This is a genomic window from Leptolyngbya sp. AN10, assembly GCF_050565645.1.
Classification (GTDB): Bacteria; Cyanobacteriota; Cyanobacteriia; order Leptolyngbyales; family Leptolyngbyaceae; genus Leptolyngbya.
On sequence record NZ_JBNXVP010000037.1, the window covers coordinates 1 to 57,671 of the forward strand.

A 57,671-nucleotide genomic window follows, 5' to 3' on the forward strand; every position below is an offset into this window, starting at 1 on the left:
AGCAGCAGATTCAAGCCTTCATTCAGTACTTCAATTGCACGATGGCAAAGCCGTTCAACTGGAAGTTTCAGGGCTTTGAGCCGAAGCTCCAATAAGCTGCTGCTTTATTTTCGCCGATCTGCACTAGAGTCTGCCGGCGGAGTCGAACGGATGCTAGCGTCCGCTCTTTGAAAGTTAGACAGCGCACTTCGGTAATCTTTCCGACGTGCAGCACTGCATCCCGTTTCAATGTCACGCACAATGCCACGCTTATCGTTATCAACAACAGTGATCCTTACGATTGAAGCGCAAATTTTGGGAACAACGGGTCGAGTATTTTCCTGATAGCGCACCCCGATTCCCCCTCCAGCGAAAATAAGTCCAACACCGATCTGGGCGACCCCTCTAACCATTTGAGCCATTTCCCATTCCTCTGTCCGCTCGGAGACTTGTCCCTCTCTTCGATTCCTTAACTCTTGGGCTTTCCACGCCTCATCCCGCGCAACGAAGCACCACAGACCGCTACTTACCATGATCAATGCGAACAGGAACTCCATGAGCTTGTCCTCGATGACTTATTAACTCGGTCATCGCACGACTACAAATCAAAAATCTGCTACTTCGGAATTCTTGTATTAAGACATTCTACGATCGCGCTATTCGATCGGCTTGTGATGTTCGTGCCAATGACGGGCGATATCAATCCGACGACAGAGCCAAACCCGATCGTGTCCCTGCACATAATCCAAAAATCGCGCCAGTGAAGCTGCTCTTCCCGGTCTTCCGACTAAGCGACAATGCAATCCGATGCTCATCATTTTCGGAGCCGTTTCACCTTCTTCATACAAGACATCAAACGCATCTTGTAAATAAGCAAAAAATTGATCACCAGAGTTAAATCCTTGGCTGGTGGAGAACCGCATATCGTTGTTATCCAAAGTGTACGGAATCACCAAATGCGGCTTGCCATTCCCGTTTACCCAATACGGAAGATCATCGGCATAGCTGTCTGAATCGTAGAGAAATCCCCCTTCTTCGATCACGAGCTTTTGAGTGTGGGGACTGTTCCGCCCGGTGTACCAGCCCAAGGGGCGACTTCCAGTGATGCGGGTATGAATGTCGATCGCCAATTTCAAATGTTCGCGCTCGGCTTCCTCGGAAAAATCTTTATAGTCGATCCAGCGATATCCATGACTGGCAATTTCCCAATCCGCCGCTTTCATTGCTGCTACGACATCCGGATTTCGCTCTAGCGCCATCGCCACCCCGTAAACCGTCACCGGAATCTCGCGTGAGGTAAACATCCGATGCAAGCGCCAAAATCCTGCTCGACTCCCATATTCGTAGCAAGATTCCATATTCATGTGGCGCAATCCGACAAACGGCGCGGCTCCAGGAATTTCGGATAGAAAAGCCTCCGAAGCGGGATCACCATGCAAAATACAATTTTCGCCACCTTCTTCGTAGTTGATGACAAACTGAACTGCGATTCTGGCTTGATCTTTCCATTGCGGGTGAGGCGGGTTTTGTCCGTAACCCACCATATCTCTGGGATATGCAGACATCAGCGTGACCGATTAGAGTTGCTGATTGAGAAATATAACAAGATCTCGAACCGTATGCAGCATACTCATATCTAATCGATCGCGAATTTCGACTCCAAAGCGATCGTGAAAATCTTCACACAAGTCCCATTCCCAATCAAACCAACAGACTAAAGGAAGCTGTAGATCCTCGGTTAACCGATCCATTGGAGTAACTTTGGCAAACGGCAATCCTGAATAAGATTCCATTTGCTGATACACGAAAGTCGAGAGATCGTGAGACACAGATATCGGTTGCCAGAAAGAGCGATACCAATCATCCGGACTGCGTTCAGGACGCGATCGCCAACCTTGATGAATCTGACGACGCACACTCAGATCAGGACTGAGATCGGCGTATGTTTTAATGTTTAGCACTGCGTTGTTGAGTTCGCGCCACATGCTCCCTTCTGTCCGGTTGCGATCGATAGTTCTCAGTATTCCCACTCAGAAAGACAGTGGCACAGAGAATTGCAAAAGTCCCCCAAATTTTCAAGAATTCAGGGGCACAACCGGATTAGCCTGCTCGTAATCCTGTGATTAAGTTACGAACTGAGGCATAAATCTTAGTTCGCATTTTCATCCCTTGTTGATGGCTGAGATAGCGTTCTCCAAGCGCGATCGCACAAATCACTTCGACAACGCTCAAAACCGCGCCAGTCGCTTCAAAGAAGTGCAAATTCAGCGCAATTCCAACCGTCACGAGAATGTAAGCGGTCGCGACTTGACCATGACTCCATCCAGACTGTTGCAGGCGTTGATAGAGATGCGTCCGATGCGGCTTAAAGATATTCTCTTTGCGAATCAGACGACGAACTAACGTGTAAATCGCATCTGCAATCAGAGGTAAAGTAATGGCTAACGATGACCAAGCTTGAACGGTGTTCTCCTGATGTAGAAGCGCGATCGCAATCATCGCTCCCAAAACGGTGCTACCCACATCGCCCATAAAAATCTTTGCAGGCGACCAATTCCAACAAAGGAATCCGAGCAGTGCAACCACTAGCAATAGAAGAATCGGCTGGTTGATTTCAATGGCTAAGTAAGTCAGTTGTACCGCAGACACGCCAGCGACTAAGCCATCGAGTCCATCCATGAAATTGTAGAAATTGATCAGCGCTGTCATCCCGATCGCAGTGAGCACAATCGCGATCGCAATTCCCGCACTCCCAAACTGAGTAAACCAAGGTTGAGGAAACGCACCATAAATCGCGATCGCAATCCCCGCTGCACTGAGTTGCACTAAATAGCGAATGCGAGCAGGGACATCACCCCGATCGTCAAAAATGCCAACAATCACTAACGGAATCAACGCAGCCCAAACCGAGAGAACATCACGAGAGCCGACAGATTGAAAATCTAAGAGCGCAAACGCAACACTGGTGAGCGCAAACGCAATTACAAAACCGAGACCTCCACCACGCGGAGTCGGCTGTGTATGAGAACTACGATCGTTCGGAATGTCCAACAGGAAGCGACTGAGATACTGCTTGATCGAGGCAACCAGCAGAAAACTCAGAGAACCACTTGCTAGTAGAAAACTGAGGGAGATATTCATAGATGAAAGAAGTCAAGACTTATCTCTAGCCAGTGAGGGCAGAGGTGAAAGAAACTGAAATTTATCTCTAGCCGTTGAGGACAGAACCTCCAAAAGTACGGTTACTTCAACAAGTCAATGAGCGTCTTGGAACCATCTCGCAGTGTGATCCAGACCTTGAGCAAGGGTAAACGGGGGATGCCAACTGAGTGTTTGGCGAATCTTAGAACTATCGATCGCCAATGAACCGAATAGTCGATCGACAGTCGCCGTTTTACCCAAGATCCGGGCGAGCATAGTCAGTAATACGGGAGAAATTGGCAGTAACCGGACAGGTTTATTCAGAGATTTCGCGATATTTTTCACGAGTTCCGCAGTCGAAAGATCGGCGTTATCACTGATGAGAAAAGTCTCTCCAGCAGCATTCGGATGTGTGGCACATCGAGCGATCGCATCTACTAAGTTGCCGACATACACTAAGCTGCGTCGATTGTTAACGGCTCCAAGCGGCAGCGGAATTCCTTTGTTAACGAGCTTCATTAAATTGAAAAAGTTCGCCCGCACTTCTGCACCATAAACCAGCGGCGGGCGTAAAATCACGACTTCTAAACCTTCGATCTCTCGTAAGGCACATTCCGCTTCCCATTTGCTGATGCCGTAAGGATCATTTGGTTTTGGTTCACTGTGTTCGGTGTAGGGTGTGGCTTGTCCGTCGCCATTGACTTTGATGGAACTGAGGTAGACAAAGCGTTTTACCCCTGCGGCTTGAGCCGCGATCGCTAAATTTTGAGTGACTTCTGTGTTGATCGATCGAAATTCACTTAGTGGATCAGCGCTCTTATCCTTCATCTGATGGACTCGTGCAGCTAAGTGAATCACTACATCGATTTCGGACAAAATTGGATGATTGTAGAGATCAGCAAGAGACGAAACTAAGATCGGTTTAGTCGAACCCGGTAACACAGCATCAGAACGACGAACGACTCCATAAACTGTATGTTCTGATTCTTCTAAATGCTGGCAAAGAGCCGAACCGACAAAGCCAGTTGCACCAGTAATGAGATAGTTCATGCAGGACGCGCCACGAGTTGAAAGACTTTGACAAAATACTTCGATAGCACTTTGGTCATGTTCGTTTGAATGCCATTTTCCAAGCATCCTCGAACAATCTCACGATTGAGAATCCAATTGCTCGATAGATTGGCAGTACTCGCGCCACCCGTTCGCATCTTGACGAGTACTTGCGGAATGTAGTGATAACTTAGTTTGTGAATGGCTAAGAAGCGGATTAATAGTTCATAGTCTGCTGCAATTTTGTAATCGGTTTTGAAATAACCATAGTTCTCAAATGCCGATCGCTTCACTACAAAGGTCGGATGAGCAGGCATCCAGCCATACGCGAACTTTCCGGGATGGAAACTCGCTGAACTGTAATAGCGCACAATTTTCTCTGGATCGTCATGCTTCACATACACTAAGTCGGCAAACACCGAATCGACTTGATGCTGCTCAAACTGTTCTACGATCGTTGAAATCACAGACGAATCAATATAAAAATCATCTGCATTCAAAATCGCAATTACGTCACCTGTCGCGAGTTTGATGCCTTTATTCATGCCGTCATACATTCCGCGATCGGGTTCTGAGACAAACTGGGCAATTCGATCTCCATACGATCGAACAATTTCAGCCGTATCATCCTTCGATGCGCCATCAATGATGATATGTTCAATGTCCGGATAGTCTTGAGACAGCACCGACTCGATCGTATCTCGAATGGTTGCGCCTGCATTGTAGGTCACAGTAATGATAGAAACTTTCATGCGTTTAACAGTTCAATAGATTTGATCACACGAGATTTAACCGCAACCGCAGGATTGCCAGCATAGATTGTCCAAGGATCGAGATCCCGAACAGCAACACTTCCCAAGCTCAGAACGGCTCCCTCTCCGATTTCAATACCAGGAGCGATCGTCGATCGAGCCGCTAACCAACTCCCCGATCTCACCGTAATTGGAGCGACTCGCAAATCAAATGTCGGTGCAGTCCAATCATGATTTCCGGTACAGAAATAGACCGATTGCGACACACAGATATGGTCTTCGAGCACGATCGGAGCAAGGTTATCAATCCAGACATTTTCCCCAATCCAGCAGTGATTCCCGATCGACAATCGCCAGGGAAACTTCACGCGGACTCCAGGTTTAATCCGAACCCCTTGCCCGATCGAGGCTCCGAACATCCGAAGTATTGCGACCTTGAGACTGGAAATCGGCAGCAAACGGCTTCTTACTAGGAAATCCCCAATAAAAAACCAGAGCAATTGTTTCCAAATCGGCGCACCGGGAGAGTAGTCTTTAATGGTGTATTGGTCCAGATGAATGAAGGTCACAGTTCTTTCTCAGAGCGTTGCTTTGAATTTGACAGTTTCTTGCCACCAAGCTTGTTGAGCATCTAACACATGGGTTCTAGGATTGTCATGCCCAAACCAATCCCACAGAACCACGCCATTTGCACCGCGATCGCGAACCGTTTGTAGCTGCGTTCGCCAGTAGTCGCCTTCGATGAATTGATTCTTGCGTTGACGATTACTGGTGTGATAGCGACACCACAGGAACGGATAGACAGGCTTACCAAACTGCTGGGCTTCTTCAATATTTGCATTCGCATACTTCACCCATCCGGGAATCTCCTCATAAAAGGTATAGAGCGAGGGAGTAATAAAATCAGCGGCATCTGCGATCGGTTTTAGGAACTGATTCACTTTTCGCCAGCCAGCCATGCCCGCCGGATGATTTCGCACAGGTGTCCAATAGTCTCGCATCGGTGGAATGCTGTAAAGACTGTATTTCAGGGATGGTGCAGCTTCACGCATCCATTCGATCACTTGAACTAGCTTCTTAATGTTTGCGGTAATTTCTGCATCAGGAGCAGACCATCGCCCAACTTTCCAATGCTCAATGTCAATGACAAAATGCGAGAACTTACCAACAGCCGCACGAGCCGTATTTTGACAAGCTTCTCGATCGGGGGTGGAACGATCGCCATTTTTCCAAAAACCACGACCGTCCACCTGAATTGGAGTCAGTCCAATATTCGGTTTTTCAGGATAGATTAACGCATCGAAAATTGTAAAGGCACTTGCGCGTTGATTAGGACGAGACTCTACTCGCTGACAAGCACTCGGTAACAGCGCAGTTCCCCCTAGCAATGTGAGAAACTGTCTGCGATTCCAAAGATTAGACATTGGGAAATTCCTCTATGCTAAAAAATCGCTTTGAATCAGTTAAGTTGCAGAATCGAGAATAAAAATATGCTGAGTGTTTTCAGGCAGGTTCAATGAAACAGCGCTGCTCAAAATGGTCTTCGCTTATAGTAGGATTTGAGCTTTATGCGGCTGTGGCAATGACACACAGAACAGCACCCTGGTTTAACTGTCCGAGATGCGGAGACATTTGCACTAAGGCAGAAACTCCAAGTAGAGACAGCAAAATTCGACGAGCTTTGGCATTCTGAATTCGGTAAACCTGTGCGGATAGAGAGTTAGCGTGAGTTGCATCAGACATGACTTTAAGCTGCATCATGTATGGGACTCGCTTCCACGATCGGGGTTCACTGAGATCTTGCACTATTCTCAATCAGCGGATTTTCAAGTCTTTCGTTCAGTCCACCGCTCCACCCGGAGATCAATCTCCAGGCTAATAGAGGGAAGTCCTCTGAAGAGGACTGAGAGCCAGATTGCGGGGCTAATGGAGCGGTAAACGAAACATTCAGAAATCGTCTTCTTGAGAATGGCGCAAGATCTCAGTGAGCTTACTTGAACCACGATCGATATCGAAAACTAGCCCCTGTTTTTCCAGTCATCAACCAGACCATCGATCGTCCGACATCTCTAAAAATTCTCAGCTTTGATTCTTGGCGATGCTCTCCATTCACTTCAATCGGAGTAAAAGTAATGCCCTGACTTCCGAAGACCACGGTAGCGATCGCTTCAGCGCGGGGCATGTGATAGTCAGAAGTCACCACATAAACGTGCTGAACACCGCGCCGCTGAAACTCTGAAACGACGGTCGTAAAATTTGTTACGGTATCCGTGGCTCGTTGATCGAAATAAAGACGAGAACGAGGAATTTTAGCGTTTTGAAAAATACGCTCGGCATCAGGAGAGCCAGTGGACACCCAAATTTTGAGCGACGGATAGCGTTGGGCGAGTTGGACGGTGTATTCTTCGCGATCTGAACTGCCGCCTAAAATCAGAATTATTTCGGGAGCGGGCGCTTGTTGTCTGGCGATCGCGAGTCGAGCGGGAATATATCCCACCCCAAGCAAAACAGCAGCGGAGGCAATGCACCGAAGCAGACGAGAACGAATAAACACAGTAAACCCTGATCATTGGTAGAACCCTTGAGCTTAGTTTACCTGTTTCCGTTGTTTTGTTAACCTTTCTCCGCTTGAATCAAATGAATTGATAACAAGATTTCAGCTAAAACGCGCTGAAACGTGTAGTACCAACCTGCCCAGCCGTCGAGAATGCCGCCTTTGAGAATCAAGCAGTAGAACAAAATCACAAATGGCGCGAGAATTTTGGTTTTGCGAATACGATCGCCCAAACTCAATTCATTCTCTGGAGTCGCAAGCAGTTTTTTTACCTCTAGTACCATGTAGCGATCCTGTGCCCAGAGCCAGCGAGACAGCGGTTTACGATCGTCGTGGAGAATTGATTGCTTCAAATTGCTAGTTAAGCCATTAATTTCAATCTGTTGGGTATGACCATCATCGAAATAGTTTGCTTTCTCCCGTCGAAATAAGGCAAGACGAGGCGGCAGCAAAGTTCCTCGCAGAGGCTTACCAAAAACACAGTACTTAAATCGAATCGAAAATCCATTGATCGCAACTGTTGCAGGCAGCGATCGAATTTCATCAATCAATTCTGGAGTCAGGACATAATCGGCATCGAGCGATAGTACCCATTCTGAGTCCACTTTATCTAAGCCATAGTTCCATTGATTCGCGTGGGTATCAAACGATCGGGTAAACACCTCGACTTGTGGGTAAGTATGGAGAATTTCTAGAGTTGCATCGGTACTGCCACTATCCACCACGACAATCCGCTTTGCCCAGGTCAATTGCTGGAGCGATCGCCCAATGTTAGCAGCTTCGTTATAAGTCAAAATGAGTGGGGTAACTTCCATAGAACCTGCTCCTGATTAAACAAGTTGAACCAGTAAAACTAAGCCTTCTTGAAACCTGACTGGCTCCAGATCTGATTCAGCATTCCACCTTGGTAGAGAATGGAATCTGGCGTTAATTGCTGTAGTACTTTTGTTTCTTCATTGTTCACATATAAATTCAGCCTGCCTGGATGGGCTTTTATGAAATTAGCGATCGATTGTGGTGCAAGATAGCGATCAAAATACTCGATCACCGCCGTTCGCATTCCTGAGATTTCTGCCTCGCTCATTTGAGCAACGGATTCGATTAATTCGGGTAGTTCCTCAATGCAGCGGTAGGTTAAGCAGTTTTTTCTATGAACTAACGCAGGTGAGAACCAATTTTCGTAGCACAGAATTGGAATACAACCGACTGACATTGCTTCGATCGCGTTGTGACACATCAGCATATACAACCCTGGTAAAGCTAAGAAAAACTTTGCAGTCGCTAATTCTTTTAACCAGTTTTCTGCTAATCCTTTGCACGTACAAAGTACAACTGAATTGTTCTGGTACTGAGCGGGGTTTGTAATAATTTGATCGCGTTGCTTTGGAGTGCTAATTTCAATCGTATTTCGCTGGGTGCGGGCTAAATATTCTACAGTGCGATCGCGTGAGGGAACCTGATAATATTGCTCGATAAAATAGCGGAATTGAGCATGGGGTTTTGTATTGCCTGAAAAGAGGATAGAGATAAAGCGCTGTTGTTGACGCAGTTGTTGGATTTCCTCGATAAATCTGCCCTGTAGCAGGGCAGGATGAACGCTGTAGGGCAGCATAAAAGCTTCATCACTAAGACCATGACTTGACTGCGAGACATTTGTTTCGATTAAAATTTGGGTTGGAATTCCATTAAATTGGTCGATAACGCTTTTTTTCGAGCTTGCGATCGCGCTTGGTTTTGGAAGCGTGGAAGCATCTGAAACAATTTTAAGATTTTTGATTGTAAATATCCGTCGTCCCTCATGTCCGAGTTTGATGTAATTTTGTTGGTTAAATTCCCAAATGAAAATAACCTGTGGGTAAGACAAGCTGAAAATATAGAGAACTTGATAAAGATAACGATGTGCAAGATTTGAGACATCAACTAATATGAAGTCTTCAGGATTCAAGGGTTTAACAGAGTTTTGGTATTGCTGTTTTAGATAGCTAAATCCTTGCACTACAAGATTCTCTGAGAGCGTTGCAGGGAGCCTTTTCTCTCGCGTAATCAAACTAATTGTATCTTGCACAGATTGGATGAATTTCATTACTTCGCCTGTATGAATTCAAGCAGAATAGAATTCTTTGAATTAATGCGATCCTGGCAGAATTGCGCTCATCGAACTTACGTTTCATTTATTCACTAAAGCTTAATTGCTTTTTGATTTCTCGATCGTGTAAAGCCCGAATTCATCTCGAATCGTAGGTGCTAATCTTTGGGAAATCAAAGGCTTAATCAATCTCAAAGCATAGAATTGAACTAACTTCAAAGGATTTTTACCAGCAAATTGATGGCTGATAATTCCAATTTGATTAAGCGTGTTTTCTGAATTGTCAGTAATGTAAACGGCACCCGGAAAAGGAAGCGCGTTCAAAGATTTTTCCAAAACATACGGTAGCTGTGTGTGCAATAGAAATTCTGGAGTAATATCTGCAAATTGAATTTCTTTAATGTGATCTAGCAAGATTTCGGCTTGGATAATATTACAGCTACCACAATACTGCTCAAAGTATTTTTTTCGATATCGGATTAAAGCGCTTCCTTCCTGATATTGATAGCCTTGGCTAAAATACCAACCATTGGTTTCAGAATGTTGAGTAACAAATGCAACTAAATTCTTGCTAATACAATCATCAGAATCCATCGGCATGAGATACGCGCCTTTGAATTTCGCCGCATGGTGAATTCCTATCCAAAGTTTGCGGTTTTTATCAATTCGTCTCTCATTGATAGAACTTGCTTGAGTTGGGGCTTGAAAATCAACTTCTATATATTCAACTTGAGGATAGTGACCTTGTAGAACGGGACGTTCATGACAGACGACAACAACCCGAAAATCAGAAGAAGTTTGGTTACAAATCGATCGAAGTGTGCGTTCTAACAACTTCGATACCGTTTCCCAAGACTTTGCGGATCGAACACTTCTCAATGGAATGATAAAGACCAGCATAGGCTTACAAGGATAGAAGAATAAGCAGTAGCGCACCAAAGCATAGTTGTCTTATTCCGGCACGAAGGACTGACCGGAAATTTTGCAATAGATTTCGATTAATTGCTCTGAGATCGATTGCCAAGTGTAGTGATTGAAAATGAAGTACTGCGCCCGTTTTCCCATTTGCTGTCTAGCTTCTGAGTCAGACAGTAACGTTTTCATCGCTTGTGCGATCGCGTCCGCATCAATCTCGACGACTTCGGCGACTTGTGCGATCGCGGCTTCTGGAAAGTTGCACCCCGTTGTAAACACACAAGGCAAGCCCGATGCCATTCCTTCCAGCACTGATAGACTAAACCCTTCGGAGTAGGAAGGAGCAACATATAGATCAACGGCTGCGAGTGCCGCGTATTTCAGCGTTCCAGTGAGCATTCCTGTAAAGGTAACAGCTTCTAGCACTCCAGCTTGTTCAAAGTAAGATTGTGCAGTCGGAAGGAAATTAATGTTATCAGGTCCAGCGACGACTAAATGCGTGTTTGGGAACTGAGCATGAATTTGAGCAAACGCGGGAGCTAACAGATCTAATCCTTTTTTCGGATCAATTCGTCCCAAAAATAGGATTAATGTTTTATCGCGTAGGTGCGGAAAGCGTTGATAAAACAGGTCGGGATCAGGCAAAGTCGTAAAATCTTGCCGATGAATCCCATTCGGAATGATTTTGACTGGAGTTGGCAAAGAGAGCGATCGAATTCCATCTGCTTCAGTTTGAGAGAGCATTTGAATGATGCTGGCTTTACAAAGAATCGGGCGCTCGATCAGCGTGTAGTAAATTTTTTTCTTCCAGCCTTTGTAACTTAGTGCCCAAGGATCTAGCATTCCGTGGGGGCTTGCAATATAGGGAATTTTGTAGAGTTGACAGAGCCAATGTGCGATCGCGACTGGATAGGTAAAGAGCGAGACGGTATGCACTAAATCATAATCGCGAAGATGCTGAAACAACCAAGCTGTGAGCGGATAGCTAAATTTATATTCACTCAGCCGCCAGCGAGGGAAATATTGAATGCGATAGGAAGTTTCCTGTTGCCAGGTACAGAGTGGAACCTCTAAGTTCGTCAAACCATTTGCATCTGTTGTGACCACATCAATTTGAAGAGTGCGATCGCCTAATGCCTGTGCCAAATCAAATACAACTTTAGAAGTGCCGCCGTAGACTAAGCCAACAGCAGGAATAACAATTAAAATTTTCATGATTGTTTCAGTGCGTACTCGACTGCCTGATACAAACCTTGAGCAAAATAGCGAGGTGAAAAGTTTTGAATATGAGCTAGAGCCGCGTTTCCCATCGTTTTCGCATAGTCTTCACTGGAACTAATTTTGCTCATTAGCAGTGTCATCTGTTCCACATTGTCTGGCTCAAAGCCCCATCCATTCACCCCTTCAATGACTAAATCTTCAAAACAGCCACAGCGATTTGAAACGAGTACAGGTAGACCTGCTGCCATTGCTTCATTCACCACCAGCCCCCATTGCTCTTGAGAACTTGCATGAACAAAACAATTTGCATGAGCAAAATAAGGCAGTAATTCATCTTGCTGAAGAAAGCCAGGTAAGTGAATCCGATCGCTTAATCCCAAGGTTTGAATCTGTTCTTCTATCTGAGGTCGAAGTTCTCCATCGCCACACAGAACTAGATGCCACGGATTAGCGGTTTGCTTCGTATAAGTTGCATAAGCAGTGATGAGATTGAGGATATTTTTTCTTTGAATGAATCGATTGATCGACAAAAAGAAAGGCGCATTGATTGGATTGGGTAGCGATCGTAGTCGATCAGGATGAAATGCATCATTGCCCACCACGTTGTATCCGGTGAACACCTGATTTTCACGCATTCCCAACTTTAATAAATACCGCTTTTGAGGTTGTCCTCCTACTAATGCTGATTGATATTGGTTGATCAATTGCTGTTTCAATCGTTCTTTGATCCCGCTTCTAGCCGCATCATCTTCTTTGGAAGCAGACAATAAAATTGCAGGCTTACGATTTAGCCGACTCCAACTTAGTGCGGCTAACATTCCAGGTTGAAAATAACCCGCGATCGCAATTACATCTGGATTGATTCGAGCCAAACTCTCATACACCGCTGGAAACAATCGACGGAGCTTAACCGATTGTAAGGGCTGATCCTGAATAATCGTGACAAACGGACAATCTGATTGTTCAATAGCAGCTTTCCAAGCATAGTCCGTATCAGAGCGAGAAAGCTCGATCGCTTGAAGTTGCCAACCGATTTGCTCGAACAATCGATGCGCCGCGTTCGATCGCGCAAAATGATACGGACCATAGTTAGTAAACAATAGCGCTACAGTTGTCATTAGAAGTCTATGCTTATTTAAATTTTTGCAGCGATCGATGATTCAGTCTTAAAAATGCAATCAAGATGCCAATCGATGCGATCGGTAAGTAACTCCGGTAGGGATCACCATGAAATGAAAACATAGAGATTCCCTGAACAAGCATGACGACCGCGAAGCTTGAAACCATCCAGTAGTCGCTCCTTAAGAACTTTGAGGCAGTGTGATACGACCAAGATGACGTACTCGCGATCGCGCTTGTTAAGGTGTTGAACACTTGATAAATCAGCAGCAGAAAAGGCAAGATAAACGTAATGACTCCCAACAGCCCAAACTCAGCCGTCACCTGTAGAAACACATTGTGTGCGCCTCCCGCAGCATAGAGACCTTTACCAAACACCGGATTATCATTAATCGCCTCGATCGCAGTCGCATACAGGGCTTCTCGCCCCTGAATCGACATATCTCCTCCGCCCCCGCCAGTAAACATCTGAACCAGGATTTGAATTCTTTGATTGCCATTCTCAACCACGACTTCGAGCGGAGAGCGATCGGCTTTGCTATTGGCTGATGCTGGATTGGAAGCTAAGGGTGCAAGGATCAGGAGCATTCCTAAAATTCCTGCAACTAGAAAAGTATTCGATAGAAATCGAGTAAATGTCTTTCCAGACTTGGTGACAATATTCAGAACATAAAGCCCAATCAGTCCGCCTGCAAGAACTAGAGACAGGGTTGCACTGCGTGTTCCAGAGGACACACAGACAAAGAAACCAGGAGCGCTACAAGCCAGCCAGAACAATTTCTGGTCAGGTGGAGATTTAATCCACAGAATTAGACTTGCAAGACAGCAGTAAGCTCCGGTATAACCTGCAATAATCGGATTTCCAGAAGTCCCGACTGAGAGTCTGCCACCGTTATCTACTAACGATGCAGAGCCAGTTATTACCTGCACAAATAGGATTGAAGACGTGAGTGTTGCCAGACAGGTTGTTACATAGCAAAAAATCCGAAGCTGATCAAAGGATAGGCTTCTCAACAAGATTAAAGCGAACCAGTAAACGCTTGTATAGATAACAAAATTGTCGGGTAAGTTCGATTGATCTTTCATCGTCACCAGATCAAACCCGATCAGAATCATAAACGCGAAGTATAGAATTTCAAAGAAACCAATGCGAAAAAGCTTCCGCCGCGCCTCCGGATTGTAGAGCGTATAGTACAATCCAATCAAAAGAGTGCCAATCTGAAAAATTGCAGTCAGGATTGTAGTATGTATTCCTAAAATGCCTGCAACTGCAAAATACAGCGTTAAGCCGTGAACGAAGGTGGCGAGAGCGATCGCCGCGATTTTAGCTTTTTTGGGCATAGCTACGATCCTCCTGAGATTGGGCGCGAAATGTACGATCGACGAGTTGAACAATCAGCGTTTCTGCAAATTTTTCTGCTAGATTTAACTGAGCAAATTCATCCATCTTTTCCACATTGCATAAGCTCTCAGTCGAAATTTGCAGTCGTTGTTCAATGCTCTGAGCAATTTCGTTTGGATCTTCAGCACGAATCGCTAACCCTAGCTGATATTGTTCGACTAATTTTCCGAGCAGTCCATAGTTCGAGGCAAGGATTGGTTTATGAGTTGCGGCTGCGTGAACCAAAATCGAACTCATGCCGACGTGTTTTTGATAAGGAGCTAGAACGGTATCTGCAAGCTCAAAGAACTGTTGAAGCTCTGCGCCTTTGATATAGCGATCGCATAAAACAATCTGAACCTGTGTCGTTTGTCTTAGCTGCTCAATTTCTGCTCGAATCGATTCTGCACTTCGATTGACTGGACCTGCTAACACGAGACAGACTTGGCTTTGAGAGTCGCGGGATAACAAGCTCATTGCTTGGAGCACTTGATGAATGCCCTTACGACCGCTCAGTTCTCCAAACAGTAGGAACACATGGCGATCGAGCGAAATTTCAAGCTGTTGGCGCAAGGATTGAACTTCAATCGGTTCACACGCTGAAAGCTCCACTGGATCAGCGATCGGTAAAATTGGTTTTTGAGCAAAGCGCTGGATTTCAGGAACGGCGAACTGATCGAGACAGAACAGCGTATTGAACTGCGATCGACGTAAGATTTGATTTACGATCGCGGTTTGTCGCCATTGCTTGAGTCGATCGGGCTGGGACTCTGGCGAGAAGCGATGATAGTGAAAGCTCGGACGAAAATAAATGCCCGATACTGGACAGGGAGGACGTTCTCCAAATGCAAGCGGCAACTGTAAACTATCGAGATACATTAACAGCGCTTGAGTCGGCTTGAGTTGCTTCGCGTAATCACAAAAGATACGCCACTCTTGCCATGATCGAGCAATGGTCGATTTTGCATTCCGATAGCGATCGTATTCTGCTTCAGTTACGATCGTAAATCGAACGCTGCTGACCCCGGTGGGTTTCGCTAACGCCATCAAATCCGGGTGTTTTCTCGCAAACTCTGGAGAGACTATGAGATCTAAACAGCCCGAAATTTGATGTTGATGCCAGTACTGCACGATGTGTCTCAGATACGCTGGATGATGCCCCGTGTGTCCGAGATCAAACAGTAACAAACTGCGATCGTGCATTGATGGAACCGCCTGATTAGCGTTTGACCGCATATTTTGAATCCTCAGCCGCAATGATTTCCTGCAAAATGTCAGTGATACTGTGGGTGATTTGCCATTCTGGGAAATGGCTCTTGAGCTTACGTAAATCAGAAATGTAGCAAATGTGATCTCCGATCCGGTTTTGTTCTTCATACAGCCAATTCACGCGCCGTCCGGTCAATTGCTCAACCAAATCGAAGGTTTCCAGAATTGAAATGCTGTTATCGCGCCCGCCTCCAAGGTTGTATACCTCACCCGGTCTAGGATTGCAGCGAAATGCTTCAAAGGCTTGAATCACATCGTAGCTGTGAATGTTGTCGCGGACTTGCTTGCCTTTGTAGCCAAATACTTTGTAAGTTCCGCCTGTGACTGCCACTTTTACCAGGTACGAAAGAAAACCATGCAGTTCGACTCCTGAATGCGAAGGACCTGTGAGACAGCCGCCGCGAAAGATGCCTACATTCATGCCAAAATAGCGCCCATATTCTTGAGCAACCACATCGGCTGCCGTTTTAGAAGCTCCGAACAAGGAATGTAAACAGCGATCGATCCGACAAGTTTCAGCAATACCGTGATAGTCTGCCTCGTTTTCATAGTCATAGCGCTTTTCCAATTCCACACGCGGCACTTCATTCGGAGCATCACCATACACTTTGTTTGTGCTCATGTGAATGAAGACGGCTTCGGGACAGTGTAACCGGGTTGCTTCCAGCAAATTCACAGTTCCGAGCGCATTCACTTCAAAATCTAGGATCGGAATCTGACAGGCTTTATCGTGCGAGGGTTGAGCAGCACAGTGAATGATCAAATCAAAAGCATGGGTTTGGAACAGTTCAAAGAGTTGATTGCGATCGCGAATATCAATACTGTAAGGCTTGAAGTTCTGCGTCTTTTCGAGCAATCGGCTCAGGTTCCAAGTCGTATCCCCTTGAGCGCCAAAAAACTCAGCCCTCATATTGTTATCGACTCCGATCACCTGATGACCTTGGAGATCGTAATATTCGACCGCTTCAGACCCGATCAATCCATTTGAACCTGTGACTAAGACTTTCATCATGCTGCTAGATAAGATAAAGAGGGCTAGGAAATCATAAAAGTTTGCAAGCAGTCAATCAACCGTTTCTCTTGTGTGAGGGGACGATCGGGAATTTCAGGATTCTCTAAAGATCGACTCATGAAATCTGCTAACTCGATCCAGTCATCGTATTGATACACTCCGGTGTAATCAGAGGTACTTCTTGCCGCATTCCGATTTGCAATCACCGGAATTCCAGCAATCAGCAGTTCAGGAATGCGAGTTAATGCTCCTGACGTGGGCACTTGATGGATCAATGCGGCTTTGGCAGAAATCAAAAATTCATGCAGGTGTTCAGAACTGACGCTGCCATGTACAACAAAATCAGCACGATCGCAGTATTCCTTTAGCTTTTCTGTGCCATAGCCAACAATATCGACCTCAAACACCAAGGTTTCTCTTGCTTTTTTTAACCATTCAATCTGCTCGATCATGCCTTTGCAAGTGGGTGGATTGTTCGCATTGCCATGAATCAGGAAGCGACTGTTCTCCCGCCGATTGTGCCTTGCTGCTCGAACTTCTAGAAATCGCTGAAATACCGCTTCAGGAGGGTAATAAGGCAGGTAATAAGCATTGGCTCCCTGAGTCCGAAGTAACCATTCTTCCTCACGAGAAATACAGAAGACCCAATCTGCTTTGACCAAAGCTTGCGACTCAGTTTCAAATCTCGCAAAAATAGCATCTTGATCCGGAACAAATGCTTCTAAGTTATGGGGAAATGCAATCACTTTAAAGTATTGTTCAGCCGCGACAAAAGGCGCAACATAGTTTTTCGTCGCTTCCCAGAGTAATACCTTGTGACCTGTATGTTGCTGAAGAACCCGCTGATAGAGTTGTCGCTGAAATCCACAAAACGCGATCGCCCGAAAAGAGCGATCGACTTTCAAATGATGCTTCCAAATAAATCTGAACGTTGCGGGATTCAGAACGGCTTGAATGGCAGCAATAAAGCGACTTTGTGCAGATTTCAGGATGGTTCGCTGCAACGGTGTTGTTTCGATTTGTGCTTGGGCGATTAGTTCAGCAATCTGGGCAGTGCGATGATCGCCCCCATGACCATTCATATTGGTTGTGAAAAAGGTATCAACTAGAATACTCATGTGCTCTTTCAACTCAATTAAGCCCAGCAACTTACTGTTCTGAGAAATCCATCCCGCCGGACAAAGCAAACATCGCATTGTCCTAGCGCACCATCGTAAGGACGACGAATAAAGCCCGGAAAATCGTAAACGACATATCCTCGATCGTGCATAAACTGAACGACCTCAGCAAAAAGAGGCTGACCAGGCAAAAATTCAAATAAAGCAACTTCTAAAATAAAGACTTCAGTTTTATCAAAAAGCTGACTTGCTCCTTTAAGTACCTCAAGCTCAAACCCTTGTACGTCTAGCTTTACAATCTCTGGAACTGGAAGTGTATTTTCAGAGATGAGAGTATCGATCGTGATGACGGGGACAATTCGCTGCTGGTTTGCTTCTGCGGTCGTCGCTTGATCTGGTAGAAACAAAGAGCCTGCTAAATCATCCCAAACAGTTAAGCAAAGTTCGCCCGCTGTACTTCCCGCTCCTGCAAGTTTCCATTGGCTACCAGGAAATTGCTGGCAAAATTGATCAAGTTTAGATTGAAGTTCAAGTTGAGGTTCAATCAGAAAGCAATTGGCTTGACTAAAGACAGATTTAGCCATGCGGCTCCATTCCCCTTTGTTTGCTCCAACATCCAGAATCCATTGAACTTTCAATCCTCTTTCTTTTAGCGTTTCGAGCATGAACACCATATCGCCCGCTGGACGCAGATGTGAGCGACGGCTGGTGATGTCGTAGCCTAATTGCTGTGTCAAAGTCTTTGACAGGTGCTTGAGTTGAAATAGAAGTTTCTGGTGCATAGATTCGCAAGAGGTTAGAGAGAGATAGAGTGCTGGATGGGTTGGTTTTTTGAGGAACTGGTTTGATAGTGCAATAAATGTCGATCGAAGATTTTTGAGATGTGTAGCTGTTGAGATAGTTTTAGAGCCTCAGCATTTGAATCAGGCTGCAAAAGGGTAAGGTGCTGTTGGATGGCTGCTCGAATTGCCCCACTGGTATACGGTTCAAAGGTTGAAATGGCTCCGGGTTGTAATTGGTTGTATTCCTGAACTTGAGGAATGTTCGAGGCAAGAATCGGACGAGCCACAGAAATCCAGGTAGACAATGAGCCAGAAGCAGAAGTTTGTCGAAACGGACAAATCGCTAAATCGGTTGCTAATAAATAGCGTTCTAGTTCCTCCTCAGAAAGATAGCCTGTGACCCGAATGCGATCGCTCACTCCTTCTTTCTCCGCTAACCGCATCAAATCCTGAAAATATTCCTCATGTCCCGAACTGACCCCACCTGCAAACACGAGTTTGACCTGTGCTGGAAGGTGCGGCAGTGCTTGGATCAGAAGTTGATGCCCTTTGCCGCTGTAGATAAAGCCCAGTAGCGTAATCACTGTAAATTCTTCTAGCTCTAAGGCTTTTCGAGCTTCAGTGCGACTCATCTGAGGAGTACGAGCTTCAACAAAATGCGGAATGATCTGAACTTTTGAACCTTGAACTCGATCGCTTAATCGTCGGGCTTCTTCTTGGGTACAAACGAGTGCAATCTGCGATCGCTCAATCACTTTTTGGAGCGCCAGAATGTTCGGTGAGAGTTGATCTCGTAACATTGCTCTCGTGAGGTCTGTAATTTTTACACTGCTTGGGTTCGATCGATATTGCTGAAACAGAGTTGTACTAGAGGGTGGATAGAAAATATCGTGCAGCGTAACAATCAGCGGACGAGAACAATGATTGAGAAAGACGGTGAGATGACGAAGCTGTTTCCAACTCTCTCCCCAAATCGCGCGATTGTATTGAAAGTGGATCACATCAGCCTGAGAGAGCGTTTTTGCAGCTTGGATTAAAGCCGATCGATCCTGCGATCGCGATCCCGTTAATGTCACTGCTGCTTCGATCACTTCTAGAGAAGATCTCGATCGAGCTTCTGCCGCGAGTAAACGACCATATCGATAGATGCCATGTTGCGGCGCTCCAATGTGTAGATAGCCAATTCGCATCAACTTAACCACAATACGCTTGAATCAGATCACGAACTTGCTGACCTGCGGACTGCCAATTTAACCGCTCCGTATATTCTTGAAACGTCGATCGAGCCACTTGTCGATAGTGCGATCGAGATTCAATCAGCCGCTCTATACAGTCGCAGTACGCTTCAGGTGCAGCATCTAGAGGAAACGTCCAGCCGTTTTTTCCTTGATGAATTGCAGTCGGAATTCCACCCACCTGAGTCGCCAATGAAGGCAACCCGAATGAACTTGCCTCAGCAAATACGACTCCATAACATTCCGCTTGAGACGGCAAAATTAAGCAGTGAGACTCAGACATCAATTGCGCTAATGTGTTTACGCCTTCTGCTGTTTTTTTAGAGATGTATCCGTGTAGCTTGACAAAGCTAGGAGGTTCAAACGGTGGATTGCACCCAACCACGTGGAGAATGGTCTCAATGCCTCGTCGATTGAGTTGTTCTGCAACTGCGATCGCAATATCTCCCCCTTTTCGCTGCCACTCGACTCCCAGAAATAGCAACTGACATTGATCAAATGATTTGCGATCGACCATTTGATCAATGTCCTCGATTGTGCGATCGCAAGGAAGATTCGCGCCAAACGGCACGACTTTTACTTTAGCGGGATCGACTTGATAGTTCTGGAGTGCGGTTTTCGCTGCCCAGTCTGAGGTATAGATTGCAAGCTGACAGTGAGAGAGCGCAGACTGCTCCATCTCGTTGCCCTGACGAATCGTTTCAGCAGACAGATTGCGAAATCCTGGATAGAAATTGACCATGCCGCCAAAGGTTGCATCTGCCCAAAACACGATCGGCTTGGGAATGTCTAGATACGCGATCGGGAGTGTTCCAGGACTGAATACTAGGTCATAGTCGATCGTGCTTAATCGCTGCTTGATTTCAGCCGCATACTGGCGCAACTGGGACGGTTCTCGATCGCGTAAATACGTTTTCGAGAATAGCCTGCCATAGTACACCTGTTTGAGCTTGGAGAGATTGCGCGAGAACGGATGAGTCTTGAGGTTTCCAATACAGTCTGTCTCAAACCCAGCCGATTGCAAGCTCTTGAGAATATAGCTCCCTGATCCCGACCAAGCATCAGTGTCCGCAGGATCGTAAGTCGTAGCATAGACAATTTTCTTCATCGATTTTTCAGATGCAGTAAGAGTTGTCCAACTTGCCGCTTGGATGCGTTTCGCCATTGCAACGGAGTATTGAGTAAGGTGTAAGTCATCCAGGACTGCCAGCGAGTTGTGAGCGGCAGTTGATCTCGATAGCGTTTTAACAAAGCAGCAGCGCGGCGTTGTCCTTCACCCGATCGCCAATCTAAAATTGTTTTTGTCCCTTCAATTTCGCGATAGTTTCCCCAAGTTTCATCAATGTGCTGAACATGAGCAACTTGTACCGCTCGAAAGATAAAATCTAAATCCAAGGCGTAATGTTCATCGGTGTCATACAGTCCGATTTGGTCGTGTAAACAGCGATGATAGAAGTAGGCGGACGGATTGACCGGATGAGGATTGATATCTGCACCCAGCAATAAATCAGTGAATTTGAGTTTAGTAGGGCGATTGAATTTTTTAAGCTCACCTGCATCATTCAAAACGTTACAGTTTCCAGCGACAAAGCTAGGAACAGGCAGCGATCGAAACACTTCTAAAACACGATTCAGGACATTCGACTCATAGTAGTCATCGACATTGAGAAATCCGATAATTTCACCTTTCGCCAGCGCAATCCCTTTGTTCATCGCATCAGATTGTCCTCGATCTTTTTCAGAAATCCAGCGAATGTGAGGATACTCTTGAGCGTATCGTTTCACAATGTCGATCGTGCAATCTTGAGAGCCACCATCAACAATCAGATGTTCAACCCGATCACAGTGTTGTTGGATGACTGTATTAAGACAGAACTCGATGAATCGCTCTCCGTTGTAAACCGGAGTAATAATACTCAGCATAATGAACTCGATCGCGCAAAGAATTGGACGTTAGAGGGTGTTTGAGAAGTATAAAAAGCGGCTTTACTTCGTTGCCAGTCCGCCTGGAAATGAATCTCCGGGCTAATGGAGGAAACCCCGCTGAAGCGGGCTAAGAGAGTAATACGAAGTTTTTAGCCCAGTTTAGTGGGCTTCCCCCGATTAGCCCGGAGATTCATTTCCGGGCGGGTAAATGCAATAAAAGATTACTTCTCAAACACCCTCTTAGAAAACGCTTTAGGAACATAGATAAAGCAAGTTTGTTCTTGCCAGTACTGCATCTGAAATCTTCAGCTTGCGAAGATCAGCATTTTTTAGCAGTCATCAGCGAGACAAGATTTGGTCATAGAGTTTAGCGTAACGTTCAGCTTGAAGGATTAATGAATACTCTTGTAGAGCGATCGAGCGACATTGAACCTGCATTTGTTCGCGCAGTCCATCATCATCGAGCAATTTAACAATGCCATTGGCAAAATCGACCGTATCTTCTGGTTCAGCCAAGTATCCAGTTACGCCCGGTCGAACTAAATCAGGAACACCCCCAATACGAAACGACACCATTGGAGTGCCACACGCCATACTTTCCTGCAACATCAGCGGCAAGTTATCAGCACGAGTCGGAAACACAAACAAATCAGCAGCAGAATACGCGATCGCTTTTAATCGATCGTGATGCAAGTGTCCTAAGCTGACGATCGGCATTCCCACTTCTGAATCGATCGCTTCGCTATTTCCTCCGATCGTGAGTAACACAGTTTCTTGCTTTAAGGACTCCGGTAGATTGATCAACGCTTGCAGTAGTAAATCGGCTCCTTTCCGTCGATCTTTCAAGCTTTCTGCACCGAACAGTAATACTTTCTTGTGCGGTGGAATCCCTAATAGAGTGCGACACTCGATCGGATCAAGCGGCTCAAATACATCAGTATCTAATCCATACGGAATGTGATGAACCTCAAATCGGCTCAGTAGACTTTGTTGAGCTTGTTCGACTAACCATCGGCTTGGAGCAACGATCGTTAAATCCGATCGTTTATAAACATTATCTTTGAGCTTCCATTCCCAAGCTGTGTTATCTCGCTGAATTGCCGGATAGACCGAGGGATAAGGACAATTGCCGCATCCGGTTTTCCAGCGATCGCAGTCGTAACTATAGGCACAATGTCCGGTAAAACTCCACATATCATGTAGCGTAAAAACCGCAGGCTTTGTTTCGGTTAAATCCGCGATCGCTAAATAACTAAAAAAACCACTGTGAAGAATGTGAAAATTGAGCAAATCAGCCGATTGATAGAAATCATGCTTTTTAATGTTGAACGAACTCAAGCAGTGAATGTTATTTAGCCCGATCTTCGAGGTCACACGGCTGAGTCTAAATTCAATTCGATGATTTCTTGCGATCGTATCAGATTCATCCGTCGGCAAGGTTTTAAGACCGCTGAGAATCTTCGACTCGACCTTGACCGAGGGCAAACTCCGGTGCAATCGATACATCGCGATCGCGCCGCCGCCCCCGTTTGCATAGTCACTGTGATTAATCTGGAGAACTTTCATCGCTTTTAGAAAATAGGCTGATAGGCTTCGATTGTCCACTGTCCTTGAGCCGAATTTGCATTCGTTCTAACCACTCGCTTGCAGGAATAGCTCAGTTGAGACTTCATCCACCCTCTCACCACCGGAATCCGGGAAAGATTGCGAAAGGGATTTTTGGGTGCAGCAAGCTTCGATCGCATTTCTGATAAAGATTGCTCTGCTTCAGAGAGATACAGATCGAGATGACCGCTTTTTTGAGCGTTCTGCGATCGAAATCCTGCCAGCGGTGAAGCAATTCCGTATAGTTCAGCCTGACGATAAAACTGCGCCCACAAATCAAAATCACTAGCAAGCTTGTACTCGGTGCTAATCTGTCCGCCGATTTTTTCCCACAAGCTGCGCCGCCAAAAAGTTGATTCTTGCTGAATACTGCCAATTCCACGCGGCGTTTTTGGACTAGCGGGAAGATAGCGACCTTCGAGAAACGCGGCTCGATCGTATCCCGGTACTGAGCGAAATCCTAGACAAAATCCATGCCAATCCCACAATCCTGGATTCAAAGTCGTCAACCAATCAACTTCAGGCAACTCAGTCATGATGCTAGAGACAGTCTTGAGTGCCCAAGGACACTGCATATCATCGCTATTGAGCCAGGTCATGATCTCGCCACTCGATCGAGCAAACCCTTTATTAATCGCGTCATACTGACCCGCATCCGGTTCACTGCACCAATAATAAAGCTGCGACTCGTAGCGCTTGATAATCTCTACACTGCCATCAGTCGAACCTCCATCGATAATGATGTACTCCAGATTCGGATAGTTCTGAGCTAGAACACTCTGAATCGTTGCTTCTAGGAACGGAGCTTGATTGTATGAAGGAGTTACGATCGTGATTTTTGGCAAAGAATTCACTGTAGTTTCACTCACGAATACATCGCTAATACTTTGAATAGGTCTTGGGGATGCTGAAGTTTAGTCCTTAATTCAGGCAGCAGGAGAGACGCAAACCATTCGCGATTTGGAATGCCTAATTTACCCAGTCGTCGCATCAATGGTTTGATCTCGTTGTACGACGCATCCACTTGCTGATATAGCTCAATCCAGTACTCAGACGAGTGTTTACTTACAATCTCTAGCACTTCTTGTTTGCGCTTTGAGCCACCGTTACCCGTCTTGTGACTGTCATGAATTCGATAGACCGCATAGAACTGTTGAACATATTCAAATTCTGCAATTTTAGCTGCACGAATTAGCCAGTCCCAATCCAAAACATAATAATAGTCAAGCTCTAGATTGCCGACCTCCTGCCACAATTTGCGCGTCCAAAATGCGCTTGGCTGTGCAATGTAATCATAGTAAGTCAGCATCATCGGATCAAACGGAGCAGCACATTGAACATCACTTGCGCCTTTCGGTTTTCCAGATTGATAGAGAAACCGCGTATCACCATAAATGAGATAATTACGATCGACCATTCCTCGAAACCGTTGACCCACATCCAGCAGCGTTCCAGGAAGATACAAATCATCTGAATTGAGCCAGCAAAGAATCTCTCCAGAACTCAGTGCCATTCCTTGATTGATCGCATCTGCTTGTCCTTTATCCGGTTTGGAATGCCAGTAAGCGAGTTGCGACTCGTATTTTTGAATGACTTCAACAGTTCGATCGGTGCTCCCTGCATCTAGGACTAGAATTTCCAGGTTGGGATAGTTTTGATTGAGAATCGATAGTAATGTCTCTTCGATGAATTCTCCTTGATTAAAGGACGGAACAATCACTGAAATAGAAGGGTAAGAAGTCATGTCTGATAACGTACAGTGAACCGAGAATAAACGACCTAGAGGATGTTTGAGAAGTATAAAAGGCGGCTTTGCTTCGTTGCCAGTCCGCCCGGAAATAAATCTCCGGGCTAATGGAGGAAACCCCGCTGAAGCGGGCTAAGAGAGCAATACGAAGTTCTTAGCCCAGTTTAGTGGGCTTCCCCCGATCAGCCCGGAGATTGATCTCCGGGCGGGTGAATGCGATGAACGATCGCTCCTCAAACACTCTCTTAACCAGGTGAATGCGATGAACGATCGCTTCTCAAACACCCTCTTAACCAATTGATTTGAAATTACAACTGTTCAACAGCCGATCGAAGTTGCTGCTCATGCTGAAGTCTTCCAGCAACATAGTGAGGATAAAACACCTGAGTTGTAATCTCTTCCCCAAACCCGATCGCGCTTGGAACCTGAAACAAGAGCTTGAGCGACAAACAAGCCGAACTCACCGCAAACACTTGAACCTGATGTTTACAAGACAAATCTGGTTCCAGAAATGCTGCAAGAAAAAATACTTCAAACGGCAAAAAGAACAAACTTGGATCAGAAAGAACAATCACCTGGTGAAACAGTTCCGAACAACGTTGCTTTAGTGCTTGTAGTTTTTTAACACTATCTCGTGGATGCGGCTTGATCACCAATATACTATTCGGCTCAATGCCTGAACTGTTCAAGAACTGGCAATAAGCCTCTAATTCATCCGGTTGCGACATTCGCTCCGCTTCTGACAAATTAGAAGTCAACAGCACCGATACAGGCGCACCTGCAATTTGCTGCTGAAATTCACTCAGATACTCCGAATTCACCAAAGCGGTTAACTGTTGAAACAACGTCAACAATCGAGCCGAATCTGGAACCACGATCGACATCGGTGGCGATTCACCCATCAGCGTCGGCAGCAGCAAATATCCCACATCAAACGGCACCTCTGCCAGCACAGTTTTAAGCTGTAACCCTAATAAAACCTGATGCCGTAACACGCCCCCAAGGAATCGTCCTCGCTCCAAGAGTTTGGCGAAACCAGTTGTCGATCGCGCTTTTGATTCCGAAGGAGCCGCCGCAAACAGCGCTGGAGAACTTTGAGAAAAATAAATCCCAATACTATCGCCATAGCAAATCTTTTCTGCCGATCGATACGCATTGATCAGCAATTGATTGCTAAACTGCCAATTTCGACAGAGATAAATTTCATCCGCCGTCTCTGTTCCAATCAATTCATAGAGTGTTCCAAATATCTTAGATGGACTGGTTGAACTCAAACTATCTGAGATAGCTTTCAGCGTTTGTGGCGTGAGATAAACGATCGAGACCCAATCGCCTAACCGTCTTGCCATGCCTTCCACAAACTGAGCAAACGCCTCCTGTTGTCCTTCCGGTGCATACAGATCGTAAATCACGAGATAGTTTTCGCTTGCGGTCTCCTCGTCTTTTCGATGATGTTCCAACACAGATAGAGCCGTGACCAGTTGGATACTTCCTTGACAGGTCACGACTCGCTTAATCGATCGAGAACTCAAACTGACTTACCTCCTAGAAAGATTCGACTGCACTAGCAAATCACAAACTTCTCTCACAGCCCCTTGTCCACCCGCTTTTTGCGTGATATAAAGCGCGATCGCTTGATTTGCAGGCATCGCATCTGCAACCGTGATTGGACAGCCCACCGCTTGTAAAACAGGCAAATCGATTAAATCATCACCCATATAAGCAACCTGCGACAAAGATAGATCTAATTGCTCACAAAGCTTCTGAATGGTTGCCAGCTTGTCTTCAACTCCAATAAACGTATGCTCAATGCCCAATCGTTTAGCGCGGTACAGGGTTGCACTCGAAAATCCTGCGGATACGATCGCGATATGAATCCCCGCTTTCATTACAAGCTGAATTCCCAAACCATCTTTGACGTTAAATTTCTTTAGTTCTTCGCCTGTTTCGGTGTAGTACAGCCCACCATCGGTCATCACACCATCGACATCTAACGCCAAAAGTCGAATCGTGGAAAGCAGAGCAGAGAATTCAGTGGAGTCAATCATCGCAATTAGTGATAGTTCTCATACGCCAGTTCGGGTCGATCGTCATGCACAAACACTAGATCCATTTGCTGAAGGAATTGATCATACGCTTGGTGCATCGGTTCAATTCACACTCATTGGGTCTGTAACAGTCACGATTCGAGCGAGACAACGGGAGCCGCTTCTAGCGCACTCCGAATGCTCAAAATCTGCTTCAAAACTGCCTCAAGCTGTGCCAGTGGAACCATATTCGGTCCATCGCTCAGGGCAACCTCTGGATCTTCGTGAACTTCCATAAACAACGCATCGATCCCGATCGCAGTTGCCGCCCGCGCCAGAACAGGCACAAACTGTCTCTGTCCCCCCGATTTGTCTCCTTGTCCCCCCGGCATCTGAACGCTGTGTGTCGCATCAAACACGACCGGATAGCCGAGTTCACGCATCTGGGGCAGCGATCGGAAATCTACCACCAGCGTGTTATAGCCAAAACTGGTTCCCCGTTCGGTGAGCAGAATATCTCTCGCGCCTCCGGTTTCTAGCTTTCGCACCACATTTTTCATGTCCCAAGGAGCAAGAAACTGTCCTTTTTTCACATTCACAGTGCGTCCGGTTGCCGCTGCTGCAAGGAGTAAATCCGTTTGGCGACATAGAAAGGCTGGAATCTGGAGTACGTCAACGACTTCTGCTGCGATCGCAGCTTGAGTACTTTCATGAATGTCCGTCAGCACAGGAACGCCAACTTTCTCTTTCACCTTTTGCAGCACAGACAAGCCTTCCTCGATCGCTTGTCCGCGAAAAGAACTAGCAGATGTCCGATTCGCTTTATCGAACGAGGACTTGAAAATCAGCGGAATCTCTAAGCGATCGCAAATCGTGCGAAGCTGATCCGCCATCTTGAGGGTGAAATCCTCAGATTCGATCACACAAGGACCTGCAATCAGAGCAAGCGGCAACCCTGAACCAATAGAAAGCGAATCGGTCACTCGAATCGATGTCATGAAGTCAACCTCAAAAGTAAATGTTCTCGGTTTCAGCTATTTGGGTGTCATTCCCCAAGCGAGTAAGGTTCGAGTTCTGAGGGGAAGATCGATCACATGGTAGACCACAATACTCACCATCAGCGCAAACAACACCAATCCAATTTGATACTGAATCCCCAAGAAATAATAGGCAGCAATGAACGCAGGAACATGGAATAGATAGAGAGGATAGGAAATCGCGCCCAGATAATCAAACACATCCAACAATCGAGTCGGCAGTTTGATCTGAGTCGCGTAGATGACAACGAGACAGCTTGAGATGTACGTGAGATTTGTAAATTGACCATCAAAACTGTTGAATGACAGTAAGATGACTCCCACGAAAATCAGCAGCGCTTTGATATGGTCGTTGCGTCCCGCTTCTCGTCGATACCAAAATCCTAAGAGCCATGCCCACAACAGCAAGATCGCTCCTAAACCAAACTCTAGATGCGAATAGTACGGCAGATTTAATTTGGGATACACCGCATACGTTACGGCGGAAATGCAAATCAATGCAAAAATCGATCGATTACTGAGTTTGAGAAACCAAGGTGCGAACAAGTAGTAGAGAAACTCTACGCTCAGTGTCCAGAGAATCGGATTCGAGGAAATCGGCTTAAAAATAAATCCCTGTAGTAGCAGCAAATTGCCAATGAAATCCCCTTTGCTCGGTAAGACCAGCGGAAAAGAATTGCCACCGGGTGTTTTAAGCTGAGAACCCAGTATGAGAAACGGCAAAATTGACGCAATCACCGCAAGAAAATAGAGCGGATAGAGCCGCAAAACCCGCCGTCGATAGAATCCTTGCGGCGTTTTGATCACCGAATGCGCGATCGAGTAACCTGAAATAATCAAAAATCCTAGAACTGCGGAAAAGCCATCAAAGTGATTGAACCGAAGCAAATAACTATTTGAAGGAACAAACCAGGATAAATGTGTACATAGAACGATCCAAGCGAGAAAAAATCGGAACCCAGCTAAGATTTTCCACTGCATAACAGGAACTCAGCTCCAGCATAGAATAAGGTCAGAAGCGGGTCAGGGATTGAGAATCGTCTAACTTCGTATCCGTTACTCTTCAAGAGGCTGTTTGAGAAGTATAAAAAGGCTCTGCGCTTCGATTGCATTTCGCCCATGATTAGAAATCACGGTCTATCGAAACAAAGTCCGCTAAAGGGGACTGAAAGCAGTTTTAGTAAGCTCCTCAGTCTGTTTCAACAGACTTTGTTTCGATAGCCCCGAATTCCATTCGAGGGGCGATAGAGGCAACAAACGATTACTTCTCAAACATCCTCTAGTTCAGCTTGAAATTAGTCCAAAACATTCACACTGTCATTGTCATCGGCGCGATCGAGTGCAACCTGTCCTCGATCGCTAAAGAGGGAACTAAACCACGACCAGCAATCTAAGCTGCCATCAAGATCCTGCGAACACTGATAGACATCAACATCAGCCGAATCACCGCGATTGCTGTCACCAATCCTTGAAATGCCCAAGGTCCAATCGGAACTGTCCAATCTAACAAAGGCAGCGTTTCAAATCTCACACCATAAGCAACGGGAAAATATAAAAAGGTTGCCCAGGAGGAGATCAGGCATAATCGCAGAATCGATCGAGAATTAGAAAAACAAGCGATCGGCAAAATCCACAACAGAAACTGGGGTGAATAAAAAACCGAAAAGGACATAAAACCGAGCAGTGAAATCAAAAACGCATCAATCAGGGCTTGGAATGTTTTTGGACGAAGTGCCATTGCAATCAGCGGGAAAGCAACTTGCAACATCTGAGCAATCCAAGGATAGTCAGAGATACGCTTCAATCGATAGAACCGAGTGAAATACACGATCGCGTCATACGTAGACTCGCCGTTTAGCTCTCGATTGCTATGAAACAGATAGGGAGCAACCAACCCTTCCCATCCGCCATACAGCAGCACAATCAAATTGCCAAAAACCCAAGGTGCAAGACATACCCCTACAATTTTGACTGCATCCCTCATTCCTCGTCTCTGCAACACATACACAAAGTAGCTCGGTACGAGAAATAGCGCATAACCTTTCAGCGCGATCGCCATTCCAATACACAATGCTCCCCGCATATACTTAGAATCGCGAATGTACAACAGTGCCATAAAAGTCGCGATCGCTGGAAAAATGTCGTAGCGAAAAATCGTGAAATACAGCGGTGCAGGAGCCAACCAAATCCAAACCGCTTGTTTTGAACACCGTTTATAGATGCGATACGCCAACCACGAATACAGCACCCAAGCCGTCGAAATCCACACCCCATCGAATGCTTTGCGCGTCTCGATCCATCCCCCTGATATCGATCGAATCCCTTCTGCTACAAATCGACAACTGCCAAAAATGACGTTTGCCAATAAGGGATACTCCGAAAACACTTCTCGATACAGTCTTCCAGCCCCGCTCACCCAAGCGGTCGGAGCATAATACGCATTGAGATCCCCTGGATCATAAAACCATCGAACTTTTTCAGAAGCAGAGGTCAGAACCTCGATTTGATGAATAACAATCCCTAACGAAAAGCCTAGTAATAGGAGCACCCAGTAACCCGACAAAGACCAACCGAAACCCCTCGTGCTTAAGTGACTTCTCATGGTACTGGTTGTGATGAATGGTAAGGTTTATTGAGTCATCGACCAAAGTCCGCCTGGGTGTAATGGTTTGAGTGGATACTGTTTGCTGAGGGTCTGTGTTAGGGACGGAGACGGTTTGTACAGAAACACCGTCTTGAATTGCTGAGGAATTTTAGGAGCGGCGGGATCAATCACAAGCTGCATCTTCACCTCTCGATTCAGCAGGTGAGCCAGTGAGAGAATATCGCCCAATGTGCCTCCACCTTGAGCCATTTCGCTACTGATCACGAGCGGAGATTCGACCTGATTAATCAGATCTGCCACCGCTTGATAGCTACTGCTGTTTCCTTGTCTGAATTGCACGGGCATCGACAGTGCGCCAACTGCAAAAATCATCACCGCTACCAGTTGCCATCCTTTCTGCTGCCACGGTTTTGCCTGGTCAGAGGTCATCTTTGAGGCAAGCCAATAAGCAACAGCGATGTGTATTCCTAAATAGCACGGAAAGAAGTATCGGCTATTGGTTGAGCGAATTCCTCCTAACAGTAAATCTTGCAGCATCAGCACCACGGGCAGCGGCACGATCGCACTAATCACAAAGAGCCAGACGCGGCTTGAAGTGCGCCGACACAGCACATAAAACGAGAGAATTACGACTGCGATCGTAAGGAGTGCGATCGCGTTTTGAAGTCTTCCTGGAAACAGAGCAGGCTTCAAAAACGCTTCCTGAAAATTAACCAGCCAAACTTTGGTCAGTGCCTTGAGCGGCAGTGTTTGAGTCATCCAGGCGGTTGCATCTTTCATCTTTCTAAGATTGATGAAGAGTGCATAGAGCCAGGGTGAGAACGCGATTAATCCAGCGATCGATGCTGCGACATAAGCAAGGGTCGTGCGATTGATCCGAAAGCGCTCAAGGACGAAAATGTAGATGCCATGTCCGAGCATTACGAAACATGTGACTAGATTACTATACAATCCCAATGCTGTCACTAGAGCGTATAGCGCCCAATGTTTCCAGGTTTGTTGTCGAATGGCTCTAAGTAAGGTGAGGTGCATGAGTAAAATCAGCACTGTCCACACGGTATAGTGTCGAGCTTCTGCGGCGTAATAGACTTGAAACGGAGACACCGCTAGTAAACCTAATGCAATCCAGCCTACGATCGAGCTTCCGAATAGTTCTAGACACAGCCAGTACAAGCAAGGAAATGCCAGCAAGCTCCACAGCACTGAGAAGATGCGGATAGCAACCAGATCATTGCCAAATCCCGCCATCCAAAATCGGGTGAGCAAAAAATAGAGCGGAGTCAGCGGCTGATCATCATTGGCTGAGTTAACCAGCATATCGATCGTGGTTTTCTCTGGGGTGAGTTGCTGAAACTTCAACACGTCATCAATGCTGAGAACGCGACCGTGAAAGAGTCCGTTGAGGATATCTGCGACGGTATATCCAGCGGCTCTATATAAAGTCAGGGTTTCATCGTGCCAGTAAACGCGATCGCTAAGATGGGAGAAGCGAAACACCACGCCAAGTGCAATCACGCCGAGCATGATGAATTTGACCCAGTTGAGAGCGCGTTTGCGATGTTGGGGAAGAACAGTTTGCATCGTCAAAGTTTGCGGTGAGAAGATGAATCGATCGAAGGCTTTGTCACTCCGTTAATCAAGAAGTGAACAGACATTGAAGACAGCATGAGCAGTTTTTGCGGTCGAGAAAGCTTCAGTCCACGTAACAGCGATCGAGCCGTTTCAAATTCTTCGGGGAGCGGATGAGCGATCGATTTGAATTCGTGGGCTACACTACCAGGAATATCGAATTTTTGAGCTAGAAAGTCAAATAAGCGATCGACTGATTGGTTATAGCGATCGAAATAATCGGGTGGTTTAGTTTTGAGGGTTCCATAGTGACCATTGCTGCCGTGAACGCGATATTTGACCAAAGGCGCTTCGAGGTAGAACTTTCTTGCTCCAACGATCGAGGCTCCGTATACTAAGCAGTCATCCGCCCGAATTCGCCAATCTTCGAGGAAGGGCAGTGGAAAGAGTTTCTCTAAAACGCTGCGGCGCATGGAAACGGTTGAAGTGCGATGACCGATCCAAGTCTTGCGATGCAACGTGGTTAGCTTGGAATATCCTAAGTCGCGATAGTTCCGTTTTGAGAAACACTGGGGCGGATAGCAACTCGATATTCGTTCCTCAGCCCCAAAAAAGTCTGCACTGAGAAATAGAAACTCACAAACCGGATGTGCTTGATAGAACTTTAGAATCGTTTCGATGTAAGTTTCCTTGTACAAATCGTCTGCATCAAGAAAGCAAACCAAATCTCCAGTCGATGCCTCGAATCCAGCTTGAAAAGCAGCAAGTTGACCTTCGTTTTGCTCTTTGAGAATGAGCTTGACTGCTTCGGACTGTCCGAATTTATCTTGTAGAATCCGAGCAGAATCATCGGTTGAACGATCATCAACGACAATAATTTCGTCAACCTTTACCGACTGCTGCAACACACTTTCGATCGCTTCAACCACATAGTTCTGATAGTTGTAGTTATTGATTAAGACTGAAACTTTCATCAGGTTTACAGATTAAGCTTTTTGCAGCAAAGAGCGATCGACAATTCGCTTCATTCGACGAACCAGTTGGATCGAGTCTAGTTGTTGACGCAGTTGAGTCGAAAAGGTGAGACTTTCAAAGGTTAGAACGGGAGCATCTGTCTGTACACGTTGATACACGAGACACACCCCTTTACCCATTTCTTCGTAGATACGATCGGGAGTCATCACGCCTAATCGAACAGGAGAAAGTTGCTGAGTGCGTAATCGTCGATCGAGCCATTTTTTCAGTTGCGGATTCGTTCCAACCCATAGCAATAAGCCACCGTTTGAGATCAATGGCTCAACTTCCTGTAACAGTTTCTCGGCTGCTGTCATTGTTGTAGGTAAATCGACCATCACAATTTGCATCGATCGCGATGGCAACTCAACAGGCAGCGATCGGACATTGACTTGATCGCTCACTCCTACTTGAGAACACCATTGTTCGATCGTATTCGTCTCGGCTTCGGTCTGAACACAGGTGAGATCTAATCGCTGTAAATCTGCTAAGTCTGAAATCAATCGATGGTTCGTTCCTCGCCAGTACAGCAACTTTATTCGCGGATTCAAACGATGCAGTTCTTGAATCAATTCATAGACTTCGATGCGGGTTTTGAGCGCTTCAGGAGTGGAATCGATCGAGACACTAGCTCGTCGATCGTGAGCTAAGTTAAACGGCGGTTCAATCTCATTTGCCAGAATGCAGCGATACAACTGCTGTTTCATCGTCGGTTGTAAATAACAGTCCCAGAGCTTTTGATGTCCTGCTGCTGCAATTTGAGCCGCTTGATCGGGATGCTGAAGATAGTACTCGATCTTCTCTAAGAGTTCTGCTTCATTGTTATAGCATTCGAGATGAACGCCTTCCTCAAACAGCGAGAACAATCCAGACTGTACACTGAGCCGATCGGTAAGCAAAAATCCGCCCGCCATCAGCACTTCATAGACGCGCCGATTCGTATCGCCATTCAAACTAAAATTCAGCACAATGTGTGCTTTCGTATAGTCCTCTAAACAATCGATGTAAGGCTTCTGAGCAATATCAACCTCGACTCCAGACTGTTGTAAAAATTGCAGCAACCGAGTTCGTTGTACATGATGCGACGACTGCGATCCCCGAAAAACCACATCATAGATCTTTTCAGAATGCGATCGTGTTCGATGCGGCTGAATCACATAAGTTCCAGGAACCCAGAACACATTTTTTAGTCCCGCTTCAACAAAAAAGTGTAAGTGCTGAACGCCTTGATACACCCAGTGATAATCGCATTGCAACTCCTGGCAGTACTCGATAATTCCGCTGAGAGACCCATCACCCCAGTGGAAGGTATCGCCCAGTTTCATCACCGCTGGACAAGGTAATTTTTCTAGTCCTCGTGGTTTGAAATGTAGTGTCCGAGCCGAAAACCCGGCAAAATCAGGCTGAAAATCGGCTGGAAGCTTCTCTAGAATCAGATCAATATCAAATTCGCCCCAAGGAACCGCGATCGCTCGACCTGCCTCGATCGCTTCTTGAGGCGGTTGCGGGCAAGCGACAATAATTTGCGCTTCTGGTTCTTCAAGCTTGTATTCGGGCAACGCCGCAGGGAACGGACGGATCGACAATTCTTTTGGTTTGAACATTGAATCAACCTTGAGCCGCGATCGACAATTGAGCTAGTTCGAGATCTTCAGGGGTATTAATTTCGAGAATTGCTTGGTGCGTATGACACACCCGAATCTCAAATCCATGTTCTAAAACTCGCAGTTGTTCTAGCCCTTCGCACTGTTCGAGCGGCGTGGGAGTCAGTTGGGCATAGTTCGCCAAAAAGTCTCTACGAAAAGCGTACAGTCCCAAATGGTGAAACACAGGAGCAACTCCCGCAGTGCGAAAATAGGGAATAGGAGCGCGAGAAAAGTACAAGGCTCGACCTTTAAGATCGCATAGAACTTTGACGCTATTGGGATCAGAATGTCCGGTCTTCACATTCAGCGGACAAGCTAAAGTCGTCATCTCTGGCTGTTCCCCCTCTAAGTACGGCACAACCAATTCGGTTAACATCTCTGGAGTAGCAAACGGTTGATCGCCTTGAACATTGACCACCACATCCACATCCGGATAGCGTTCTGCTACTTCTGCAACTCGATCGGTTCCGGTTAAATGCTCGCTGCTGGTCATTTCAACTACGCCACCAAAGGCGCGAACACAATCAGCAATTTTTTCACTATCCGTTGCGACCACAACTTGATCAAACACCGTACAACGTTTAGCCGCTTCGTAAACCCGTTGAATCATGGGTCGATCGCCAATTTGCACGAGTGGTTTTCCTGGAAATCGCACCGAATCATAGCGTGCAGGAATCACGGCAAGAATTTGCATTACAGCCCACTCCGAATAATGTCATGTAACCGAATCAGTCCCAGACAGTGACGTTCTGGATCAACCACAGGCAGCACAGAAATTTGAGAAGGTCGCTCTTCCATCAGTTTGAGCGCATCATACGCTAGAGCATCCGGAGTCGTCACAACAGGCGCTAGAGTCATCATTTGATGAGCCGTGAGAGTGTTCAACTCGATCGCATCTACTTTCGCAATCCATCGCCGCAAGTCGCCATCAGTAATCAATCCCAAAAGATAGCCCTGAACATCGACGATCGTGACCGCTCCCAATCCACCTTGCCCGATCGCGCTGACAATTTCCAGCCAAGGCGCTTCAGGACTTAGTTTCGGATAGCTATCAGCCGAGTGCATCACATCCGCCACCCGCAACGTTAACCGTTTCCCTAACCGCCCTGCGGGATGATTCAGCGCAAATTCTTCCTGAGTTAATCCTCGCATTTGCATCAATGTCATCGCGATCGCATCTCCGATCGCTAACGCCACCGTTGTACTGGTCGTGGGCGCTAAATTCAACGGACAAGCTTCACGATCGACGGTTGCATCTAATACGACATCTGCTTGCGCTGCCAAAGTCGAATTCAAATTGCCTAAAATTGCAATTAAATTCACCTGCCGATGTTTCAAATGCGGCAACATTGCTAACAGTTCCTCAGTTTCACCGCTGTTACTCAGCAGCACAACCACATCCGCGCTAGTCACAATTCCTAAGTCTCCATGCAGTGCTTCACAAGGATGCAGGAACAATGCCACTGTGCCGATACTACAAAGCGTCGCAGCGATTTTTTTTGCCACAATGCCCGATTTGCCGACTCCAGTTAGTACAACCTTTCCAGAACAATGAGCAAGTAAGTTTAGGGCGGCTGCTAAAGAGTCTCGATCTAATCGATTTGCTGCTTGATCGATCGCATTCGCTTCGAGTTTGAGCAATGCGATCGCGTATCTAACATCCGTAGTCTGAGTCAGTGAGTGCATGATCAATCAAACCAGTTGGGGTTTCCAAAGCTTTCGGACGGATTTGAGCGCAGAAGTCGCTTGTTTTAGCACATTCGCTTGAGGGGGAGAATTTCCAGCCATCAAATCCTGGCGAACATACGATCGAATCAAGCTCAAATCGATATCAGTTTGCAGAACCGTTCCGTCCGCGATCGCATCACGGAAGTACTGAAACCACAACTCACCATAAGAATGATTCGGATGCTTCCAGGGCTGAGTTGAAAGATTCGTGTAGTGAATCAAACGAGTGTCTTGATCGTAGGAGTCGAACACATTCCAGCGCGGATCGAGTTCCTCGATCGAAAAGGGATGATGCTTGAGAAAACGGGGACTCATACAAGAGAAATCTTCGTAGGTATATAATCCTTGAGCAATCTCTTCAAAGTACAGTTCCAGATCAAATTGACACTTCTCACAGTCGATCAGCATCACGCTCAATCCCCACAACGCTTCACCCGCATGAGAATAAGCTTCTGGTTTCGCGAGAAAATCGCAGCCCTGAAGATCCGTGTCAATCAGTTCTCCAATGTCTCTCAGGCAAATCGTATCTGAGTCGATGTAGATTGCTTTCCCTTGATAGCCACACACTTGAGGAATCAGATAGCGATACAGACTAAACTCAGTGACGTTTTTGTATTTCACCTTGAGCGACATCGGAGCAATGACTGGCTCTTGATCATTTAGCTCGATCGCGTTGTGCGTTCCGTTAAACACATAGATATCGATCGGTCTCTGAGTATGTTTCCGCAACGAGTGAATGCAAACCTTTCGTTCGAGTAGACTTGCTTCACCGGAGCCAATGAAGACGCGAATCGGTTCGGATTGAATCATAGAAGGTGCTTTAGCGGATAATCGACTTCAAGCGTTTGGCGACTGAAACGGGAGCAGGAACGAGAGGTCTTCTCGCCCTGGGTGTTTCAAAAATCACATTGAACAATCGACGATAGGAACCTTCAGGGCAAGTGAGCGGTTTTACTCCATGCCAGGCACCAGGCGTATTCTTAAATAGAAAACTATGATTGTCAATGATTTGAGCCGGGATTTCAGTGGTGAACTCAGTAAAATCTGGATTCATTGCATCAGTCTGCTTTCCATCCAGCACCAAGACCGAGCCACCCCAGTCTGGGTTCCAGTCTTGGTGTGTATTGAAGTAGAAAATATGAGTTCCAATCTTTTCCACAGCATCTGCATGAGGAGAGACTTCAGAGTGAGTCACTCCAACGTGCCACGCATAGCGAATTTCAAACTTATTGACTCGAAACAGTTGCTTGATCAATCGCTGATACGGCTCACTGGTTTCAATCTCGCGAATAAAGGCTCGCCAAGCTTCCGGTAATTGTTTATATTTCACCAATCCTTGACCTTCTTTCTGAGCGCCATAGATCGAGGTTTCATAAGCAAGATAGTACCGATTATGTGGGCGCTGTCCATACATTCGTTCGATGCCATTGTGTTGCTCAAACAGTTCCAACGACGGGAACGCCTGATAAAGGACTTCAAAGCCTTCGGGTGTGAGAAATTGCTCAAAGTCAAACCAAGGAAACGGCTTTCTTTCAGTAAACAGGTGATGTTCAAACGATTCGATTTGGTCGTAGTTCAGAAATTGCTGCGTCATCGTCTTTCGCTAAAAAAGCTCTCGTCTAGTTAGTTAATTCAAAAATTGCTGAATTGCGAGAGAGAAATTCTCCCAACTCAAATGCTCGACTGTTTTGCGGATATCGGTTGTCGATCGATATGCCTGCTCGATCAAGTCCCGAATCACTTCGGGTGGACTCCCGACTTCAAACAAAAATCCATTCTGTCCGTGCTGAATGATGTCTGGTGCAAATCCTGTATGACTGACTACCGGAAAAACATTACACATCATCGATTCAATCAACGGGATTGGTCCTCCTTCTAGCTGCGAGGTAGAAACAAACACATCCATTTGCGCGTAGTAACCGGGATAGTCCGAATAAGGCGCTTCCACATAGGTAAAATTCGGTTGCGCCAACATTTCCGAAAAGCGATCGTATTCTTCCCATTTGCGACCAAGCAGCAGAAATTTCCGATTCGGCATCAATTGAATCAATTGCCGAATGGTGTCCGGTGCTTTCAAGTCTTTATAGGAAGAACAAAATCCAATCATTCCTTGCGATCGCTCATGCGGTTGAAAGAAAGTCGGATCGGCTCCACCTAAAATCGTGGTGACAGTCTTCTCCTGAACGCCTTGATCGCGCAATAGTTTCACGAAAGCAGAATTCGTGGCAACCACTTTTGTCGATCGATTGAGCGCATGGACTAATTCCGCCTCTCCTGTCCCAATCGGTTTGGGATGCGTGTACCAAATCACGGACTTCGCACCCCAGACATGGGGCGTGTTTTTGAGTGCGATCGGGTACAGCGAATAGTGCGAAAAGAAATACGCTTTAGCAGGTGGAATGTTTGACAATCCATAATGGAAGCAATACTTCCCAGGAAAATAAGTGGCAATCTCGCGAGGAATCGCTTCTAAAATCCACCCCCGTGTACTGTCTAGAATAATGAAAACGAGATCGTAACTCTCCTGCGTCTGAGCTTGACCGAAAATCTTAGCCCGCTGGAATTTTAGATAAGATTTCCAATAGTCAATCTGATAGCTATTGTCTCGTAAAGCCAATCTGAGTAGTTTATCCAGCGTGTAATTCAATGTAGTAACCATACGCAGTGTGTGACGTTCAAGGAACTAGGTTGAAATCGCAGGCTTATCTTTCTGAAGAAGCGTTTGCAATAGAAAAATACTGATCTTGAGAAACTGCTTGAGTACAACAGGAGAAGTCGAACACAGTAGCGCTTCACGGAGGTACACCACCGCAACCTCAAATTCTCTTCGATCGACCATTTTCTTCGCCTGACTCACAGAGTATTTACCGTAGTATTTCAACGCTGCATTAGTCAGTCGTTTCGCCTGCTCGACAGGCAACTCTGACCGCATCATTGCGATCGCGTGTCGTAACTCCCGCATATTCTCGCCTGTGCGGTAACGTCGTCCGGTGATCGAATTCGAGTGAGTCCGATAGCGAGCCAGCGTTTCCACCTCATAAGCGATCGGGTAACGAGCCGCAATCCGCACCCACATTTCCCAATCCTCGCCGTAGATAATTCGTCGATCGAATCCACCCAGGGTTTCGTAGACTTCGCGACGAACAACGATCGAGGGGGTTTGAATCCTCGATCGTGTGGTCACTTTTTCTAACCAGTTCTCCAAAATGCCACTCTCAGGCTGTTCTAGCACCTCGTGATAGTGCAGATCACTCTGTTCGTTCATGTACTGATGCCGACAGTAAGCAGCCCCAATCTCAGGGTGTTGCTCAAATAACTGCTGCATCTTGGCATAGAACCCTGGTAGAACGCAGTCGTCTCCATGCAGTAGATGAATCAGCCTGCCGCGAGAACGCATCAGACAAGTTTCAAAATTGCGAATTGAGCCGACATTTTGAGGCTGGCGATAAAACTGCACTCGATCCTGACCCAGTTCTGCAACCACGGCAGCCGGATCATCTTGAGTTGATCCATCATCGACCACCTCAATCTGCATCCAGCTTGAATCAGGAGCTTGAGACAGAACGTGAGTCAAGGTTTCGCGCAGATAGTCAGCACAGTGATAAGTAGGAATCATCACCGACCACAAAGGACGATGTTCTCCTACGGGTACAGGTGCGATCGCTGCCCGATGCGGGTGAGTAAAGCTTGTATTCATGCAGTTAAACGCAGTGGAAATTCGTGGGAAGATTCAGCCTTAGAGAATGTGTGAAAAGTATAAAAAGCGGCTTTGCTGCGTTGCGAGTCCGCCCGGAAATAAATCTCCGGGCTAATGGAGGAAACCCCGCTGAAGCGGGCTAAGAGAGTAATTTGGAGTTCTTAGCCCAGTTTAGTGGGCTTCCCACGGTTAGCCCGGAGATTCATTTCCGGGCGGGTGAATGCGATAAACGATGACTTCTCAAACACCCTCTTAGAGAATGTGTGAAAAGTATTAAGAAGGTTCTTCGCTTCGATTGCATTCCACCCGTGATTAGAAATCACGGTCTATCGGAACAAAGTCCACTAAAGGGGACTGAAAGGCGCTTATATTAAGTCTTTAGTCTGTTTCAACAGACTTTGTTCCGATAGCCCCGAATTCTATTCGAGAGGCGATTCATGCGATGAACAATTACTTTTCAAATATGCAGCCCTACAGCACCACCCAAGTCGAGGGAATCAGATCGGATGTGTTTTGAAAGAACGGTTTCACCTGAGTAGAAAACCAGTTTTTAGGTGCATACACTAACGGATTAGGAGCATTCGAGAGCCAAGCACCCCACCAGCTAAAACTACTGTTCGCAATGATGAAGGATTTGCACAGTGACATCAGCATCAAATCCTCGTAGTTCGTATTCCCTCTGATTACAGTTTTGGAAGGTGCAAAATCTAAATTTGCTTCTGCCCAGTCTGGATCATCGGAAAAGACAAAGACTTGAGGATCAGGAACCGCATAAGACAGCTTTTGAAAGGCATTCTGGTAGTAACTCACCGAACACAATTCAAAAGCAGAATCGGTTAGATAGTCGCCCCGACGCACATGAATACAAAGGGCATCAGACGATCGAATGCGATCGGCATAAAATTGAGCATTTTGGCTCATGGGCTGCTTTAACGTCAGTTCTTGCTGAAGAATCTGTCGAATGTCTTTGAAGTATTGTTCCGATTGCCAGTAGCCATCTAAGTAGGAATTGTTCGGAGCTTTCAGCAGCTTTGGATAGAAGTTGAAGTGCGGCTCTTTGATCAATCTCGATCGATTGACCCATCGCTCTCCAGTGAGTCGCTTATAGACCCTTTCTAAGCCTAGAATCCGTCGGTATTGCAGCGATTCAATCTCCTGCCGAGTCGCGATCGTCGCTGAAATATTGAAGTGCTGCAATCCATACTGCCGCAGCTTGTTGTACTCAAAGGCACCAATATCAAGCTTGAATTCAGTCTTGTGATAATGCGCTAAACGCCGACCACAAGCATACTGAAAAAGCTGATTACCAAGCCCGCAATGAATATTAGAAATAATCATGCAGTGTCTCTCGTGCTAAGTTCTGATTGCTTCACATCTAGCGAATAGAGGCTAAGGTCAGCGGCTCACCTTGTCCATCCAACAGGGAAGTCTCCATCGGATTGAGCATAAAGCCCACTTTAGACACTCTGACAAAGTTGCCTGCACCATCACTGTATTCTGCAATTTCTAACATTGCTGCTCGTTCTGTATAGTGGAACGTTTGATGAGCAGTCGAAAGCCCAACTACGATCCAATATCGACCTGCTCCAAGAATAATTTTCTCCTCTCGAAATAGCATCTGATATTCACCAGGCTGAATGTCACAGGGATCGCTCCAACACGTTCTCAGCGGCAAATCTTCCGTTGAACAGAGTCCCATCCCAATGATGAAATGCGGCATCGCCTTCGTAACCACAAAGTGAACTCGAACTTGCCACGGGCGACCGACTGGAATTGATGATGCAGGTTCTCCAAACTCATCTTCTAGGGAGACGCGAACAGCATAGCCCGGAGCATCTTTCATTTTCGGCGGCGGGAGTTCATTCGTCGCTTTAATCGTGGCTCCGCTCTGAATGTAATATTGCAGCACTTCAGAAACTTCACCCTGGCGTTCTACCTGTCCATGTTTCATCAGAACCGCAGTCTTGCACAGATTTCGCACCGCAGAGATATTGTGGCTGACAAACAAAATGGTTCGTCCTTCGTTGGCAACGCTTTCCATCTTGCCCAGGCACTTCTTCTGAAACTGCACATCGCCCACGGCTAGGACTTCATCCACAATCAAAATCTCAGGCTCTAAGTGAGCCGCAACCGCAAAGGCAAGCCGCACATACATCCCAGAGGAATAGCGTTTGACAGGAGTATCTAAGAATTTCTCTACTTCTGCAAAAGCAACAATTTCATCGAACTTGCGACTAATTTCTGCTTTACTCATGCCTAAAATGGCACCGTTTAAGTAGATATTTTCCCGTCCGGTGAGTTCTGGGTGAAAGCCTGTTCCCACTTCAAGCAAACTCGCTACTCGTCCCCAGATATCGACTTGACCGCGTGTTGGCTCTGTAATTCGGCTGAGGACTTTGAGTAACGTCGATTTGCCTGCACCATTACGCCCAATGATCCCCACACGATCGCCTTGTTTAACCTCAAAGGAGACATCTTTCAGCGCCCAAAATTCTTCACGACTCATCCTTTGATTGTGCGAGGATGGCTTTAACAGTCGTTGAGCAAACTGTTTGGCTCCTTGGGCAAGCACATCCCGAAAAGTATTGTTCCAGCGATTTCCACTTTGCTGGTGATTGATGATATATCGCTTCCCTAGATTCTCAACTTGAATAACTGTATCAGTCACGTTTCTCGCTCCTGTTCACCTACAAACTTTCTCCTGACCGATTCCACACAGGCGAACCTTAAACAATGTCCACAAAGGTTCGTTCAACCTGCCGAAAATGCCGAACGCCTGTTATCAACAGCACAATGATTAGAACGATCGACAGCGCAAACCCAGGCAGATAAATCTGGGATTCTCCACCCAAAATTGCCCATCGAAATCCTTCGATCACGCCAACCATCGGATTAAGGGAATAAAGCAATCGCCACTTTTCTGGAACCAACGTACTGCTATAGCCAACCGGAGAAGCATAAAGTCCAACCTGAATCACAAAAGGAACAATCTGTCCGATGTCGCGGTACTTCACGGTGAGCGAGGAAAACCAAAGCCCAATTCCTAAAGCAGCCGCAGCCGCAACCAGAACGAAGAAGGGCAGCGTGATGATTTGCCAACTAGGAACGAACTGATACCACGCCATCAGACCGAGTAGAATCATGCCAGCCACCATAAAATCGACAAAGCTCGTCACGATCGTAGTAGCGGGCGCAATCAGACGTGGAAAATAGACCTTAGAGAGCAATCCCGCGTTCGCAAGTAAGCTATTGCTACATTGTCCAAGAGCACTTGAAAAGAATTGCCAGGGCAGCAGTGCAGAATAAACTAGAATCTGATAGGGAGCATTGCTCTGGGTAGGTAGTCTTGCCAAATTTCCAAAGATGATTGAAAAAATCACCATTGTGATGAAGGGGCGAATTAGTGCCCATGCCATCCCGATCGCGGTTTGCTTGTAGCGGACGGTAATATCGCGCCAGGTGAGAAAATAAAAGAGTTCTCGATACCGCCAAAGATCTCTCCAATACTGCTTTTCGAGTTGACCGACTCTCAGCGTTAATCTTGGGGGGGTTGGGGGAGCAGAATGACTCATGAATGACTCTTAATCACAACGACAACTAAAGCAGAAATGCTGGCTCAAGCCCGATTTAAGCTTTTTCAAATACAACGTACTTCTTCAATAAAAACGTGACGATCGACACGATCAGAGCGGCGATCGTAAAAGCGAGTAGCTTCGAGATCTCGATCGGCATCCAGGCATCTAGTAAATAGGCTCTGAGATGAATTGAAATAAACAAACTCAGGATCATACCGAGCAGATGAGCGCCTACGAATTTCAGCGTTTGAGCGAGTGAGAACTGTGCTTGATCTCGAAACGTGATTGTTCGATGAGCAAAGTAACTCAACAAGATACCAACGATGTAAGACAGTACGATCGAGGCAATATATTTTGCTGTGGTATCGTCCTGAATCAGGAAACCGATCAAGCTTCTAACCAAAACTGTAAGCAGCGTTACACCTGCACCTACAAAGAGATAGACAGGGTATTGAGCAAAGATTTTGAATAATTTGACGCGCATTCGCTATCGAGTCTTAAGGGGTGTTTGAGAAGGATAAAAAGCGGCTTTGCTGCGTTGTCAGTCCGCCCGGAAATAAATCTCCGGGCTAATGGAGGAAACCCCGCTGAAGCGGGCTAAGAGAGCAATACGGAGTTCTTAGCCCAGTTTAGTGGGCTTCCCACGATTAGCCCGGAGATTTATTTCCGGGCGGGTGAATGCGATACACGATTACTTCTCAAACACTCTCTTAGATGACAGTGATCCCGTAAGCTGAAAAAACTCGTCTACAAATTGCCGATAATCCCGTGCTGGAATGAAGTTCGACTGATTGCGACTAGAGAGAATGATCATACTAAACGTCACCCCGATCAGAATTAGTTGAGACAGAAAGATCATCAGCAGTCCAATCACATAAGTTGCCCACCCCGGAATTGCCCAGTCGGTGAACAATCGAACAAATACAACCACCCCTAAGAGCGGGAAAAAGGCAGCGAGTAGAATCACGATCGTGAGTAAAATTCGCGTTCCAACAATGTCCCCGTAAACCGCGATCGAACTCAGTCCATGTGTAACCAGGGACACGAGATTCATCTTCGGTTGTCCTGCCAATCGACGCGCACGGGGCACTCCAACTTCGAGGTAAGGAATCCGCGATCGATAAATACCCGACGAGTAATGATTCCAGATTTCCGAAATCACCACAATGTTTTTGAGCAAGGTCGCAGGAAGCAAGCTAAAGTTTCCGACACTAATTTCTTTCCCAATCAACAGGCGAAAAATCCGCTTGTAGATGAAGTAGAAGAACTGAAAGGTTCGACCTTCAGAGCGTTTAATCCGCTTCGCAAAAATCGCTTTCGTGTGACCAACTTGCTCAGACACACTGAGTAAATGCTCGATTGCAAACGGACTATCTTCACCATCGCCATCCATGACTACGACTAAATCACACGTGAGATGATGATAGACATACGACAGTCCAACCGCGATCGCCCGTTGATGTCCTAGATTACGACGCAAACGCAGAACATTGACTTCCTGAATTTGACGATAGGTTTGCTGCTCTAAATCCGGTGGAACGAGATTGATCGAATAGTCATCCACCACGACAACACTCAGGTCGATTGTCTGTGGCAGACGAATTTGATCGATCAGAAGAAGTAGCTGCGAGAGTGCTTCCCAATCGTCAAAGACAGGAATGACGATGACAAGGTGCTGTTTTCCTGACTCTTTTCTGGAGAGTTCGTGCGGAATCGGTGAATTTGTCCGCAGTTCCATATCTTCAATCAGCACTTTGACGCTGATCGGGGTTCTTTCCCAATCTTCGGATGTGATTTGAAGAGAATCGGAAAGGTTAGCCATAGAGTGTACTTAGGGTGTACTGATTCTGCTGATTTGAATGAGCACGATCGCGCTAGTTGACAAACTGAAAATCTTTTACGCCGTTGAATCCGACGACGCGAGATTGCCGTCGGGTGAATTCGCCCACGGAGGGATTTCCAGAAGGATGAATCACCCCGGTTGCTTGTTGCCAGAGTTCAGGAGGCGCGATCGACAAGTCATAAGTACGATCGTGTTTGCGGACGTGATACCACTCGCGAGTTTGACATTCATCGCACCAGAACGCCTCTAACCATTCACCATCGAGCGATACAGTGGTTCGAGTGGCGACAACGAGCAGGGCGGAACGACGACCCATTCCCCGTTCTTGTAATTGCTCGACGCGATCGGCGTAGAGAGTGAATTTTTGGCTGACACTATCGAGGTAACAGCCGTGTTTTGGGCAGTAAATACTACGCCGTTTAGAACGTTTCCGATTTCGGTCACACCTTCTCTGCAATTCGACCTCCCTGAACTTCTGTCTGGTTGAAGGTTACGGCGGAGGAACTGAGATCAATTGACCGTCGAAGCCCACTCCATCAGGCAATCATTAAGTTTTTAACTGAGATATATAGAACTACGTCCGTGAATACTGAGATCAGGAAGAAACCAGTTTTGACGGTATAACTTAATCTTTTCAATTTTTCTGTGAAATTACGACGACAAAACGCTACATAACGCTAATTTGTATTAGTTGCAAACGGCTTGCGTCTGTAATTCTTCTATTTAAGTTGTTAATCTCCGTAAGTTCTTCTCTTACTTGCTTTTCACGGGCGGGGTTTTTACGATCGGTACGGAGACTACAAAGTGAAAAAAGCCATGTTTTTACGTATGAAAAACAGAGCATTTCCAAAAGAGCAAAATGTGTTTTTTGAGCAAATCCTTCCATATCAAGCAAATCAATGATTGCTGATTGAAGTAATATGAATCCGTACTCTCGTAGAAATACGGAGAGAGTTTTGAGGCAACTCCGTACATCTCTTGATACGGAGAAAATTCAGGACAGACGTTTGTGCTGATGACAACTCCGCATAATTCCGCGCAGTATGAAGAATAGACAGGGAAATCCGAGAATTTGCGGAAGAACTGACCAAACTACGGACAGCGGCGATTATGGCTTTGCATGTAGAGACGAAAGGCGAAATTCTATTAGTAGACGACGATGTGAATTTTGTGGCACTGATGCGGGGCTACTTGGCTCATCAGGGATATCGAGTGACGATCGCGGAAACGGGATCACAAGCGATCGATCTATTGGGCGATGTGAGACCGGATTTGATTATCTCAGATATTGTCATGCCTGAGATGAATGGCTACAAGTTTGCAGAAGCGGTTCGGAAATCGCCGGAGATTAATTGGATTCCGATTATTTTTCTGTCAGCGCGAGACCAGAGTCAGGATCGAGTGCGCGGTTTGAGTTCGGGTGCGACTGTCTACATGATCAAGCCGTTTGAATTGGCGGAGTTGAATGCTCAGATTGAATCGGCTTTGCGATCGTCTCACTTGATGCAGCAAAATCGCGCAAAACGGGCGGAATCGAGAATTTCTGTTCCGGAGGGCGTGAAGTTGACGAATACAGAGTTAACAGTGGCGAGATTAGTGGCGCAGGGATTGTCGAATTTAGACATTGCTCAGCGGTTGAATGCGAGTAAACGAACGATCGAGAGTCATATTAGCCACATGTTGAAAAAGACTTTGCTGAATAATCGAACGGAACTATCGCGCTGGATCATTGAGAATAATATGGAATAGCTTGCGAATGGCTCTGAGCCAGAGTGATTTCGATCGCGTCCAAAGTTTCCAGTACAGCCATTCGATTCGTTCGATCGGGGTTAAATGTTGGCGATATTTTCTCAGAAGTTGCCGGACTCGTCGATCGGAGCTTCCATCTGCCATCGCAATAAAAGTTTTTGTGCCTGCAATTCTGCGATAGTTGCCCCAGATTTGATCCACATATTGAATGTGTGCAACTTGCACTGCACGTAAGATGAAATCGAGATCCATTGCGTGATGATCGTCGATCGCATAATCGCCAATTTGATCATGCAGCGATCGATGATAAAAGTAAGCACAAGGATTACAAGGATAGGGATTCACATTGATCCCAACAACTAAATCGAGCAATCTGAGCTTTGTTGGTTTATTAATATCAATGATTTGGTTGTAATCATTCCAAATTTGGCAGTTTCCAACGACGAAGCTTGGTTCTGGTAGAGTTTTGAAGAGTTCATTCACTTGATTAAGTACATTTGGCTCATAGTAATCATCAACATTCAGAAACGTGATAATCTCTCCAGTTGCAAGCCGAATCCCTTTGTTCATCGCATCGGATTGTCCGCGATCTGGCTCAGAGATCCAGCGAATATGTGGATAGCGATCGGCATAATTTTTGACGATTGTGATCGTGTTATCCGTCGAACTGCCATCCATGATCCAGTGTTCAACATCGCTACAGTGTTGATCAATAACGGCTTGAAGACAGGATTCGATGAATTTTTCTCCATTAAAAACGGGTGTAACAATGGTAATCATGATCGATGCACGGAACCTGATGATTGATCAATACCATGTTGGGCTGCAAAATCAAAGTTGCTCGATCGCATGATGTAAGGTTTCCTCATGCTCTAATCGCGCTGTGATGAAGTCTGGATCAAAGTAGCGAGTTGTAAGTTCTTGCCCGAAACCGATAAAGCTCGGAACATTGAAAAGTAGCTTTAACGACAAACAAGCAGAACTCACCGCGAATACTCGAACATCACAGTTCTGGAAAGCTTTTAGAAAGAAGACCTCAAAGGGTAGAAAGAATAAATTTGGATCAGTAAGTAGAACAATCGTTTGATAGAGATCAGAGAGATTGTCTTTTAGTCGATCGATCTTATTGAGATCATCTCTGGGATGCGGTTTGATGACTAAAACGCTGTTGGGTAAGAGTTCGTGCGATGTCAGGAATTCTCGATAAGCTTGAATTTCATTGTCCTGAGATAAGCGATCGCCTTCTGAAAAGTTCGAGGTTAGTAAGATAGAAACTGGAGATTGTGAGATCGCTGTTTGAATTTCTCTAACTTGAGCTTCATTGACAAAGCTGGTGAACTGTTGGAACACGGTGAGTAAATGAGCGGGATCAAGTTTTACGATCGACATCGGTGGTGTTTCTCCAAAGATATCTGGCAGCACAAAATACCCAACTTTAAACGGCATTGAATAGAGCTTAGTTTTTAGTTTTAATCGCTCTCGAATTCGATGCCAGAGCGATCGAGCTTTCCACCAAGTCCAATCGACCCATTGATCGGGTGTAGGTGGCGGCGTAAACGGGCGACGAACAACTGCCGAATTTTCAGAGAAATACAATCCGATCCCGTCGCCGTAGCAGATTCGATTTGCTATTGGATAAGCATTGATCAAGAGTTGATTCGTGAATTGCCAGTTGCGGCACAGATAGATTTCATCCGTTTGATCTAGTCCAAGCCATTGGTGAACTGTGCTGTAGATTCGATGCGGTGGAGTGGAATCTAACTGATGTCCGATCGAATGAAGTTGCTCTGGTGTGAGATATACGATCGATGTCCAATTGCAGACCGATTCCGCCATTTGCTGAATGAATTTTGCAAACTCATGATGCTGTTGATCAGGTGCGTATAGTTCGTAAATTACAAGATAGTTCTCATCAGACTGCGATCGCTCTCTGTAGAACAGTGCTGAGAGTGCTGCTATCAGTTGTATACTGCCTTGGCAAGTAATAATACGCTTCATTTCGGGAGAATTCGGAAGAGTTGGTTTTTATAGATTGGTTGCAGTTGATAAGTTTCTTCGAGTTTGTTTTGAAGATAGCTCAGCGGTTTATAGAGATAAAGATTTGGCTGATTTGGAATCGATGGAACTTGGGGCTGAATCACAAGTTGAAACTGAGTTTCGGGTCGAACAAGATGGCTTAATGCTAAGATATCTCCGATCGTACCTTCTCCTTGAGTCGAAACCTCATTGCTAATCACAATCGGAGTTTGAGACTGATTGATTAATTCAGCGATCGCTTTATTTTCCTCAATCTGATTCTGAAAGACTTGTGCAGAACAAGAAAGCACCCCTGCGGTTAGAACGACGAATAAAGTAAGCTTCCAAAACGTTCGATATCTTCCACTTTGAATTCGAGTCGCTAACAGATAAGCAACTGCAATTTGAATTCCTAGATAGGTTGGTACAAAGTAGCGGCTGTTTGTCGATCGTATTCCGCCTGAAACAAGATCAGGAACAGCAATACAAAGCACTAATGGCAAAATGAGCAACAATACAAAGCTCCAGACCGCTTTCGGAGTTTGCTGAATGAGGGATTTAATCGATAGGAAAACGAGTAATGCGATCGCGCTTGCGAACAATAAATTGAATCTTCCAGTTAAGTTCTCTGTGAGGAACACAACCTGAAAATTAGTCATCCAATGTTCTAATAATTCTAGTACTGGAATCGATCGCGTCATCCAAGCACTCGTTCTTCTTACTTCACTAAAGTTCAACGCCACCATCACAAACCACGGCAAAGCTACACTCGCACTGATCAAGACTCCCTTGCGAATCTTATCGCGATAAAGCTGATAAACAACTTGGCTCATCACCAGAGGAACCGACAATATCATCGTGTAGAGCGTAGCAACGATCGATAAACTATAAATGCTCCAAGTCGCTTTTGTCTGTACTCGAATTGCTCGAAGTAACGCCGCTGACATGACTAAAATAGCTACTGTCCAAAGCGCATACTCTCGAACTTCCTGAGCATAGTAAACATGAAACGGAGAAACCGCCATCAGCATCACTGCAATCCAAGCTGTTAATGGTTGTGCAAATAGTTCAATGCAAAGCCAGAAAAGCGCAGGAAATACTAATAAACTCAAGAGAACAGACAGCGATCGCATTGAAACAACATCACTTCCAATCCACTGCATCCAATCTCGTGCGATCAAAGGGTACAATGCCCCTCGATGCGGCTCTTCTGCAAGCAAAGCACGGATTGTATCAACCCAGGTTCTCTCTGGCGTAACCTGTTGAAACTGAAGCAATTCTGAACGATCGATGAGTTGCCCATTAAACACGCTTTGTGTAATCTCAACGGTTGTATATCCTGCGGATCGAATCAGCGTAAAAGCTTCATCATGCCAGTAAGGTCTTTCTGCAAGTGCTGTGCATCGAAAAAAGATGCCAAGGATCAACAGAACTACTACTAACGCTTTTAATGCGCGATCGAGACTGTTCCAATAGTGAAGTAACTTTGTATTCATGAACGGATTGAGCGTAGAAAATCGATCGCGAAACGCACAATAGAGAGGTGCTTAAACTGTTGTTTTATCACTTTCTCTGAAGAAATTTGCTTCACTGCTAAATTTGACACACGATCTTTTTTCTCGCTATCCCCTTCAGGCATGATTTTTCGATAGACTATCCCCTGACCTTCAAGTGATAGACAATACGATCGACCAAAAAGTTCTACGGATAGTTTGATCGGGAAGCAGTAATATTGTTCTAATTGTCGATTCAATTGCTGTAGGGTGATTAAACGCGGATTTAGAACAATCAAAAATCCCAAATCACTTAAATGAGCAATAGAATCCTGAAGTGATTCAGCGTAATCAATCAAAATTAGCTGAAACGTTGACTCTGCTTCTAGAGACTGCTGTAAGCTAATCTGATTCTGAATTCCGGCTTGAATATGTGCAGCTTGAACCTCTGTAATTTGGTCAGGTTCAAGCCGATAAGTTAAATGCGATCGAGATAAATCTGCCAAGTCCGAAACGATTTCAGGACTGATACGATCGCACAAAATATTCAACGCTGGATAGACCCGGTGAATCTCTTGAACTAGCTCATATAACTGAATGCGCGTTTGGAGATTGAAAGTAGTTTGTGATCGACGATCGTGATCTCCTTGAAATAGTGATTCAATTTCATAATTGAAAATATAGTCATAGAGCTTTTGTTGAATGGCTTTGGGAGAATAGCGATCGAGAAATCGTTGATGTCCAGTTGCCGCAATTTGAGCCGCTTGCTCCGGGTGTGCAAGGTAAAACTGAATCTTCTCGTGTAGTTCCGTCTCATTCCCATAGCATTCAAAGTGAACGCCTTCCTCAAAAAGTTCAAATAAACCAGTTTGCGGACGAATCCGATCGGTCAGCAAGAATCCGCCTGCCATCAGCACTTCAAACACTCGGCGATTCAAATCACCGTTCAAACTTGTGTTCACAACAATGTGCGCTTTTGCATAATCCTGCAAACAGCTAATGTAGTCTTTTGTTTGAGCATCACAGGGATCAAGTCGATCTAAAAGATAGTTCCGATACCAATGAAGCTCTGATTTTGAACCTCGAAATACCACATCGTAGAGCTTTTCAGAAGCAGGCGGAACATAGAAATCAAGTACGATCGAGACTGGCAACCAGAACACGTTTTTCAGACCCGATTCAGCAAAAAAGTGTAGATGTTGCGGGCTTTGATAAGTCCAGTGATAGTCACAATCTAACTGTTGACAGTAGCGAATCATCTGGCTCAATCCACCATCCCCAAAGTGGAATGTATCACCAAGCTTCATCACTGTTGGACAATTAAGCTGAGACAGTCCACGCGGTTGAAAAGACATCAGACGCGCCGAGAGACTCACTAAATCAGGCTCAAATGGGAGTTGTTTAACAATTTGGCGAACATTAAAGCGACTGCTCTCAATTGCGATCGCATGTCCAGCTTGAACCGCTTCAATCGGTGGATTCGGACAAGCAATGATTCGAGATGGATTTGCTTGCGATAGTTCAAACGAAGACAGCGGAACGGGTTTATGATGCAACAACAGTTCTTTAATCATTGCTCGCGGTGGCGTAGAAAGTAAAAATAAATGGAGAGTAACACAATCACTTTTCGCAGTTTAGGCAAGTGAGCACAACGAACGATCGAGAAAAAAGTCTCAAATTCCTGCCGAGTCGGATGCGGAATTGATCGAAATTCTTGATCAGCAAATCGATCGAGATCTTCAGGTTCATTGAGTTTGACTAACCAGAATTTGAATAAGCGATCGACGGCTTGATCATACTGCTGAAAATATTTTGTCGATCGTGTTGTTGTTTTTCCATAAAATCCATTATTTCCATGTACGCGATATTTTACTAAAGGTTGATTGAGATAATACTTATGAGCATTCGCGATCGAGGCTCCATAACATAAACAATCATCTGCCCGAATTCGCCAATCTTCAAGATAAGGAATCGGAAAAATTCGCTCTAGAATGTGTCTCTTCATAGAAACAGTCGAAGTTCGATGTCCGATCCAAGTTCTGCGAAAGAGTGTACTAATTTTCGAGTAGCCGAGATCGCGAGTTCGATCATAGCAAGCAGCGATTCGTTTCTCCTTCCCAAATAGTTCTGCGCTGGTAAATAGAAACTCGCAATCAGGATGATTTTGATAGAACTCTAAAGCAGTTTCGATGTAATTATTTTTATACAAATCGTCAGCATCTAGAAAAAAGATAACATCGCCATTTGAGGCGCTAAATCCAGCTTGGAATGCTGAAAGTTGTCCTTCGTTTTTATCCTTTAAAATGAGACGAACTTGTTCTGATTTGCTTTGTAAAATCTCAGCCGATCGATCTGAAGAACAATCATCTACAACGATAATTTCATCGACTGGAATTGTTTGATTTAATGCACTCTCGATCGCATCAATGACATAATCCTGATAATTATAGTTATTGATAATTATTGAAGTTTTCAAGATGCTACCCTTCAACTGTTGACCATTCTGCACGTTTTAGAATCTTGCAGTGATTGGGCAGTCCGCCGCTTCCAGTTCCAAAAAAATCTCCGCCTTCTACGATCGACGGTGCAACATCGGTAATGTAATCTAAAACCTCCGCATTACCATGAGAAATAAAGATCGAAAATCGGTAAGATCCATTCGCTAATGGTAAATCTCGTACACAACATCGAATTGCACCACCCGACGGAACCAGCGATACGTTCTCATTGGTGAAATTGCTGCGGAACAAGAGTAAGCGATTTGCTCGATCGTCAAAAACATCTAAGCTCACAGCAACATTGTGCAATGGATAGTCGATCGTACTTTGATAGCCAATTTCAAATAGGTAATCTCCGCCCGATTGCATCACACTAACTTCTGATGCATTCAAATCAAGAATGCGAAAATGCGAAGCTCGAACCTTTCCACTTCCACTACGATCGCTTCTCAATTGCAACTCAGTCGAATTCGCCAAATCATAAGCTGCATCCAGATAGTACTGCACTGCTCCATGTGCTGTTCCATCGAACTTTAAACTTCCCTGCTGAAGCACCATTCCACGAGTACAAAGCGATTCCACCGTACTCAAATTGTGGCTGACAAACAAGACTGTTCGACCTTCTTTGCCCACATCTTCCATCTTGTTCAAGCATTTCTTTTGAAACTGCACATCCCCCACTGCTAACACTTCATCTACAATCAAAACTTCCGGTTCTAAATGTGCTGCAACTGCAAAAGCTAACCGAACATACATTCCCGACGAATAACGCTTGACAGGCGTATCCAGAAACCGTTCCACCTCAGCAAACGCTACAATCTCATCAAACTTCCGCGCAATCTCCGATCGACTCATTCCCAAAATTGCGCCATTGAGATAGATATTTTCGCGCCCAGTTAGTTCTGGGTGAAAGCCCGTTCCGACTTCCAGCAAACTCGCCACTCGTCCCCAGATTTCAACTCTGCCGCGTGTCGGCTCTGTAATGCGACTGAGAATTTTTAACAGCGTCGATTTTCCCGCTCCATTACGCCCGATAATGCCAACTCGTTCACCTTGCTCGATCGAAAAAGAAACACTATTCAACGCCCAAAATTCTTCCGATCGCACTCTCGGTTTTCGCTTGATAATCGATTTTGCCGTATCGACGATCGTATCTCTCAGCGTCATTGTGTTCTGATGAGCTAGACGCGAGACTTGGTAACATTTTCCCAGATTTTCAACCCGCAGCATTGGCATCGATCGCACCTAAATAATATCGGCAAACGTTCTTTCAACGCCACGGAAATAATAAATCCCCGTCCATACAAAGAGCAATATGATTATCAATGCTAAAAACAATCCAGGCAGATACAGAGATTGATCACCATTGAGAATCGCCCAGCGAAACCCGTCGATCACGCCCACCATCGGATTCAGCGAATATAAGAATCGCCATTGCTCAGGAATCACATCACTGCTGTAACCAACTGGAGAAATATATTGTCCAAGCTGAATCACAAATGGAATCAATTGCGCTACATCACGGAATTTGACATAAATCGAAGCAAACCACAATCCAAATCCAAACGCAGTCATGCCTGCCATTAAAACGAAAAACGGTAACGTCATGATCCGCCAAGATGGAATATACTGATACCAAATCATCAATCCGAGCAACAACAATCCAGAAACTAGGAAATCTACGAAATTTACCACGATCGCACTTGCCGGAACAATCAATCGCGGGAAGTAAATCTTAGAAATCAAATTCGCATTGCTCACCAAACTATTGCTCGTCTGAGCCAGCGAACTCGCAAAAAACTGCCAGGGTAACAAAGCCGCCAACACCAAAATCGGATACGGAGTCGTTCCCTGAGTCGGCAACTTAGCTAAATTGCTAAAAATCACCGTGAATACAATCATCGTCAGAAACGGTCTGATGATTGCCCAAGCGATCCCGATCGCAGTTTGCTTGTAGCGCACCAAAATATCGCGCCAGGATAAAAAGTAAAACAATTCGCGATATTGCCACAAGTCCCGCCAGTATTGCTGTTCTATCCGTCCCGCTTCGATCACAAATTTGGGTTTTGGCGATCGCTGCATTCCTGCTCCTCCTCAATTTCCTAATCAAACGCTATCGTAAAAGAATGCAGATTCGACGATTTCAACGCTTATTTGGCAGCGTTACTCAATTTTTATCGATTTTTCGCTACTGTGGACGTGCGATCGAGCTAGTTTGGACAACCAATCGCAGACTGACGATCACGATCGCGCTCTTCACATTGATTGGCGGGCTTGTCCCTGCGGTGATTGCTTACGTCGGCAAATTGATTGTCGATGCAGTTGTGCTCGCTTCTCGGACTGGATTAGAAAGCGATCGATGGATGGCTCTTACTTATCTGGGTTTTGAGGCGATCATGGTCGCGGTTCAATCGGGCAGCAAGCAAGGACTCGCATTAGTTCAATCGCTGCTTCGAGTATTGCTAGGTCAGAAAGTGAATGAACTCATTCTTGAAAAGGCTCTGACGCTGAATTTGACGCATTTCGAGGATTCAGAGTTTTACGACAAAATGACTCGCGCCAGACGAGAAGCTTCGAGCCGTCCGCTGAGTTTGGTCGGTCGCACCTTCGGAATTGTGCAAGATTCGCTCACTCTCATCACTTATGGCGGATTGTTAGTTCGATTCTCGGTTTGGGCGGTTGTGATGTTAATGATCGCTGCAATTCCAGCCTTTGTCGCAGAGACGAGATTTGCTGGAGAAGCGTTTCGATTATTCCGGTGGCGCACTCCTGAAACTCGCGAACAGAACTATCTCGAATGGCTAATTGCAAACGAATCACCTGCAATGGAAATTCGGCTCTATCAATTGGGCGGATTGTTGCTCGATCGATACCGATCAATCTTTCAGCGCTTGTATTCCGAAGATCGTGATCTGACTGTTCGACGTGGCATTTGGAGCTATGTTCTCGGACTAGTTAGCTCTGCTGCATTTTATGGTGCTTATGTTTGGATTGTATGGGAAACGATCGCAGGTCGAATCTCGCTCGGTGAACTCACCATGTATTTAGTTGTATTTCGCCAAGGACAAAGCGCCTTTGCTTCGATTCTCAGTTCAATTGGGGGAATGTACGAAGATTCGCTTTATCTCTCGAATCTCTATGAGTTTCTAGGTCAAGAGATTCCGCGATCGCAAGGAAACTCTACTCGCGGAACTTTACCCGGAGACGGTTTGCGCTTTGAAGAGGTCACGTTTTACTATCCTGAAGCAGACAAACCCGCATTAAACCAAGTGACCTTTCATCTGAAGCCTGGAGAAAAATTAGCGATCGTCGGTGAAAATGGATCTGGTAAAACTACGCTAATCAAGCTACTCACACGACTCTACACGCCGACTTCTGGACGCATTCTCTTAGATGGCTTAGACCTGCAAGCTTGGGATATTCCGGTCTTACAACGTCGAATTGGAGTAATCTTCCAGAACTTTATGCGTTACCAATTCAGCGTTGGGGAAAATGTTGGTGTTGGCGATGTGCAGAACTTAGACGATCGAGATCAATGGATCATTGCATCCGACAAAGGCAACGCGCTTTCGTTTATCAAAGAGCTTCCAGAAACCTTTGATACCCGCCTAGGACGATGGTTCAAAACCGGACGAGAACTATCCGGGGGACAATGGCAGCGAATTGCTTTATCTCGCGCTTTTATGCGAACTAGCGCAGACATTTTGGTGCTAGATGAACCTACTTCCGCGATGGATGCAGAATCGGAGGTGCAAATCTTCGATCGATTCCGCGAAATGACTCCCGACCAAATGGCAATTCTGATTTCTCACCGTTTCTCGACTGTGCGAATGGCAGATCGAATTCTCGTCATGTCAGCAGGCGAAGTTGTGGAACAAGGAAGCCACGAGGGATTAGTCGCATTGGGCGGACGGTACGCGCACTTATTCGCAATTCAAGCAGCAGGCTACCAATAAGTTAAGCAAGTTGCGATCTCAGTTGTTCAATTTGCTCAAGCGTGAGTCCAGTGATTTCAGCGATCGTCTCTGGAGTCATTTGTTTGAGTAGCATATTCGTTGCAACTCGTTCGATCGCGCTTTGTTCACCTTCCTGCCGTCCTTCCTGCCGTCCTTCCTGCAAAATCTCCTGATAAATTACAGACTCTCGCATCATTCCCTCCCGAAAAATCCGTCGTACTTGATTTTTATCGTACTTCAGTCCTGCCATCAGTTGCACATAGGTTGAAACTTCTTGCCGCTGTTGATTCGGCGTAATTTCGCTAACTTGCTGCGCTACTTGACGG

The 57,671-nt window shown here is 45.8% G+C and carries 56 protein-coding genes (1 of these 56 running past the window's edge); 2 read left to right on the forward strand and 54 right to left on the reverse strand.

Annotated features, from left to right (window positions below; genetic code table 11):
* Positions 1 to 104 precede the first annotated feature (104 nt).
* The 46 genes from ACQ4M5_RS32715 to ACQ4M5_RS32940 all read right to left on the reverse strand — a co-directional run bounded on the left by ACQ4M5_RS32715 (position 105) and on the right by ACQ4M5_RS32940 (position 46,090).
* Complete coding sequence (locus ACQ4M5_RS32715) at positions 105 to 536, reverse strand: hypothetical protein (RefSeq protein WP_430679998.1); 432 nt, start codon at positions 534 to 536, stop codon at positions 105 to 107.
* Between the two features lie 99 nt (positions 537 to 635).
* Complete coding sequence (gene puuE / locus ACQ4M5_RS32720; protein ID WP_430679999.1) at positions 636 to 1,544, reverse strand: allantoinase PuuE; 909 nt, start codon at positions 1,542 to 1,544, stop codon at positions 636 to 638.
* A 12-nt stretch (positions 1,545 to 1,556) separates the two neighbouring features.
* A complete protein-coding gene (locus tag ACQ4M5_RS32725) occupies positions 1,557 to 1,964 on the reverse strand; it encodes a hypothetical protein (RefSeq protein WP_430680000.1) in 408 nt (135 codons plus the stop codon).
* 115 nt (positions 1,965 to 2,079) lie between these two features.
* Positions 2,080 to 3,120 (reverse strand): MraY family glycosyltransferase, encoded by a 1,041-nt coding sequence (locus ACQ4M5_RS32730; protein ID WP_430680001.1) that lies wholly within the window; start codon positions 3,118 to 3,120, stop codon positions 2,080 to 2,082.
* A gap of 114 nt (positions 3,121 to 3,234) precedes the next feature.
* Positions 3,235 to 4,170, reverse strand: a complete 936-nt coding sequence (locus ACQ4M5_RS32735) for a UDP-glucose 4-epimerase family protein (RefSeq protein WP_430680002.1) — start codon at positions 4,168 to 4,170, stop codon at positions 3,235 to 3,237.
* Positions 4,167 to 4,922 carry a glycosyltransferase family 2 protein gene (locus tag ACQ4M5_RS32740; protein WP_430680003.1) on the reverse strand — a complete coding sequence of 252 codons (756 nt, stop codon included), beginning with the start codon at positions 4,920 to 4,922 and terminating at the stop codon, positions 4,167 to 4,169. Before ACQ4M5_RS32740 ends, ACQ4M5_RS32735 begins: the two co-directional genes overlap by 4 nt.
* Positions 4,919 to 5,491 (reverse strand): WcaF family extracellular polysaccharide biosynthesis acetyltransferase, encoded by a 573-nt coding sequence (locus tag ACQ4M5_RS32745; protein WP_430680004.1) that lies wholly within the window; start codon positions 5,489 to 5,491, stop codon positions 4,919 to 4,921. Before ACQ4M5_RS32745 ends, ACQ4M5_RS32740 begins: the two co-directional genes overlap by 4 nt.
* A 9-nt stretch (positions 5,492 to 5,500) precedes the next feature.
* Positions 5,501 to 6,346, reverse strand: a complete 846-nt coding sequence (locus tag ACQ4M5_RS32750; protein ID WP_430680005.1) for a hypothetical protein — start codon at positions 6,344 to 6,346, stop codon at positions 5,501 to 5,503.
* 142 nt (positions 6,347 to 6,488) lie between these two features.
* Positions 6,489 to 6,728, reverse strand: a complete 240-nt coding sequence (locus ACQ4M5_RS32755) for a hypothetical protein (protein WP_430680006.1) — start codon at positions 6,726 to 6,728, stop codon at positions 6,489 to 6,491.
* A gap of 184 nt (positions 6,729 to 6,912) precedes the next feature.
* Positions 6,913 to 7,476 carry a YdcF family protein gene (locus ACQ4M5_RS32760; RefSeq protein ID WP_430680007.1) on the reverse strand — a complete coding sequence of 188 codons (564 nt, stop codon included), beginning with the start codon at positions 7,474 to 7,476 and terminating at the stop codon, positions 6,913 to 6,915.
* A 59-nt stretch (positions 7,477 to 7,535) separates the two neighbouring features.
* Positions 7,536 to 8,291 (reverse strand): glycosyltransferase family 2 protein, encoded by a 756-nt coding sequence (locus ACQ4M5_RS32765; RefSeq protein WP_430680008.1) that lies wholly within the window; start codon positions 8,289 to 8,291, stop codon positions 7,536 to 7,538.
* 38 nt (positions 8,292 to 8,329) lie between these two features.
* Positions 8,330 to 9,559: a hypothetical protein gene (locus ACQ4M5_RS32770; protein WP_430680009.1), complete on the reverse strand. Its 1,230-nt coding sequence runs from the start codon at positions 9,557 to 9,559 to the stop codon at positions 8,330 to 8,332.
* 102 nt (positions 9,560 to 9,661) lie between these two features.
* A complete protein-coding gene (locus ACQ4M5_RS32775; RefSeq protein WP_430680010.1) occupies positions 9,662 to 10,462 on the reverse strand; it encodes a glycosyltransferase family A protein in 801 nt (266 codons plus the stop codon).
* A gap of 51 nt (positions 10,463 to 10,513) precedes the next feature.
* Positions 10,514 to 11,692, reverse strand: a complete 1,179-nt coding sequence (locus ACQ4M5_RS32780; protein ID WP_430680011.1) for a glycosyltransferase — start codon at positions 11,690 to 11,692, stop codon at positions 10,514 to 10,516.
* Positions 11,689 to 12,816, reverse strand: coding sequence for a glycosyltransferase family 4 protein (locus tag ACQ4M5_RS32785; RefSeq protein ID WP_430680012.1), 1,128 nt, complete (start codon positions 12,814 to 12,816; stop codon positions 11,689 to 11,691). Before ACQ4M5_RS32785 ends, ACQ4M5_RS32780 begins: the two co-directional genes overlap by 4 nt.
* A 13-nt stretch (positions 12,817 to 12,829) precedes the next feature.
* Positions 12,830 to 14,158 (reverse strand): O-antigen ligase family protein, encoded by a 1,329-nt coding sequence (locus ACQ4M5_RS32790; protein ID WP_430680013.1) that lies wholly within the window; start codon positions 14,156 to 14,158, stop codon positions 12,830 to 12,832.
* Positions 14,142 to 15,434, reverse strand: coding sequence for a glycosyltransferase (locus ACQ4M5_RS32795; RefSeq protein WP_430680014.1), 1,293 nt, complete (start codon positions 15,432 to 15,434; stop codon positions 14,142 to 14,144). Before ACQ4M5_RS32795 ends, ACQ4M5_RS32790 begins: the two co-directional genes overlap by 17 nt.
* On the reverse strand, positions 15,418 to 16,479 hold the full coding sequence (locus ACQ4M5_RS32800) for an NAD-dependent epimerase/dehydratase family protein (RefSeq protein ID WP_430680015.1): 1,062 nt from the start codon (positions 16,477 to 16,479) through the stop codon (positions 15,418 to 15,420). Before ACQ4M5_RS32800 ends, ACQ4M5_RS32795 begins: the two co-directional genes overlap by 17 nt.
* 23 nt (positions 16,480 to 16,502) lie before the next feature.
* On the reverse strand, positions 16,503 to 17,597 hold the full coding sequence (locus ACQ4M5_RS32805) for a hypothetical protein (RefSeq protein ID WP_430680016.1): 1,095 nt from the start codon (positions 17,595 to 17,597) through the stop codon (positions 16,503 to 16,505).
* A 17-nt stretch (positions 17,598 to 17,614) separates the two neighbouring features.
* Positions 17,615 to 18,379, reverse strand: coding sequence for an FkbM family methyltransferase (locus tag ACQ4M5_RS32810; protein WP_430680017.1), 765 nt, complete (start codon positions 18,377 to 18,379; stop codon positions 17,615 to 17,617).
* Between the two features lie 14 nt (positions 18,380 to 18,393).
* Positions 18,394 to 19,581: a glycosyltransferase gene (locus ACQ4M5_RS32815; RefSeq protein ID WP_430680018.1), complete on the reverse strand. Its 1,188-nt coding sequence runs from the start codon at positions 19,579 to 19,581 to the stop codon at positions 18,394 to 18,396.
* The gene (locus ACQ4M5_RS32820; protein ID WP_430680019.1) at positions 19,574 to 20,779 is read right to left on the reverse strand and encodes a glycosyltransferase family 4 protein; all 1,206 of its coding nucleotides are present in this window, start codon (positions 20,777 to 20,779) and stop codon (positions 19,574 to 19,576) included. The genes ACQ4M5_RS32815 and ACQ4M5_RS32820 overlap by 8 nt, the downstream gene beginning before the upstream one ends.
* Positions 20,719 to 21,537, reverse strand: a complete 819-nt coding sequence (locus ACQ4M5_RS32825) for a glycosyltransferase family 2 protein (protein WP_430680020.1) — start codon at positions 21,535 to 21,537, stop codon at positions 20,719 to 20,721. The genes ACQ4M5_RS32820 and ACQ4M5_RS32825 overlap by 61 nt, the downstream gene beginning before the upstream one ends.
* A 342-nt stretch (positions 21,538 to 21,879) precedes the next feature.
* Positions 21,880 to 23,106 carry a glycosyltransferase family 4 protein gene (locus ACQ4M5_RS32830; RefSeq protein ID WP_430680021.1) on the reverse strand — a complete coding sequence of 409 codons (1,227 nt, stop codon included), beginning with the start codon at positions 23,104 to 23,106 and terminating at the stop codon, positions 21,880 to 21,882.
* Between the two features lie 5 nt (positions 23,107 to 23,111).
* Positions 23,112 to 23,999: a glycosyltransferase family 2 protein gene (locus tag ACQ4M5_RS32835; protein WP_430680022.1), complete on the reverse strand. Its 888-nt coding sequence runs from the start codon at positions 23,997 to 23,999 to the stop codon at positions 23,112 to 23,114.
* Between the two features lie 11 nt (positions 24,000 to 24,010).
* A complete protein-coding gene (locus tag ACQ4M5_RS32840; RefSeq protein ID WP_430680023.1) occupies positions 24,011 to 24,889 on the reverse strand; it encodes a glycosyltransferase family 2 protein in 879 nt (292 codons plus the stop codon).
* A 311-nt stretch (positions 24,890 to 25,200) separates the two neighbouring features.
* A complete protein-coding gene (locus tag ACQ4M5_RS32845; RefSeq protein WP_430680024.1) occupies positions 25,201 to 26,424 on the reverse strand; it encodes a polysialyltransferase family glycosyltransferase in 1,224 nt (407 codons plus the stop codon).
* Between the two features lie 6 nt (positions 26,425 to 26,430).
* Positions 26,431 to 26,940 carry a KdsC family phosphatase gene (locus ACQ4M5_RS32850; protein ID WP_430680025.1) on the reverse strand — a complete coding sequence of 170 codons (510 nt, stop codon included), beginning with the start codon at positions 26,938 to 26,940 and terminating at the stop codon, positions 26,431 to 26,433.
* 131 nt (positions 26,941 to 27,071) lie between these two features.
* On the reverse strand, positions 27,072 to 27,917 hold the full coding sequence (kdsA, locus tag ACQ4M5_RS32855) for a 3-deoxy-8-phosphooctulonate synthase (RefSeq protein ID WP_430680026.1): 846 nt from the start codon (positions 27,915 to 27,917) through the stop codon (positions 27,072 to 27,074).
* A 36-nt stretch (positions 27,918 to 27,953) separates the two neighbouring features.
* Complete coding sequence (locus ACQ4M5_RS32860) at positions 27,954 to 28,937, reverse strand: acyltransferase family protein (protein WP_430680027.1); 984 nt, start codon at positions 28,935 to 28,937, stop codon at positions 27,954 to 27,956.
* A gap of 409 nt (positions 28,938 to 29,346) precedes the next feature.
* Complete coding sequence (locus tag ACQ4M5_RS32865; RefSeq protein WP_430680028.1) at positions 29,347 to 30,504, reverse strand: hypothetical protein; 1,158 nt, start codon at positions 30,502 to 30,504, stop codon at positions 29,347 to 29,349.
* An 81-nt stretch (positions 30,505 to 30,585) separates the two neighbouring features.
* On the reverse strand, positions 30,586 to 32,142 hold the full coding sequence (locus ACQ4M5_RS32870) for a glycosyltransferase family 39 protein (protein WP_430680029.1): 1,557 nt from the start codon (positions 32,140 to 32,142) through the stop codon (positions 30,586 to 30,588).
* 2 nt (positions 32,143 to 32,144) lie between these two features.
* A complete protein-coding gene (locus tag ACQ4M5_RS32875; protein WP_430680030.1) occupies positions 32,145 to 33,104 on the reverse strand; it encodes a glycosyltransferase family 2 protein in 960 nt (319 codons plus the stop codon).
* 12 nt (positions 33,105 to 33,116) lie between these two features.
* Entirely contained in the window at positions 33,117 to 34,748 is a 1,632-nt protein-coding gene (locus ACQ4M5_RS32880; RefSeq protein WP_430680031.1) for a glycosyltransferase family protein, read from the reverse strand.
* 4 nt (positions 34,749 to 34,752) lie between these two features.
* Positions 34,753 to 35,484, reverse strand: coding sequence for a 3-deoxy-manno-octulosonate cytidylyltransferase (gene kdsB / locus ACQ4M5_RS32885; RefSeq protein ID WP_430680032.1), 732 nt, complete (start codon positions 35,482 to 35,484; stop codon positions 34,753 to 34,755).
* Positions 35,484 to 36,476, reverse strand: a complete 993-nt coding sequence (locus ACQ4M5_RS32890) for a KpsF/GutQ family sugar-phosphate isomerase (RefSeq protein ID WP_430680033.1) — start codon at positions 36,474 to 36,476, stop codon at positions 35,484 to 35,486. The genes kdsB and ACQ4M5_RS32890 overlap by 1 nt, the downstream gene beginning before the upstream one ends.
* 6 nt (positions 36,477 to 36,482) lie before the next feature.
* On the reverse strand, positions 36,483 to 37,328 hold the full coding sequence (locus tag ACQ4M5_RS32895) for a glycosyltransferase (protein WP_430680034.1): 846 nt from the start codon (positions 37,326 to 37,328) through the stop codon (positions 36,483 to 36,485).
* A 10-nt stretch (positions 37,329 to 37,338) separates the two neighbouring features.
* Positions 37,339 to 38,112, reverse strand: a complete 774-nt coding sequence (locus ACQ4M5_RS32900; RefSeq protein WP_430680035.1) for a hypothetical protein — start codon at positions 38,110 to 38,112, stop codon at positions 37,339 to 37,341.
* A gap of 33 nt (positions 38,113 to 38,145) precedes the next feature.
* Positions 38,146 to 39,177 carry a glycosyltransferase family 4 protein gene (locus ACQ4M5_RS32905; protein WP_430680036.1) on the reverse strand — a complete coding sequence of 344 codons (1,032 nt, stop codon included), beginning with the start codon at positions 39,175 to 39,177 and terminating at the stop codon, positions 38,146 to 38,148.
* Between the two features lie 24 nt (positions 39,178 to 39,201).
* Entirely contained in the window at positions 39,202 to 40,215 is a 1,014-nt protein-coding gene (locus ACQ4M5_RS32910) for a glycosyltransferase family 2 protein (protein WP_430680037.1), read from the reverse strand.
* 471 nt (positions 40,216 to 40,686) lie between these two features.
* The gene (locus ACQ4M5_RS32915) at positions 40,687 to 41,553 is read right to left on the reverse strand and encodes an alpha-1,2-fucosyltransferase (protein WP_430680038.1); all 867 of its coding nucleotides are present in this window, start codon (positions 41,551 to 41,553) and stop codon (positions 40,687 to 40,689) included.
* A gap of 37 nt (positions 41,554 to 41,590) precedes the next feature.
* Complete coding sequence (locus tag ACQ4M5_RS32920; RefSeq protein ID WP_430680039.1) at positions 41,591 to 42,883, reverse strand: ABC transporter ATP-binding protein; 1,293 nt, start codon at positions 42,881 to 42,883, stop codon at positions 41,591 to 41,593.
* A gap of 58 nt (positions 42,884 to 42,941) precedes the next feature.
* Positions 42,942 to 43,787, reverse strand: coding sequence for an ABC transporter permease (locus ACQ4M5_RS32925; protein WP_430680040.1), 846 nt, complete (start codon positions 43,785 to 43,787; stop codon positions 42,942 to 42,944).
* 55 nt (positions 43,788 to 43,842) lie between these two features.
* Entirely contained in the window at positions 43,843 to 44,274 is a 432-nt protein-coding gene (locus ACQ4M5_RS32930; protein ID WP_430680041.1) for a GtrA family protein, read from the reverse strand.
* 207 nt (positions 44,275 to 44,481) lie between these two features.
* On the reverse strand, positions 44,482 to 45,612 hold the full coding sequence (locus tag ACQ4M5_RS32935; RefSeq protein WP_430680042.1) for a glycosyltransferase: 1,131 nt from the start codon (positions 45,610 to 45,612) through the stop codon (positions 44,482 to 44,484).
* A gap of 52 nt (positions 45,613 to 45,664) precedes the next feature.
* Positions 45,665 to 46,090, reverse strand: coding sequence for a hypothetical protein (locus ACQ4M5_RS32940; RefSeq protein ID WP_430680043.1), 426 nt, complete (start codon positions 46,088 to 46,090; stop codon positions 45,665 to 45,667).
* A gap of 653 nt (positions 46,091 to 46,743) precedes the next feature.
* On the opposite strand from ACQ4M5_RS32940, the gene ACQ4M5_RS32945 reads away from it, so the two are divergent.
* Entirely contained in the window at positions 46,744 to 47,382 is a 639-nt protein-coding gene (locus ACQ4M5_RS32945) for a response regulator transcription factor (protein ID WP_430680044.1), read from the forward strand.
* Here the strand turns inward: ACQ4M5_RS32945 and ACQ4M5_RS32950 are convergent.
* From ACQ4M5_RS32950 to ACQ4M5_RS32980, 7 genes are read right to left on the reverse strand one after another with little or no spacing between them, the layout of a single operon-like run.
* On the reverse strand, positions 47,347 to 48,162 hold the full coding sequence (locus tag ACQ4M5_RS32950) for a glycosyltransferase family 2 protein (protein ID WP_430680045.1): 816 nt from the start codon (positions 48,160 to 48,162) through the stop codon (positions 47,347 to 47,349). The genes ACQ4M5_RS32945 and ACQ4M5_RS32950 overlap by 36 nt on opposite strands.
* 51 nt (positions 48,163 to 48,213) lie before the next feature.
* Positions 48,214 to 49,380, reverse strand: a complete 1,167-nt coding sequence (locus tag ACQ4M5_RS32955) for a polysialyltransferase family glycosyltransferase (protein WP_430680046.1) — start codon at positions 49,378 to 49,380, stop codon at positions 48,214 to 48,216.
* Complete coding sequence (locus ACQ4M5_RS32960) at positions 49,377 to 50,894, reverse strand: glycosyltransferase family 39 protein (protein ID WP_430680047.1); 1,518 nt, start codon at positions 50,892 to 50,894, stop codon at positions 49,377 to 49,379. Before ACQ4M5_RS32960 ends, ACQ4M5_RS32955 begins: the two co-directional genes overlap by 4 nt.
* Entirely contained in the window at positions 50,891 to 52,465 is a 1,575-nt protein-coding gene (locus tag ACQ4M5_RS32965) for a glycosyltransferase family protein (protein ID WP_430680048.1), read from the reverse strand. Before ACQ4M5_RS32965 ends, ACQ4M5_RS32960 begins: the two co-directional genes overlap by 4 nt.
* Complete coding sequence (locus ACQ4M5_RS32970; protein WP_430680049.1) at positions 52,462 to 53,367, reverse strand: glycosyltransferase family 2 protein; 906 nt, start codon at positions 53,365 to 53,367, stop codon at positions 52,462 to 52,464. Before ACQ4M5_RS32970 ends, ACQ4M5_RS32965 begins: the two co-directional genes overlap by 4 nt.
* Positions 53,368 to 53,371: 4 nt before the next feature.
* Complete coding sequence (locus ACQ4M5_RS32975) at positions 53,372 to 54,625, reverse strand: ABC transporter ATP-binding protein (RefSeq protein WP_430680050.1); 1,254 nt, start codon at positions 54,623 to 54,625, stop codon at positions 53,372 to 53,374.
* Between the two features lie 9 nt (positions 54,626 to 54,634).
* A complete protein-coding gene (locus ACQ4M5_RS32980) occupies positions 54,635 to 55,471 on the reverse strand; it encodes an ABC transporter permease (RefSeq protein WP_430680051.1) in 837 nt (278 codons plus the stop codon).
* A gap of 44 nt (positions 55,472 to 55,515) precedes the next feature.
* Here ACQ4M5_RS32980 and ACQ4M5_RS32985 point away from each other — a divergent pair, with 44 nt between their 5' ends.
* Positions 55,516 to 57,345 carry an ABC transporter ATP-binding protein gene (locus tag ACQ4M5_RS32985; RefSeq protein ID WP_430680052.1) on the forward strand — a complete coding sequence of 610 codons (1,830 nt, stop codon included), beginning with the start codon at positions 55,516 to 55,518 and terminating at the stop codon, positions 57,343 to 57,345.
* Between the two features lies 1 nt (position 57,346).
* Here ACQ4M5_RS32985 and ACQ4M5_RS32990 read toward each other — a convergent pair whose 3' ends face one another.
* Positions 57,347 to 57,671: the 3' end of an Rpn family recombination-promoting nuclease/putative transposase gene (locus tag ACQ4M5_RS32990; RefSeq protein ID WP_430680053.1), read on the reverse strand. 461 nt of this gene lie beyond the right edge of the window; 325 of the gene's 786 nt are visible here — the last part of the coding sequence; its start codon lies beyond the right edge, outside the window; its stop codon occupies positions 57,347 to 57,349.

Bases quoted from the DNA above. Each gene is read 5' to 3' on its own strand.
- ACQ4M5_RS32925 (WP_430680040.1), bottom strand. From the start codon at position 43,787: ATGAGTCATTCTGCTCCCCCAACCCCCCCAAGATTAACGCTGAGAGTC.
- ACQ4M5_RS32825 (WP_430680020.1), bottom strand. From the start codon at position 21,537: ATGCTGAGTATTATTACTCCGGTTTACAACGGAGAGCGATTCATCGAG.
- ACQ4M5_RS32965 (WP_430680048.1), bottom strand. From the start codon at position 52,465: ATGATTAAAGAACTGTTGTTGCATCATAAACCCGTTCCGCTGTCTTCG.
- kdsA (WP_430680026.1), bottom strand. From the start codon at position 27,917: ATGACATCGATTCGAGTGACCGATTCGCTTTCTATTGGTTCAGGGTTG.
- ACQ4M5_RS32735 (WP_430680002.1), bottom strand. From the start codon at position 4,170: ATGAACTATCTCATTACTGGTGCAACTGGCTTTGTCGGTTCGGCTCTT.
- ACQ4M5_RS32880 (WP_430680031.1), bottom strand. From the start codon at position 34,748: ATGTTCAAACCAAAAGAATTGTCGATCCGTCCGTTCCCTGCGGCGTTG.
- ACQ4M5_RS32945 (WP_430680044.1), top strand. From the start codon at position 46,744: ATGGCTTTGCATGTAGAGACGAAAGGCGAAATTCTATTAGTAGACGAC.
- ACQ4M5_RS32905 (WP_430680036.1), bottom strand. From the start codon at position 39,177: ATGGTTACTACATTGAATTACACGCTGGATAAACTACTCAGATTGGCT.
- ACQ4M5_RS32975 (WP_430680050.1), bottom strand. From the start codon at position 54,625: ATGCCAATGCTGCGGGTTGAAAATCTGGGAAAATGTTACCAAGTCTCG.
- ACQ4M5_RS32895 (WP_430680034.1), bottom strand. From the start codon at position 37,328: ATGATTCAATCCGAACCGATTCGCGTCTTCATTGGCTCCGGTGAAGCA.
- ACQ4M5_RS32850 (WP_430680025.1), bottom strand. From the start codon at position 26,940: ATGATTGACTCCACTGAATTCTCTGCTCTGCTTTCCACGATTCGACTT.
- ACQ4M5_RS32910 (WP_430680037.1), bottom strand. From the start codon at position 40,215: ATGAATACAAGCTTTACTCACCCGCATCGGGCAGCGATCGCACCTGTA.
- ACQ4M5_RS32875 (WP_430680030.1), bottom strand. From the start codon at position 33,104: ATGAAAGTTTCAGTCTTAATCAATAACTACAACTATCAGAACTATGTG.
- ACQ4M5_RS32955 (WP_430680046.1), bottom strand. From the start codon at position 49,380: ATGAAGCGTATTATTACTTGCCAAGGCAGTATACAACTGATAGCAGCA.
- ACQ4M5_RS32930 (WP_430680041.1), bottom strand. From the start codon at position 44,274: ATGCGCGTCAAATTATTCAAAATCTTTGCTCAATACCCTGTCTATCTC.
- ACQ4M5_RS32715 (WP_430679998.1), bottom strand. From the start codon at position 536: ATGGAGTTCCTGTTCGCATTGATCATGGTAAGTAGCGGTCTGTGGTGC.
- ACQ4M5_RS32900 (WP_430680035.1), bottom strand. From the start codon at position 38,112: ATGACGCAGCAATTTCTGAACTACGACCAAATCGAATCGTTTGAACAT.
- ACQ4M5_RS32960 (WP_430680047.1), bottom strand. From the start codon at position 50,894: ATGAATACAAAGTTACTTCACTATTGGAACAGTCTCGATCGCGCATTA.
- ACQ4M5_RS32765 (WP_430680008.1), bottom strand. From the start codon at position 8,291: ATGGAAGTTACCCCACTCATTTTGACTTATAACGAAGCTGCTAACATT.
- ACQ4M5_RS32790 (WP_430680013.1), bottom strand. From the start codon at position 14,158: ATGCCCAAAAAAGCTAAAATCGCGGCGATCGCTCTCGCCACCTTCGTT.
- ACQ4M5_RS32830 (WP_430680021.1), bottom strand. From the start codon at position 23,106: ATGAAAGTTCTCCAGATTAATCACAGTGACTATGCAAACGGGGGCGGC.
- ACQ4M5_RS32800 (WP_430680015.1), bottom strand. From the start codon at position 16,479: ATGATGAAAGTCTTAGTCACAGGTTCAAATGGATTGATCGGGTCTGAA.
- ACQ4M5_RS32915 (WP_430680038.1), bottom strand. From the start codon at position 41,553: ATGATTATTTCTAATATTCATTGCGGGCTTGGTAATCAGCTTTTTCAG.
- ACQ4M5_RS32805 (WP_430680016.1), bottom strand. From the start codon at position 17,597: ATGAGTATTCTAGTTGATACCTTTTTCACAACCAATATGAATGGTCAT.
- ACQ4M5_RS32780 (WP_430680011.1), bottom strand. From the start codon at position 11,692: ATGAAAATTTTAATTGTTATTCCTGCTGTTGGCTTAGTCTACGGCGGC.
- ACQ4M5_RS32950 (WP_430680045.1), bottom strand. From the start codon at position 48,162: ATGATTACCATTGTTACACCCGTTTTTAATGGAGAAAAATTCATCGAA.
- ACQ4M5_RS32810 (WP_430680017.1), bottom strand. From the start codon at position 18,379: ATGCACCAGAAACTTCTATTTCAACTCAAGCACCTGTCAAAGACTTTG.
- ACQ4M5_RS32740 (WP_430680003.1), bottom strand. From the start codon at position 4,922: ATGAAAGTTTCTATCATTACTGTGACCTACAATGCAGGCGCAACCATT.
- ACQ4M5_RS32985 (WP_430680052.1), top strand. From the start codon at position 55,516: ATGCAGATTCGACGATTTCAACGCTTATTTGGCAGCGTTACTCAATTT.
- ACQ4M5_RS32840 (WP_430680023.1), bottom strand. From the start codon at position 24,889: ATGACTTCTTACCCTTCTATTTCAGTGATTGTTCCGTCCTTTAATCAA.
- ACQ4M5_RS32785 (WP_430680012.1), bottom strand. From the start codon at position 12,816: ATGACAACTGTAGCGCTATTGTTTACTAACTATGGTCCGTATCATTTT.
- ACQ4M5_RS32770 (WP_430680009.1), bottom strand. From the start codon at position 9,559: ATGAAATTCATCCAATCTGTGCAAGATACAATTAGTTTGATTACGCGA.
- ACQ4M5_RS32725 (WP_430680000.1), bottom strand. From the start codon at position 1,964: ATGTGGCGCGAACTCAACAACGCAGTGCTAAACATTAAAACATACGCC.
- ACQ4M5_RS32775 (WP_430680010.1), bottom strand. From the start codon at position 10,462: ATGCTGGTCTTTATCATTCCATTGAGAAGTGTTCGATCCGCAAAGTCT.
- ACQ4M5_RS32870 (WP_430680029.1), bottom strand. From the start codon at position 32,142: ATGCAAACTGTTCTTCCCCAACATCGCAAACGCGCTCTCAACTGGGTC.
- ACQ4M5_RS32860 (WP_430680027.1), bottom strand. From the start codon at position 28,937: ATGCAGTGGAAAATCTTAGCTGGGTTCCGATTTTTTCTCGCTTGGATC.
- ACQ4M5_RS32820 (WP_430680019.1), bottom strand. From the start codon at position 20,779: ATGGCGAAACGCATCCAAGCGGCAAGTTGGACAACTCTTACTGCATCT.
- ACQ4M5_RS32750 (WP_430680005.1), bottom strand. From the start codon at position 6,346: ATGTCTAATCTTTGGAATCGCAGACAGTTTCTCACATTGCTAGGGGGA.
- ACQ4M5_RS32795 (WP_430680014.1), bottom strand. From the start codon at position 15,434: ATGCGGTCAAACGCTAATCAGGCGGTTCCATCAATGCACGATCGCAGT.
- ACQ4M5_RS32730 (WP_430680001.1), bottom strand. From the start codon at position 3,120: ATGAATATCTCCCTCAGTTTTCTACTAGCAAGTGGTTCTCTGAGTTTT.
- ACQ4M5_RS32935 (WP_430680042.1), bottom strand. From the start codon at position 45,612: ATGGCTAACCTTTCCGATTCTCTTCAAATCACATCCGAAGATTGGGAA.
- kdsB (WP_430680032.1), bottom strand. From the start codon at position 35,484: ATGCAAATTCTTGCCGTGATTCCTGCACGCTATGATTCGGTGCGATTT.
- ACQ4M5_RS32980 (WP_430680051.1), bottom strand. From the start codon at position 55,471: ATGCAGCGATCGCCAAAACCCAAATTTGTGATCGAAGCGGGACGGATA.
- puuE (WP_430679999.1), bottom strand. From the start codon at position 1,544: ATGTCTGCATATCCCAGAGATATGGTGGGTTACGGACAAAACCCGCCT.
- ACQ4M5_RS32890 (WP_430680033.1), bottom strand. From the start codon at position 36,476: ATGCACTCACTGACTCAGACTACGGATGTTAGATACGCGATCGCATTG.